Source organism: Edaphocola flava, assembly GCF_004118155.1.
Taxonomy (GTDB): Bacteria; Bacteroidota; Bacteroidia; order Chitinophagales; family Chitinophagaceae; genus Edaphocola; species Edaphocola flava.
Window position 1 is genome coordinate 519,042 of the sequence record NZ_SAIQ01000002.1, and the last position, 57,671, is coordinate 576,712.

40 protein-coding genes (2 of these 40 cut by a window edge) are annotated in these 57,671 nt (G+C 44.6%); 17 read left to right on the plus strand and 23 right to left on the minus strand.

The window, feature by feature from the left end; genetic code table 11:
• On the plus strand, positions 1–628 hold the 3' portion of the coding sequence (gene atpG, locus EMP01_RS08555; protein ID WP_129021090.1) for an ATP synthase F1 subunit gamma. It extends 242 nt beyond the left edge of the window; only the last 628 of its 870 coding nucleotides appear in the window; the start codon falls outside the window, past its left edge; it ends in the stop codon at positions 626–628.
• 130 nt (positions 629–758) lie between these two features.
• Here atpG and EMP01_RS08560 read toward each other — a convergent pair whose 3' ends face one another.
• The gene (locus EMP01_RS08560; protein ID WP_129021091.1) at positions 759–1,679 is read right to left on the minus strand and encodes a glycosyltransferase family 2 protein; all 921 of its coding nucleotides are present in this window, start codon (positions 1,677–1,679) and stop codon (positions 759–761) included.
• A gap of 67 nt (positions 1,680–1,746) precedes the next feature.
• Here EMP01_RS08560 and EMP01_RS08565 point away from each other — a divergent pair, with 67 nt between their 5' ends.
• Positions 1,747–2,310, plus strand: coding sequence for an L-threonylcarbamoyladenylate synthase (locus EMP01_RS08565; protein ID WP_129021092.1), 564 nt, complete (start codon positions 1,747–1,749; stop codon positions 2,308–2,310).
• A gap of 37 nt (positions 2,311–2,347) precedes the next feature.
• On the opposite strand, the gene EMP01_RS08570 is transcribed toward EMP01_RS08565, so the two are convergent.
• A complete protein-coding gene (locus tag EMP01_RS08570; protein WP_129021093.1) occupies positions 2,348–3,586 on the minus strand; it encodes a THUMP domain-containing class I SAM-dependent RNA methyltransferase in 1,239 nt (412 codons plus the stop codon).
• Between the two features lie 73 nt (positions 3,587–3,659).
• The gene (locus EMP01_RS08575; protein ID WP_129021094.1) at positions 3,660–4,508 is read right to left on the minus strand and encodes a BadF/BadG/BcrA/BcrD ATPase family protein; all 849 of its coding nucleotides are present in this window, start codon (positions 4,506–4,508) and stop codon (positions 3,660–3,662) included.
• Between the two features lie 205 nt (positions 4,509–4,713).
• On the opposite strand from EMP01_RS08575, the gene hutU reads away from it, so the two are divergent.
• The 3 genes from hutU (at position 4,714) to EMP01_RS08590 (ending at position 8,465) form a co-directional block, all read left to right on the plus strand.
• Positions 4,714–6,372: a urocanate hydratase gene (gene hutU, locus EMP01_RS08580; protein ID WP_129021095.1), complete on the plus strand. Its 1,659-nt coding sequence runs from the start codon at positions 4,714–4,716 to the stop codon at positions 6,370–6,372.
• Between the two features lie 33 nt (positions 6,373–6,405).
• Positions 6,406–6,723 carry a heavy metal-binding domain-containing protein gene (locus tag EMP01_RS08585; RefSeq protein ID WP_129021096.1) on the plus strand — a complete coding sequence of 106 codons (318 nt, stop codon included), beginning with the start codon at positions 6,406–6,408 and terminating at the stop codon, positions 6,721–6,723.
• 518 nt (positions 6,724–7,241) lie between these two features.
• Positions 7,242–8,465 (plus strand): T9SS type A sorting domain-containing protein, encoded by a 1,224-nt coding sequence (locus EMP01_RS08590; RefSeq protein ID WP_129021097.1) that lies wholly within the window; start codon positions 7,242–7,244, stop codon positions 8,463–8,465.
• Between the two features lie 750 nt (positions 8,466–9,215).
• Here the strand turns inward: EMP01_RS08590 and EMP01_RS08595 are convergent.
• Positions 9,216–9,755 (minus strand): hypothetical protein, encoded by a 540-nt coding sequence (locus EMP01_RS08595; protein ID WP_129021098.1) that lies wholly within the window; start codon positions 9,753–9,755, stop codon positions 9,216–9,218.
• Between the two features lie 122 nt (positions 9,756–9,877).
• On the opposite strand from EMP01_RS08595, the gene EMP01_RS08600 reads away from it, so the two are divergent.
• Together EMP01_RS08600 and EMP01_RS08605 are read left to right on the plus strand one after the other, a co-directional pair.
• Positions 9,878–10,450, plus strand: coding sequence for a hypothetical protein (locus EMP01_RS08600; protein ID WP_129021099.1), 573 nt, complete (start codon positions 9,878–9,880; stop codon positions 10,448–10,450).
• Positions 10,451–10,478: 28 nt separating this feature from the next.
• A complete protein-coding gene (locus tag EMP01_RS08605) occupies positions 10,479–12,554 on the plus strand; it encodes a WG repeat-containing protein (RefSeq protein ID WP_129021100.1) in 2,076 nt (691 codons plus the stop codon).
• Positions 12,555–12,751: 197 nt separating this feature from the next.
• On the opposite strand, the gene purL is transcribed toward EMP01_RS08605, so the two are convergent.
• Both purL and EMP01_RS08615 read right to left on the minus strand, forming a co-directional pair.
• The gene (gene purL / locus EMP01_RS08610) at positions 12,752–14,953 is read right to left on the minus strand and encodes a phosphoribosylformylglycinamidine synthase subunit PurL (protein WP_129021101.1); all 2,202 of its coding nucleotides are present in this window, start codon (positions 14,951–14,953) and stop codon (positions 12,752–12,754) included.
• Between the two features lie 413 nt (positions 14,954–15,366).
• Positions 15,367–21,393, minus strand: a complete 6,027-nt coding sequence (locus tag EMP01_RS08615; RefSeq protein ID WP_129021102.1) for an alpha-2-macroglobulin family protein — start codon at positions 21,391–21,393, stop codon at positions 15,367–15,369.
• Between the two features lie 113 nt (positions 21,394–21,506).
• Between EMP01_RS08615 and EMP01_RS08620 the strand changes: the two genes are divergently transcribed.
• Positions 21,507–23,162: an amino acid permease gene (locus EMP01_RS08620; RefSeq protein ID WP_129021103.1), complete on the plus strand. Its 1,656-nt coding sequence runs from the start codon at positions 21,507–21,509 to the stop codon at positions 23,160–23,162.
• Here the strand turns inward: EMP01_RS08620 and recO are convergent.
• On the minus strand, positions 23,149–23,883 hold the full coding sequence (gene recO / locus EMP01_RS08625; RefSeq protein WP_129021104.1) for a DNA repair protein RecO: 735 nt from the start codon (positions 23,881–23,883) through the stop codon (positions 23,149–23,151). The genes EMP01_RS08620 and recO overlap by 14 nt on opposite strands.
• Positions 23,884–23,892: 9 nt before the next feature.
• The gene (gene porZ / locus EMP01_RS08630; protein WP_129021105.1) at positions 23,893–26,217 is read right to left on the minus strand and encodes a type IX secretion system anionic LPS delivery protein PorZ; all 2,325 of its coding nucleotides are present in this window, start codon (positions 26,215–26,217) and stop codon (positions 23,893–23,895) included.
• 242 nt (positions 26,218–26,459) lie between these two features.
• Here porZ and EMP01_RS08635 point away from each other — a divergent pair, with 242 nt between their 5' ends.
• Positions 26,460–27,152 carry an META domain-containing protein gene (locus EMP01_RS08635; RefSeq protein WP_129021106.1) on the plus strand — a complete coding sequence of 231 codons (693 nt, stop codon included), beginning with the start codon at positions 26,460–26,462 and terminating at the stop codon, positions 27,150–27,152.
• 53 nt (positions 27,153–27,205) lie between these two features.
• Here the strand turns inward: EMP01_RS08635 and EMP01_RS08640 are convergent, their stop codons facing one another.
• The 8 genes from EMP01_RS08640 to EMP01_RS08675 all read right to left on the minus strand — a co-directional run bounded on the left by EMP01_RS08640 (position 27,206) and on the right by EMP01_RS08675 (position 32,161).
• Entirely contained in the window at positions 27,206–28,102 is an 897-nt protein-coding gene (locus EMP01_RS08640) for a TIGR01777 family oxidoreductase (RefSeq protein WP_129021107.1), read from the minus strand.
• Positions 28,103–28,152: 50 nt separating this feature from the next.
• Positions 28,153–28,968: a DCC1-like thiol-disulfide oxidoreductase family protein gene (locus EMP01_RS08645; RefSeq protein ID WP_129021108.1), complete on the minus strand. Its 816-nt coding sequence runs from the start codon at positions 28,966–28,968 to the stop codon at positions 28,153–28,155.
• A 10-nt stretch (positions 28,969–28,978) separates the two neighbouring features.
• On the minus strand, positions 28,979–29,443 hold the full coding sequence (locus tag EMP01_RS08650; RefSeq protein ID WP_129021109.1) for an SRPBCC family protein: 465 nt from the start codon (positions 29,441–29,443) through the stop codon (positions 28,979–28,981).
• A gap of 448 nt (positions 29,444–29,891) precedes the next feature.
• Positions 29,892–30,296 carry a hypothetical protein gene (locus EMP01_RS08655; protein ID WP_129021110.1) on the minus strand — a complete coding sequence of 135 codons (405 nt, stop codon included), beginning with the start codon at positions 30,294–30,296 and terminating at the stop codon, positions 29,892–29,894.
• A gap of 10 nt (positions 30,297–30,306) precedes the next feature.
• A complete protein-coding gene (locus EMP01_RS08660) occupies positions 30,307–30,651 on the minus strand; it encodes a hypothetical protein (RefSeq protein ID WP_129021111.1) in 345 nt (114 codons plus the stop codon).
• Positions 30,652–30,706: 55 nt separating this feature from the next.
• Complete coding sequence (locus EMP01_RS08665; RefSeq protein ID WP_129021112.1) at positions 30,707–31,207, minus strand: GbsR/MarR family transcriptional regulator; 501 nt, start codon at positions 31,205–31,207, stop codon at positions 30,707–30,709.
• Positions 31,208–31,285: 78 nt separating this feature from the next.
• Positions 31,286–31,720 (minus strand): hypothetical protein, encoded by a 435-nt coding sequence (locus EMP01_RS08670; protein ID WP_129021113.1) that lies wholly within the window; start codon positions 31,718–31,720, stop codon positions 31,286–31,288.
• Positions 31,721–31,789: 69 nt separating this feature from the next.
• On the minus strand, positions 31,790–32,161 hold the full coding sequence (locus EMP01_RS08675; RefSeq protein WP_129021114.1) for a DoxX family protein: 372 nt from the start codon (positions 32,159–32,161) through the stop codon (positions 31,790–31,792).
• A gap of 87 nt (positions 32,162–32,248) precedes the next feature.
• Between EMP01_RS08675 and EMP01_RS08680 the strand changes: the two genes are divergently transcribed.
• Positions 32,249–32,605 carry a winged helix-turn-helix transcriptional regulator gene (locus tag EMP01_RS08680; RefSeq protein WP_129021115.1) on the plus strand — a complete coding sequence of 119 codons (357 nt, stop codon included), beginning with the start codon at positions 32,249–32,251 and terminating at the stop codon, positions 32,603–32,605.
• 13 nt (positions 32,606–32,618) lie between these two features.
• On the opposite strand, the gene EMP01_RS08685 is transcribed toward EMP01_RS08680, so the two are convergent.
• From EMP01_RS08685 to EMP01_RS08695, 3 genes are all read right to left on the minus strand, one after another.
• Positions 32,619–34,046 (minus strand): hypothetical protein, encoded by a 1,428-nt coding sequence (locus EMP01_RS08685; protein ID WP_129021116.1) that lies wholly within the window; start codon positions 34,044–34,046, stop codon positions 32,619–32,621.
• Between the two features lie 67 nt (positions 34,047–34,113).
• A complete protein-coding gene (locus EMP01_RS08690; RefSeq protein WP_129021117.1) occupies positions 34,114–34,944 on the minus strand; it encodes a carboxylesterase family protein in 831 nt (276 codons plus the stop codon).
• Between the two features lie 107 nt (positions 34,945–35,051).
• Positions 35,052–35,444: a hypothetical protein gene (locus tag EMP01_RS08695; RefSeq protein ID WP_129021118.1), complete on the minus strand. Its 393-nt coding sequence runs from the start codon at positions 35,442–35,444 to the stop codon at positions 35,052–35,054.
• A 914-nt stretch (positions 35,445–36,358) separates the two neighbouring features.
• Here EMP01_RS08695 and EMP01_RS08700 point away from each other — a divergent pair.
• The 4 genes from EMP01_RS08700 to EMP01_RS08715 all read left to right on the plus strand — a co-directional run bounded on the left by EMP01_RS08700 (position 36,359) and on the right by EMP01_RS08715 (position 46,483).
• On the plus strand, positions 36,359–38,662 hold the full coding sequence (locus EMP01_RS08700; RefSeq protein ID WP_129021119.1) for a beta strand repeat-containing protein: 2,304 nt from the start codon (positions 36,359–36,361) through the stop codon (positions 38,660–38,662).
• Between the two features lie 92 nt (positions 38,663–38,754).
• Positions 38,755–40,143 (plus strand): hypothetical protein, encoded by a 1,389-nt coding sequence (locus tag EMP01_RS08705; RefSeq protein WP_129021120.1) that lies wholly within the window; start codon positions 38,755–38,757, stop codon positions 40,141–40,143.
• A 1,238-nt stretch (positions 40,144–41,381) separates the two neighbouring features.
• A complete protein-coding gene (locus EMP01_RS08710; protein ID WP_394345058.1) occupies positions 41,382–45,260 on the plus strand; it encodes an Ig-like domain-containing protein in 3,879 nt (1,292 codons plus the stop codon).
• 101 nt (positions 45,261–45,361) lie between these two features.
• Positions 45,362–46,483: a T9SS type A sorting domain-containing protein gene (locus tag EMP01_RS08715; protein WP_129021122.1), complete on the plus strand. Its 1,122-nt coding sequence runs from the start codon at positions 45,362–45,364 to the stop codon at positions 46,481–46,483.
• A 107-nt stretch (positions 46,484–46,590) separates the two neighbouring features.
• Here EMP01_RS08715 and EMP01_RS08720 read toward each other — a convergent pair whose 3' ends face one another.
• The 4 genes from EMP01_RS08720 to EMP01_RS08735 form a co-directional block, all read right to left on the minus strand.
• Positions 46,591–47,079 carry a hypothetical protein gene (locus tag EMP01_RS08720; RefSeq protein ID WP_129021123.1) on the minus strand — a complete coding sequence of 163 codons (489 nt, stop codon included), beginning with the start codon at positions 47,077–47,079 and terminating at the stop codon, positions 46,591–46,593.
• A 23-nt stretch (positions 47,080–47,102) separates the two neighbouring features.
• A complete protein-coding gene (locus tag EMP01_RS08725) occupies positions 47,103–47,795 on the minus strand; it encodes a hypothetical protein (RefSeq protein ID WP_129021124.1) in 693 nt (230 codons plus the stop codon).
• Positions 47,796–47,881: 86 nt separating this feature from the next.
• Complete coding sequence (locus EMP01_RS08730; protein ID WP_129021125.1) at positions 47,882–48,445, minus strand: hypothetical protein; 564 nt, start codon at positions 48,443–48,445, stop codon at positions 47,882–47,884.
• Between the two features lie 28 nt (positions 48,446–48,473).
• Positions 48,474–49,454: a hypothetical protein gene (locus EMP01_RS08735; RefSeq protein WP_129021126.1), complete on the minus strand. Its 981-nt coding sequence runs from the start codon at positions 49,452–49,454 to the stop codon at positions 48,474–48,476.
• A 161-nt stretch (positions 49,455–49,615) separates the two neighbouring features.
• On the opposite strand from EMP01_RS08735, the gene EMP01_RS08740 reads away from it, so the two are divergent.
• The 3 genes from EMP01_RS08740 to tamL all read left to right on the plus strand — a co-directional run.
• Positions 49,616–51,286: a B12-binding domain-containing radical SAM protein gene (locus tag EMP01_RS08740; RefSeq protein ID WP_129021127.1), complete on the plus strand. Its 1,671-nt coding sequence runs from the start codon at positions 49,616–49,618 to the stop codon at positions 51,284–51,286.
• A gap of 804 nt (positions 51,287–52,090) precedes the next feature.
• On the plus strand, positions 52,091–57,166 hold the full coding sequence (locus EMP01_RS08745) for a translocation/assembly module TamB domain-containing protein (protein ID WP_129021128.1): 5,076 nt from the start codon (positions 52,091–52,093) through the stop codon (positions 57,164–57,166).
• 10 nt (positions 57,167–57,176) lie between these two features.
• Positions 57,177–57,671: the beginning of a translocation and assembly module lipoprotein TamL gene (gene tamL / locus EMP01_RS08750; RefSeq protein ID WP_129021129.1), read on the plus strand. Its footprint extends 1,824 nt past the window's final position; only the first 495 of its 2,319 coding nucleotides appear in the window; the start codon lies at positions 57,177–57,179; its stop codon lies beyond the right edge, outside the window.

Below are 57,671 nucleotides of genomic sequence, written 5' to 3' on the forward strand. Positions count from 1 at the left end.
CGTTATTACTTCTGACAGAGGTACTTGTGGTGCATATAATACAAACGTAATTAAGGCGGCGAAACAACTGATCGCTGATAAATATGCCAATAAAGATGTAACTATCCTGCCTATCGGTAAGAAAGGTTATGAGTATTTCGTAAAACATGGTTATACTGTAAATGCGGATTACTGGAGCATGTTTGCTGATCTGGGCTTTGAAAATGTAAAAAGAGCTGCGATCTATGCACAACAGGCATTCCTGAATAAAGAATTTGATAAAGTAGAACTGGCATACAGCCAATTCAAAAATGCAGCTACTCAGGTTTTCGTAACAGAAGAATACCTGCCGATCCCTAAAGTAGAAAAAGCAGAGAATCAAAAAGAAACGGACTTCATCTTCGAACCGTCTAAAGATACCCTGATTGCAGAACTGATGCCTCGTATCCTGAATACACAAGTGTATAAAGCCATCCTGGATGCGCATGCTTCTGAGCACGGTGCCCGTATGACTGCGATGGATAAAGCAACTGAAAATGCAAACGAGATCCTGAAAAGCCTGAAAATCTCTTACAACAGAGCGCGCCAGGCAGCGATCACTACCGAGCTGACCGAGATCGTAAGTGGTGCAGCAGCATTACAAGGTTAATACTAAAGTATTTATATACAAAAAGCGTACTCCGAGGAGTACGCTTTTTTATTGTCTTGAAGTGTAAAATCGCGTTAAGGGCTTTCTGGAAAATCAGGCTGTGCTTTAGCCGGAATGGAGCATTCATTAATTAATACCAAAGCCTTCCTTCGACAGCGTCTATATAGCTTAATGCTTCTTTGCTGATCGGAGTACGCGGCTGGTTTTTCGGGATGCGCATTATCTTTGGCCAGGTTTTAAACCATGTTTTCAGATCAAAGCCGGTCTTTTTCAGCACGAGCAGAGACCAGAGTACTGCTGTGGTATAAAAGTACTTTTTAGGCAGGTACTTCCAGGCTACTGTCGATTTGTTGTACCACAGCATAGCCTGCTTCTCGCTATTGGTCACGCGGCCTAAAGGAGACTCTTTATGCAGGACTTTAACTGCTTCGCTATAACCTATTGTATATCCTGCATTTAAAATACGGAATCCCAGATCATACTCTTCTGTACCGTAAAAGAAAGTGGTGGGATATAAGCCAATCTCGTTGAATAAGGCCCTGCGTACCAAATGGGCCCCTCCGATAAAATAAGAGGTCAGGAATTGTTGACGGCCTATATATTTTGATTGTTTCTTATGTGGGAACGCATTTTTCTGACGCTCCAGCGTATCATAGTAAAATACGCAGAAACTAACTATTGCAGTATTGTTCTGGGCAAACAGTGGCTCATTAAAGGTGCAGGCAGCATTGCGAATACCATTGACATCGTCAAAAACCACATCATCATCCAGCACTAAGAGCAGGGGATATTTTGCCTCCTGGATCAGGTAATTTCTTCCGCGGGCCACCCCGAGGTTTTCTGTGTGTTCAATATAGCGGATATTCATTTCCGGATGCTCCGCAATATAAGCTTTAAGGCGGTCGTAAGAAACGGTAGAAGCATTATTTAAAAGCAATACTTCTCCTATATACAGATCATAATCTACCTGGGTTTTAAGGCTTTTTAATAACTCCAGAGTATCTTCTTCACGGTTATAGGTAATGATGAGTATGCTTAAACGTTCCGTCATTCAAAAATGAATTTATAGGGAACAAATTTACAGTAATAAAACCAGATATCTTGATTAATTTCGGGGCATGAATGCAGATGTAAACCGCGCTATAGAAGTATTATCCGCAGGAGGACTGATCTTGTATCCGACCGATACGGTATGGGGAATAGGGTGTGATGCCACTAATGATGAAGCCGTAAAAAAAGTGTTTGCACTCAAGCAACGCGATGACCGTAAGAGCCTGATCATTTTACTGCCGGATGCTAAATCGGTGTTTAATTATGTAGCCAATCCCATTCCCGATCTGTTGGGTCTTTTGGAGTCTTTTGACCGGCCTACTACAGTTATTTACCCGCAGGCAATAGGACTGGCTGAGCATGCGGTGCATGCCGATGGTACAGTAGCTATCCGGGTTACGAATGATCCTTTTTGTAAAACATTACTGAAACGCTATAAGAAACCGATAGTCTCCACATCTGCCAATATCAGCGGGATGCCCACAGCACCCACTTTTGCCGATATTGATGCGCGTATTAAAGAGGGGGTTGACTATGTGGTGGAGCATCGTCAGGACGATACCACCATCCATCCGCCATCACGTATTGTGAAATGGGAAGAGGATGGAAGTATGACTATTATACGGGATTAAAATGTTGTTGCGCCGCCCGGAGGGCGGCGCAACAACATTAATAAAACTTTCTTTTAGGCTTGTTGCCGGTATTTTTAGACTCCGGTTTACCGGATTGTCCGCCCTCTTGCTGAGGTTCTCTCTTGCTGCCTTTGTACAGTTCATATTCAAACAGACGGCATTCGATCTTACTGTTATAAAACGGTATTCTGCGGCTGGCTTTCAGGCCTATTTTGCGGGCCAGATCCATAGTTCCGGTAAAGATATAACCGGTATAGCCTGCACATTTCTGTTTAAAGAAATCACCGATGCGGGCATAGGTATGCTCCAGTTCTTCCAGCTCGCCCAGGCGATCACCATATTCAGGATTCATAAATACGATACCATCAGCATTCGGAGGTACTGTCGTTTCGGCAAAGTCACATACCTCAAAGGTGATCAGGTCTTTAACCCCGGCAGCAATCGCATTTTTCTGTGCATTGATGATGGCATCATGACTGATGTCCGACGCTACTACCTTTAGTTCCGGCAGGTCTATGATCTGATCTTCGAGTAAGGCATCTTCAGATTCATATACCGCCTCATCGTACCCTTTCAGGTGCATAAAGGCATAATTGGTACGGAAGAGGCCCGGTCTGCGGCGGGTTGCGATCAGCAAGGCCTCGATGGCCAGCGTTCCGGAACCACACATGGGGTTGATGAACGGGCTTTTATGATCCCATTTAGTTGTTAGTATTGTTGCAGCCGCTAATGCTTCCAGCATGGGTGCTCTGCCCGGTATTTTACGGTAGCCATGACGGCCTATAGAGTTACCAGTAGTATCGAGGAAGAGTTCTGCATCCTCATTTTTCCAGAACAGGTGCACCACCACGCCCCTCAGTTCGGCGCCGGTATCGGGTCTCTGGCCGCTGCGTTTCCTGCACTGGTCTACAATAGCATCCTTCACCCGCAGGTTGGCAAACATATTATTGTTGATTGTAGGATGCATTACATTGCTGGTGATGGAAAAATAACTGTCATCGTCCATAACCGTACTCCAGTCGATCTGCGAGGTGTTTTCATACACATCATCTGCATTATCAGCCTTGAACTTTTTCAGGCTGAATAATACCTGGCTGGCACAATGCAGATTCAGGTTCAGCCTGATACAATCATTCAGACTGCCTTGCAGTATGACACCTGTCGGGAATGTTTGTGTTACCGCAAAGCCCAGGGCCTTAACTTCCCGCGCCAGCGCATCTGACAAATGTTTGTGGCAGGTAATGGTTATATTACTGTTATCTTGGAATGAAAGCATAAGAAAGACTGTCCTCTTTTTTGAAAGAGAACGAACCTGCAAAATTTGCAAAAAAAATTGGCTATGACAAATGCTATTTTAAAGACTGGTGGTATGTCTTCAATCCGTCGATAGGACTTTTGACAATACTACCCACACTGAGACCGTATTGGTCTATAACGCTGAGCAGCACATCTTTGAATTCGAAGGCTACTGATCCTACAAAATGAATAGGGTATTTCCAGCTTTCGCGGTATTTCAGCAGGTTTTTGGTGAAGAATTCCAGTAAGGTATCTTCGATAATGTTTTCGATCATATAATGCCCCCTGTGATCGGTCAGGAATTCGGTGAAGCTGGCCAGGTAACGATTGGCCAGGGGCTCTTTATATACTTTATGCAATACACCCGGCAGGTCATTGCCATATTTATTGATAAATGCCTCGTGCAGATCGCCGTCGAATGTCTGGTAGAAGAAGTGTTGCAGTACTTTACGGCCCATAGCCGTTCCGCTGCCTTCATCGCCCAGGATATAGCCTAAAGAGGGATGTTGTTTGGTAATCTTGCTGCCATCATAGAAGCAGGAGTTGCTGCCAGTACCCAGTATGGCAGTTACACCTTTTTCCTGTTTGCAGGTCGCACGGGAGGCGCCCAGCATATCCGTATGCACAAAAACATCTTTAATGCCCAGGTGCTGTTTCAGGATAGAGGTCATGGTCTTCTGGTTCTGAGGGGCTTTTACACCTGCGCTGTAGAAGTACACTTCAGATATATCATCTTTAGCCTTGCCCAGCTTCAACTCTCTCTGCAGCATATCCAGACACTCCGTTTCGGTAATGAAGTACGGATTAATGCCGCCGGTGGTCAGCTTTTTAGCTTTTTTTTCATCAAGCAAACACCACTCGGTTTTGGTTGAGCCACTATCGGCAATAAGTGTAAAGGACATAACAGCAGATTTGAAAAAGGTTGTAATTAGAGCCCTCAGCGGCCTCATATAATTAGTGCCTAAAGATAGTCAAGAAATCGGTCCTGCCAAATAAAAAGTGCGCTTTCTGAACAGTTTTAGCAAAATTTAAAATTATCAACTCCCGGTCGGGGAAGTAGTATAAAATTGTATATTTGTGCACCAAATTAACGGTACAATAATTTTTATGTCAGAAACAGCAAAAAGAGTCATTAAAGCACCAACCGGAAGCACCTTGAATTGTAAAGACTGGGTTACAGAAGCGGCCTACCGCATGATCCAGAATAACCTGGACCCTGAAGTGGCAGAGCGTCCGGAAGATCTGGTGGTTTACGGTGGTATCGGTAAAGCAGCCCGTAACTGGGAGAGTTTTGATAAAATACTGGAATGCCTGAGAAACCTGGAAGAAGACCAGACTTTGATGGTACAGAGCGGTAAACCTGTAGGTATACTGCGTTCACATAAAGATGCCCCTAGAGTATTGATCGCAAACTCAAACCTGGTAGGCAAATGGGCAACCTGGGAGCACTTTCGCGAACTGGAAGCCAAAGGATTAATGATGTACGGGCAGATGACTGCCGGTAGCTGGATCTATATCGGATCTCAGGGTATTGTACAAGGTACTTATGAGACCTATTTATCCCTGGCTAATATGCACTATAATGGTACGCTGAAAGGAACCTTGAACGTTACTGCCGGTTTAGGTGGTATGGGTGGCGCTCAGCCCCTGGCCATCACCATGAATGAAGGGGTTTGTCTGGCTGCTGAGATCGAACAATGGCGTATGGACAAGCGTATCGAAACCCGCTACCTGGATGAAAGCTATGCAGATATAGACCAGGCCATAGACCGCGCGTTACAAGCCAAAGAAAATAAAGAAGCCGTTTCTATCGGTGTATGCTGTAATGTAGTAGACCTGCTGCAGCGCCTGATCGATCGTAATATTACCCCGGATACACTGACAGATCAGACTTCTGCACATGATGAGCTGATCGGTTACTTCCCTGAAGGACTGAGTGTTGAAGAGGCCAATACCTTAAGAGAACAAGATCCTGAAACATATAAGAGCCGCTCTCTGGATACCATGGCACACCATGTACGCCAGATGCTGGAATTACAGAAACGCGGTGCCATTACCTTTGACTATGGTAATAACCTGCGCGGACAGGCTAAGGATAAGCGTGGGGTAGAGAATGCATTCGACTTCCCTGGCTTCGTACCGGCTTATATCCGTCCGTTGTTCTGCGAGGGTAAAGGTCCGTTCCGTTGGGTAGCCTTAAGCGGTGATCCGGAGGATATTTATACCACTGATAAAGCACTGGCCGAATTGTTCCCGGAGAATGAAGGCTTACAGCGCTGGCTGAAACTGGCTAAAGATAAGATTGCCTTCCAGGGTTTACCAAGCCGTATCTGCTGGTTAGGTATGGGCGAGCGGGAGAAAGCTGGTCTGTTGTTCAACCAGCTGGTAAGAGAAGGTAAAGTAAAAGCACCGATTGTAATCGGTCGCGATCACCTGGACTGTGGTTCAGTGGCCTCTCCTAACCGTGAGACAGAAGCGATGAAAGATGGTTCTGATGCTGTTGCTGACTGGGCTATCCTGAATGCACTGATCAATACTGCCGGAGGTGCCAGCTGGGTAAGCTTCCACCATGGTGGTGGTGTAGGTATGGGCTATTCCCTGCATGCCGGTATGGTAATTGTTGCTGACGGTAGCGCCGATGCTGATGCCCGCCTGAAACGTGTACTGCACAATGACCCGGCTATGGGTGTACTGCGTCACCATGATGCGGGTTATGAAACTGCTACGGAGTATGCCGATAACTTCGGACTGAATATCTGGAAATAAGCGTAAACTTATTCACCCTATAAATAATACAATATGATACTGACGACCACAACTGTATTAGAAGGCCATCCGGTTAAAGAGCACAAAGGCATTGTCTTTGGCGAAACGATTATCGGTGCCAACCTGTTTAAAGACCTGTTCGCCTCTATCCGCGATATCGTGGGCGGCCGTTCCGGCTCATACGAGCGGGTACTGGCAGAGGCCCGTGAGACCGCGCTGGAAGAGATGAAAGACCGTGCCCGCCAGTTGGGTGCCAATGCCGTGATCGGGATTGATGTCGATTACGAGGTTGTAGGTGCCAATGGCAGTATGCTTATGGTAAGCGTATCCGGTACAGCTGTGGTTGTGTAGCAGATCATGATTAATATTTTGCAAGGGCTCATCATTGATGAGCCCTTGTTGTATTATGTTCAATCGACCATACCATATCTGGCCTTAGTGTTCCGAAGGGCCACTAAGACCAGCAAAATCTGGCCCGATAGTATCGGGCCGTTCAGTAAAGATTTTGGAGAATATCAAAATAGCAAAATGTTGGGATCTGCATACTATTATTATGCTATAAAAGATACAAATCAGAGGTAGAAATTAATTTTTTGGACCAAATATCTTTGCAGTTTACTGAAAGAGATAGTCAATGTACTATTTTTTTGTAAAAAGTTAAAAAATATATGCAAATTTTTTGTATGTACTACGCTTTCTCAGAGTGTGTTCTAATTAGTCACAACACCCCACAGGTTGGCCTCTTTCTTACTGGAAAGGGCACTATTAAGAAGCCAATGTATTTGTTGTTTATATGGTTTCTTTTTGCTTCCATTCCCTCGATTAAGCAAAATACATCACAACTTTTTTAATCCAAAAAACAGATAAATATGAAGAGAGTTCTTTTATTCACATCCATTATTGGCCTTACGAGCCAACTTTACGCCCAATCAGGCAATGAAATCGTTATTGATGATCTTACTTCCACTGGAAACTGTGATTTATCATTTGCCAATTTGATAGAGCCTGTTGGATCGGTTAAACAAACGGAATGTATTCACTCTGGGGCCATAGGCGGGAGTGCCGATGTCTCCATTACGAAGCAACAAGAAGGAGCAGCATCAATTGGTTATTATTATGCTGTCGTTTCGGGAACAACATACAAGAGTTTTGAACTAAGTACTGGTAACGGGGGTATTTTCCCATTTTCCCTTACATATGACGGGATTGACGGCAACACTGATCCCAATAACCCAACTTTAACAGGCCCGGTATTAGGCGATTTTACTAATAAAACACTACGTATAGTCGCGTCTATAGAAGCAGCAACATCTGTTACCCTTACTGGTAAGATATGGGATGGTTCCGGTAATGTATCAACAACACAAATAGTGTTAACCTTACAACCATCTACTCTATCTCAAAATTATGACTTTCCTGCATGGACTGGTACAGCCAACCTTGCAGACGTGAGGGCATTTCAATTAAGTTATACAACTGCTCAAGGATCACATGATTTAAGTATTGATAAAATAAGTGTGATCAATTTGAACCCGTTGCCAGTTTCATTGATGAATTTTACAGCCAGTAATATTGGAAGTGATGTAGAATTAAAATGGAATACTGCTTCTGAAATAAATACTAAGTGTTTTGATGTAGAAAGTAGTTATGACGCAAAAACATTCACTCCAATCGGCAAAGTTGCAGCAAAAGGTAATTCAACCGAAATGAGTACATACTTATTCTCCTATGAAGAGAAAAGCCAGGGAGATGTATATTATCGTTTAAAAATGACTGATAATGACGGAACTTTTACTCATAGTAAAATTGTGAAAATTAATTCAATATTAAGGGCTGAGGACATTGAAATTTTCCCTACCGTATTTGGACAAAAAGTTAATTGTACGCTTAATTCACATAGTGATCAAAAAGCTGTTATTGAGCTATTTAATGTGAATGGATTACTTTGTAAACGCATTACTACTAATTTGAATAAAGGTTCTAATTTTATTGCAATTGAAGGCTTACAAGAGCTTGCATGTGGTACCTATTATCTTCAAATTAAAGGTGAAGAAAATATGATCATTACCAGAAAGAAAATTATTAAAAACTAAGATTTGATGCTGGGGAATAGGGTAAGCGTATCCGGTACCGCTGTGATTGTGTAGCAGATCATCATTTATAAATACAACAAGGGCTCATCATTGATGAGCCCTTGTTGTATTATCATAACGATCACTACGTCTTATCGACTGAAGTGAAACGTAATAGAGATATCTCCTTTTGTAAACTGGCGCCTTCTCGTGTGCCGGATTATACCATACTGGTCTTAGTGTTCCGAAGGAACACTCCCGCCGGACATCGACGCATCAAAAACATACACCTACCTAACCATTAACTAAGCACGCCTGCTCAAAACCTGCATCGACGTACCAGAAAGTGAAATGTCATTTAACTTTCTGGTGGTCAGGGGCACCATTAGACTGAACGCAGGTAGGGAAACTAATACCTTAAGGGTAGGAAATGTACTGGTTGTCTGTAGCATTTTGCCGCGCGCGCGCAGCTATTGCCTACCCTTGAGTATGTTCTGAGGTGCCATCATTAAGCTTTATGATAGGTCGAACTTTATATTTGTCTACCCTCAATTTTAGTTTTGGGTAGGTGGGGGTACCTCTGAGGTGGGGTGTTCTTTATGCTCAACATGTTCGCTTCAAGTACCTCAGCGAACGAGTTGCGGCTCCGGCCCCTCGCATATGCCGGTTCTGCAATGCAGTGGATAAATGATTTCAGGCAGGTGCAAAAAAAAGCGCGCGTTCAATACGCGCGCCGGATAATACCTTTTTACTTTTACCAGTTGAATTAATCTAGCATCCGCCCTCGTCCTGGTAGATGTTGATCTCGACCACTACATTATTGACCAGTTTAAAAGACAGGGAAGTCATTGCATCCAGGTCTTTCAGTACAAAATAGCTGATACTTTTAGAGCGCTTGTCACTATCCTCTTCCCAACCCGCATATACTTCAAAATTGCTGTAGTCTTTATACGTGTTCAGCAGTTCGTATCGGGTCGATCCTACACCCATGCCACTTTTGGTGCGAAACTTGGCACTGGTGGTGGTCATATTGGTGATTATTTCTTTATCCGGTTGGTTTTCACCCACATATTGCTGGTTGATCGTGACTTTCAGCAACTCATTATTGTACTTTACAACTGTTTCTCCTTTATATTCATTCTTTTCTGTAGCCGTGAGCAGGGGTTTATGGGCCAGGGCTTCGGCTTCGGCCTTATCCATAAATATTTTGAAGGGCCCGATTCTCAGGGTACTTAATTCCATATTGGTTTGCTGGGCAAATGCCGGCATGGTACAGGCCAGCAACATAAGGAAGGATAAAATGCGACGCATAATCTGGGTTTTTAGGGTTGATATTACAGTAAAGATACTGCTGTTTTGGGGCGCAAAGTAATCGAAAATATGTAAAAGGATTGTGAATAATTTTGTACTTTAGGGACCCTATTTTAATCATCATGAAAGCAAAATTATTGTTAGCGGCCGGTTTGCTCGGTAGCCTGTATAGTACAGCACAGGATACGGCCAGAGTAGATATACTGCTGCTGAAACAGAAAACGTACAAAAATACGGTTACTGCAGAGCTGGGTGGCCCCGGCGGATTGTATACACTCAGTTATGAAAGGGCATTGCTAACCTGTCCGCCCAGATTTCAGTTGTTTGCGCAGGCGGGTGGTGCTTATAACCCTGATGGGTATAAGGGGTACGCTGCGTTCTATCTTATGGTAAAAGGTAGCTACCAGGTACATAACGGACATTATGCCGAGCTGGGTCTGGGCTATATGATGGACGATTATGTGACCAGCCGGTTCTTTAATGATAAAGCATCTTTATTATACAGCCTGAAAGGCGGATACCTGGCTACAAGACTGGGCTACCGTTATCAGAAGTACAATAGTCCCTGGTCTTACCGGGCCTCCTTTACACCACTGTATCTGCTGGATCGCTATACCGGTTCGGGCAGTATTAAATGGGAAAATGAAAGACGATTTTTACCCTGGGGTAGCATAGGAATAGGCTATTCATTCTAAAATAAAAGAGACAAAAACACTTACGACCATGAAAAAGCTGATATTATGTGCCGGTTTGCTTTCTGCGACCAGTTCCTTTGCGCAAAAGAATGATGCACTGATTAAGGAGATAGAGGAGAACATTACGGCCATCAACCAGATGATCAAGTTTTCCGATACCCGTATCGCGATTACTGCCGGGCCAGGTAAATTCGACCCGGCCGATGAGCATAATTTTGAAAAATATACAGCTTATTCAGAAGAGCGGGTCAAGCGCTTTTTTGATTCCCTGTCTATGCAGACCAGGGTTATATACCCATATAATATCATCACAATAGATAATGACCATTTTGACCTGCTGACCCTCATGGGCAAAAGCAGTTCACATCATATGGATCATCCCGAAGAGAAGCCCATATACATTCCCCAACAGGTTACTTTCCTGGATGGTACAAAGGCCGATGCCGCAGGTGTTTATTGCAGTCCATATACCATCAGGCAGAAATATGCGACGACTGATCCGGATGGGGACTGGTTTGTCGATACCGCAAAACTGTCCGAAGTAGAGAAGTGGGTCTGGGCTGAGCAAAGCAGTTTTTATGAATCATTTGTACTCTATAACCCCAAACCCATTAAGGATATTACCTTTTCTATAGCATTGCCCCTGCGCAGCAGTACCAGCGATACCCTCGATCTGCAGCATAAAACATTGAATACGCCTTTTGGTAGTATTGTATTGGATGACATTAAAGGTAACCAGGTATCCTGCATCATACCGGCCGAATTAGTAGAACAGGTAGAGGTGAAGGCATTATATAAAGACGGCAGAATACTGTCGCAGAAGAGCTACAGCAGCCAGACCTCCCTGACCGAAAAGGGGAAAGCAGCCTTTCAGCAAATGATTGCCGTACTGGAAGAGGCTAAAAAGAAAGTACGTAATGGAGAACTAAAAGATCAGGCAGCCATGGAGGCTTATGTGCGGGCCAATGCGGCGACCGATGCAGGCGGGTTGCAGGAAAAAACCAGCCTGTACCAGTTTGCCGAACCCGTAAGCAGGGTCGTATTTATCCGGAGCGATACCAGCCTGAAGACCCGTACCCAGCAGGTGGTGTATAAGGTCAATTATTATAAAGGGGAGACGGGATACTATGTTGCAGCTGATTTTGAGACCGGTAAAACGGGTATTCTGAATACTAAAGGGAAGTGGGTAGTGAAACCTGAGTTTGATGAATATTTCAGACCTCAGAATGCTTATTATTACTGGGATCAGATCGATGATCACGAAGCGACCTACTGGCTGGATCATAAAACGGAAACCTTGCATAAGGTGGCGTACCGGGTCGATGATCCCGAACTGTATGCCGGTAAGTATATGAAGATAGAGCCTAAGGTAAATGGCAATATAGGATTGGTTGATGTGACTACCGGCAAGGAGGTGCTGCCGATGCAGCATGATTTCCTGCGCCTGGTCGGTGACCGCTACTGGAATGCCCGTATCGGGGACAATGAAGGGGTGTATAATACTGACTTTAGCGTGCTGATTCCTTTTGCCTTTAATGATGTGAACTATACCGATGGCTTTTTCTATACCCGTACTGAAGATAACAAAGAGGATGTATACAACCTCAAAGGGCAAAACATTACCCAGGGCAAATACCAGGATATAGATGGCTACTTCGGTAGCGGATTGTTATTGGTGGAGACATATACTATAGGGACAGACAGGGTAGTGCGCAACAATAAGAAGTTCTTTATCGATACTGTAGGAAAGGTAAAGATCAACCTGAAGGATATTGGGATGAGCGATGCGGAACCGTTCAGCAGTGGCCTGGCAAAGGTACGCCATGCCGGTACGGATAAGTATGGGTATATCAATGCAGCGGGTAAGCTGGTATTGCCTTGCGTGTATACAGGAGCACATGACTTTTTTGAACAGTCGGGGTATGCACTTGTCGAAGAGACCGGAGGTGCGCAAATGCTGATTGATAAGAAAGGGCAGGTGATCAAGAAACTGAGTGAACACTATCAGTCTATATACCGGGATAAGGAAAGTGGCCTGTTTCATATACACCTCTATAACGGAAAGACATATGATGAATACGGAAAGCAGGTGACGGAAAAGTAAGTGTACTCCTTAATATTTGAGATTTCTCGACGACGCTTTGCTCTGCTCGAAATGACGATAGCATCATTTCGTCATATCAATTGCAACGAAGGTGTTTGCTATTAGTACGCTCCCGAAATGATGGTGCAATAGATTCTATACATAATAATGGCGCGCCGAAAGGCGCGCCATTATTATGTATAAAAAGACTGCTTAGATTAAGAAGCCAGTACTTTTTCGATTGCTGTATCGTACGTGTTTTTCCAGCTATCAACAGTACCCCAGTTGTCACCACCGATCATGATGGCACCTGCAGTAACCGTACCCAGTTTTTCAACCGGATGACCTGCTAATAAAGCTTCGAAAGCAGCTGTCTGATCAGCAGCAACGCTCACTACTACGCGGCTTTGCGCTTCACCAAACAGGTATGCATCTTTACGGATACCGTCTTTGTAATCGATCGCGAAACCCAGGTTATTAGGCATAGCGCTTTCCAGCAGGCTGATGAACAGACCACCTTCGGTAATATCGTGTGCAGAACGGATCGCTTTCGCTTTAATCAGTTCCGCTACTTTGTTTTGTAAAGTAGCTTCTTCCTGCAGGTCGAAGTGCGGAGCAGGGCTGTGGGTAACATTGTTCAGTTTGAACAGGTACTCAGAACCGTTGATATCATTGCGGCTTTCACCCAGCATATAGATTACATCACCTTCATTTTTAAAATTCAGGGTCATGGCATTATCCATATGATCCAGCAGACCTACCATACCGATGGTTGGAGTAGGGTATACAGGACCATCTTCGCTCTGGTTGTAGAAGCTCACGTTACCGCCGGTTACCGGGGTGTCGAACTGGATACAAGCATCGCTCATACCTTTCAGGGCGTGTACGAACTGATAGTATACCTCAGGATTGTAAGGGTTACCAAAGTTCAGACAGTTGGTAATAGCCAATGGCTGACCACCGCTACATACGATGTTACGGGCTGCTTCACTCACCGCGATCAGACCACCTACGTATGGATTCAGGAATACATAACGGCTGTTACAGTCTACAGTTACCGCCAGGGCTTTATCTGTACCGTGTAATCTTACCAGACCAGCATCGCTGGGATTGTTGGTACTGGCATTTGCGGTACCTACCATGCTGTCATATTGCTCATATACCCAACGCTTTGAAGCGATATTAGGTTGTGCAACGATATTTTCAGCAACCGTTTTCAGGTCAGTTGGTTCTGCAATAGTATTTTGATCGAAAGCATTTACCTGCTCGAAATATTTAGGTTCTGTGTACTCTCTGTCATATTGTGGAGCACCACCACCTAATACCAGGCTCTCACCAGGTAAGTCAGCTGCTAATTCACCATCGATATAATATTTTAAGTTAGGACCTTCTGTTACCTGACCGATCAGTTCACAGTGGATATCCCATTTGTCGAAGATCGCTTTCATTTCTTCTTCACGACCTTTGTTCACCACGATCAGCATACGCTCCTGGCTTTCGCTCAGCAGCATTTCCCATGCTTTCATGTTGGCCTGGCGTGTAGGCACTTTGCTCAGGTCGATATCCATACCGAAACCTTCCTTAGCGCTCATCTCAGAAGTAGAACAGCTGATACCGGCTGCACCCATATCCTGCATACCTACTACGATACCGGTTCCTACCAGTTCCATACAGGCTTCTAACAGTTTTTTCTCTTCAAACGGATCGCCTACCTGTACCGCTGGTAATTGTTCCGCGCTGTCTTCAGTAATATCAGCAGAAGCGAAGCTCGCACCACCGATACCGTCTTTACCGGTAGCAGCACCTACGATGAATACCGGGTTGCCAATACCATGAGAGGTTGCAGAGAAGGTCTGACCTACTTTTACAATACCCACGCTCATAGCATTTACCAGAGGGTTAGTCTGATAGCAGTCTTCGAAGTATACCTCGCCCGCTACAGTAGGTACGCCGAAGCAGTTACCGTAGTGACCGATACCTTTTACTACACCTTTTAATAAGTGTTGTGTCTTTTTATTGTTCAGGTTACCGAAACGCAGAGAGTTTAATGCTGCGATAGGACGGGCACCCATTGTGAAAATATCTCTGTGGATACCACCAACACCGGTAGCTGCACCCTGGAATGGTTCAATTGCAGAAGGGTGGTTGTGGCTTTCAATTTTAAATACTACTGCCAAGCCGTCGCCGATATCGATCAGACCCGCATTTTCTTCTCCCGCAGCAACCATTACACGTTTACCTTCTTTAGGTAATTTTTTCAGGTATTTGATGGAGTTTTTATAGCTACAGTGCTCACTCCACATTACAGAGTACATTGCAGTTTCATTGAAATTAGGGGTACGACCCAATACTTGTTTAATGGCTTCGAACTCTTGTTCCTGAAGGCCTAATTGCTTGGCTTGTTCTAAAGTAGCTTCCATATTTATATTTAACAAAGCAGTAATATGTACCGCCGGTACGATTTGAAAGAGCAAAGATAATTCAGTTTTTGCTTATAAAGAAGTGTGATTTAGTGTTTTTGGCCGTATGGAGCCGGATAAATGTATATATTCGGCTTTATATTCAATGTGAGTGAAATATGAAGTATTTACAATCGAGAATAGCGAGGATATGCATTAGTATATGTATAGCAGGCCCGGTGGCAGAAGTTGTACGCCTTGCCCTTGGTGGCGACCCGACCCGCACCCGGATGCCCATCGTCACTTTTATCTTATTTGCGGTTAGCTATATTATCTTATCCTCCGTCGTCAAAAGATCGCGGGAAACGGTATGATATAAAGAGAGCAGCTTCTCAGAAGCTGCTCTCTTTATTACTTGTTTTTGAACTAATATATTATTGAATGGTCACCTGTATGCCTTCACTGTGGCTGCTGAACTCCGGTGCATACATACATTGTGCTGTAGTAATGCCGTTGGAGAACGTTCCTTTCTGGTTAGCGATCACCTGGTATTCGAATACATAAGTACCCTTGTTCAGGCGGTCGATAAAGAAGTGGCTAGCCAGGTCGCGGGTCGATTCATAATAACCCAGTCCGTTGTTGTAGTGGTATCCACTCAGCACATTTACCGGTTCAAAACCTGCGGCACGCATATCTTTCAGGTGTACATAATCCATACTGCGATCGGCACGTATGATGACCCTTACGGTTACTTTATCACCCACTTTGATCGGGCTGCTGGCCGTAATCGGGGTCAGCACCGGACCTCTGTCGCTGTTGCGGCTTACAAACAATTGCTTTTCGATCTGTAACGGCATGTTTTCATTTACAGCTGAGCTGATCTTGCTCATGTTCTCGAAGTACTGCCAGTAAGCAGCACCCCAGCCAATGGCATTTTGTGCGCCAGGACTATTCTGAACGGTAACGGAAAGGTTACCCATATCTGCCGATACTTCAGCACCCGGAATACTTTGTTTGAAATAACCGGTACCAGCTTCCTGCTGCACCTGTGCAGATTCAATAGTTTTACTGCCCGCTTTGATGGTTACTTTAGGCTCATTCTGCAACCAGGCAGCATTGCCGGACAATAGAGCATAACAGGCATCGGCCGTAGCAGTAGTTGTGCGCCAGTTCTGGGTTTGCTTTTGTTTCAGTAACCAGATGTTCATCTGATCTACAGAGGCCTGGTCATTCATGATCTCTTTATACGCCTGTATCATTAATGCCTGCGTTTCTACAGGGGCTTCATACCACCAGTAGCCCGGATTGTTCTTCCAGTACATACCAGTCTCCTTGTTACGGATGGCTCTTTCAGATAAAGAAGTCAGTATTGATTTTGCTGCGATGACTTCTTTGGTACGGAACAAGCTCAGGGCAATCATACCCTGCATATAATTGTTCTGTTTAGTCCAGTATTTTTTGCCCTGGTCCAGGTAGTAACTAAACGCAGTTTGTGTGGCAGCATCTTTTTTAATCATCGGGAAGGCACTGCGCAGGAACAGGTACTGCACCTGTGTCTGGTCGATGTGCTCTTCTTTCAGTTTTTCTTTCTTGATCTCTTTATACTCTTTCACAATCTCTCTATCCAGGTATTGCAATCCTTTATTTACGATTTGATCTATACGGTCCGTCTGTGCCGAAGATACATTCAGCTGTTGCAGTTTCGCAATACCGGTCAGGATATATTGCGTCATGTAGCGGTCTGCGCGCATACCTTCAAACCAGGAGAAGGAACCGTCGTTGTTTTGCATCTTGCCCAGTTTGGTCAGGCTTTTGTTCAGCTCTGCTGCCATTTTATGGGTAGCAAACAACTTCGCAATATTACGTTTTTGCTCCTGTTCGCTCTGCGCCTCCAGTACCCATGGGGTTTCTTCCAGCAGTGCGCTTTTCAGTTCCTGGTTTTTCGACAGGTTAGAGAGCAGGGCAGTAGTATCTTCCGTACTCCATTTATCAAAGATCGCTTTGATCTTCGGCGTCTGTGCCACAATATGAGCAGCCAGTGCATTGGCATAAAAACGGTTGAAGGTCTGCTCGGCACATTCGTACGGATATTCCATCAGGTAGGGCAATGCCTGTACCGCATACCAGGCCGGGTTGGCCGTATACTCAATTGTCAGTCCTTTATGCACCAGGCTATTGCTTTGGTTTGATTGCAGGAGTTTATCCAGGGTAAAGGTTGTGGTGCCATCACCTTTTACCGGCATCGGCAGGGTTTCGGTCACCAGCATACGATTGGTCACTACCGGTATGGTGTGCGACTCGCCATCACTAAAGCTTCCTGCCTGTGCCACGATACTTACCGCAACCGGTTCGTAAACAGATTGTGGTACATTCAGGGTAAAGCTAACCGGTACATTGTCTCCTGCAGCTACCGTAAATGGTTTGCTGCTATTGGCCTGGCCAAATGCTTTATCCAGCGGCTGACCGGTCAGTGCATTTACAAATGAAATAGTGGCCGTGCCTTTTAGTTCCTTGCCACTCAGGTTACTGATCTTCGCACTCAGTACCATCTCATCTCCCTGGCGGAAGAAGCGAGGTACATTCGGGGTCACCATCAGCTCTTTCTGCGTTTTGATCTTGCCGTCCAGATATCCGGTTTTCCAGTCTTTGGTATGAGCAAATGCCATGAACTTCCATTCTGTCAGGGCTTCCGGCATCGTAAACTTCAGTACCACATTGCCTTGCTCATCCGTATGCATTTGCGGCATAAAGAAGGCGGTCTCTTTCAGATTGGTGCGCGGGCTGACTGCAGGCTCAGGTTTTGGCTCCGTCTGTCCACCAGCTTTTTCATCGGCAGCAGCAGGAGCAGCGGCAGCGGCAGCAGCTTCTTCTGATTCAGCATTAACATTTCTACTTACGGGTCTTTTCGCTATTTCTTTCGCTGTTACTGTATTTACAGCACCTACATATGTTCGGGCTTCGAGTCTAGTGCCGTAAACAGTTACTTCATCGTATGTCCTATTGAATTGCAGATAACCAAAAAGTGAAGGGTATACTTTAGTATATTGGTTAATAGTATTGTCAGTAGAGTAGACACTTGCCTGGTTTTGTCCGAAAGAGATGCCTCCCCAGTTACCATAGAAATACTTATGCGGCTGCAGCAGATCCCAGCTCCAGTTATGCGGTTTCAGTGCATCTAATGAAGCATCGTACAATGTGGCCATCATTTCTGCAGCTACTTTGTCTTTCTGTGTTCCGCTGATAGTCAGGGTCCATTCTTCGGCAGCACCGGGTTGTAATTTATCGCGGTGGGTAGCCCAGCTCAGTTGCAGCTCTTTATTGCTCCAGGGCACATTGATCTGTTCTGAACCGGAGTAGAATCGGTTCTGGTATACATAGGCCCAACTGGTATAGGCACCGCCACGATCGGCTTCGGTAATCTGCTGGCGAACGGATTTATCTGCTGTCAGGGTCAATTGTTTATTCCAGCTGTTGTATTGTAATAAGTGTGCTTTATTATATGCCGGTACGACCCATTGTTTCCATTGCTGTCCCGGTTCATATTTGTCCGCATCATTTTTAACGAACAGTGCAAACTCTTTTTGTTCCGGTTGTTTTTCATTCCAGACAAATACATATTTCTTTTCTGTAACAGCCTTGCCATTATGATCCTTAGTATTGATCTCAATGAGGTAGTAGCCTGTTTGCTTCCAGATGTCATTTTTCGTTTGTAAGGTATTGCCCTCTTCTGTAGTATACTGATGTTCCCATACTACATTAGTCACAGCCCTGTTTTCCGGTTTCCATTCCTCACCATACATATCATTCGGGAATGCCGTATGAAACTCATTTTCCTTCAGTATAAAGTCTGTAGGAGCCTCCCAGAGGCGCTCGCGGTAAAAATGATCCGGTGATTTTAGTTGAGATACTTTAATCGAAACGGGAGCCGGAGTGAATACACCGTTCAGGTTTTCGGTACGGATCGACAGTTTGCTTAACTGCTCAGGTGTACTTTGAGCCGGTATATTAGCATCCAGGATAATACCCGTATAGCCTGCAGAAAAATAACTGGTGCTGCTGCGGGTTTCTCCGTTTATATCTGTGATATCTGCTGTTATTTCATACTGGAATACCGGTTCTGCATCGGCAGGAATACTGGCATCAGGCATGGCTTTGAAGCTGATGCTGAAATTGCCGGCTGCATCTGTTTCTGTGGTGCCATTGGTCATTTCCTGCTGTCCGGAGGACATCGGGAAGCCCCAGCGGCTGGCTCTCCAGAAGTAAGGGAAGCGGGTACGGCGCACTACGCGGTACTGTACCTGTGCATTGCTGATGCTGTTGCCTGCATACGCTATTGCTTTACCTTTTATAGTTACCTGGTCATTCAGTGCATAGTTGTTTTTTACGGTATCAAATGATACCTGGAATTTCGGACGTTTATATTCCTCTACATTAAAGTATACGGCACCTTCATCTGTTTGTATAAACATTGTACCGGTCAATCCCGATTCGGGTGCGGTAAAGCTGCCGGAGAATGAACCATACTCGTTTGTTGTCAGTGTGATGTCTTTAATCATCTGACGGTTTACATCCCTGAAGGTAACAGTAACCGATTTGTTGGCAACAACGTTGTTTACTCTGTTGTCATAAGATGATTTAAGGCTGATGCCTTTGAAATAAACCGTCTGTCCCGGACGGTAAATGCTCCGGTCGGTAAACATGAAATCCTGGTAACGGTCTTTTTTGTTTTCGGTGTAGTTACGATCATACTCTATCAGGCTTCCCGCTTCGTTTTGCAGGATCAGGCGATCCTGTCCCTGAACTAATTCAAACAGGGTGTTGTAATCCACTGTACGATTAGATACCGTATTGTTCAACAGGCCATCTTTTCCTGATTTCGCCAGGGATATCCATTTGTCTTTTTTATATTGTAAGATAGCATTTTCTACAGGCGTACCCTTTTCCCGATCCAGTATATATACTTTTGATGTAGTGCCTGAACGGTAATCATTAGGACCTTTAACAATACTAAGGTTGCTTACCTGGAAATAGTGGTACAGTGTATCTATACCAGGATTGCGCATGATCAGTACATATTGTCCCATAGGCAGGGCATCGATCTTAATCTCTGCGCGATGTGCTTTCAGGTCATCACTGTTCGGCAATACCTGTTGCCAGGTACGCAACGATTTCGCTTTCAGGTTTGGATGCTGACCGATAAAGTCCTCTGCACTTAATTTATAGAGCATCATTTCGATGTTACCGACATTTTTATAGCCGACAGATGCCAGTACAGGCTGTTCCGGTATCTGCACAGATTGCATATTTACAGACAGCTGCTTACTATTGAGCGCATTCAGCAGGTTCCGTGCATTTGCGGCGCCTTCCGATTTCGGATAGGCCATTATAATGGCCGCCAGACTGGCTGCAATTGATTTCAGGTCTGTTTGGTCTGCAAGCTTACTGCCGGCGTTTTGAGTACGATTCTGCTGCTCCTGGTATTGATTATACTTTTGTTGCTGCAGCAGGAACATTGCCTGTGCTACATCATCTTGTTTGCTTGCCCGGTTGATGATCTGTTCCAGTGCTTTACTGTATAGTGCATCTTTATCGGGCAGGGTACTGTAGGTGTGCACAAAACCCAGTCTCAGCAGGTCAGCATCGATCAATGCATCGTTATTTTTCAATGCAATCTGTCTCTGTATCACTTCCTGGTACAGTTTCAGTGCCTGGAAGTGTAGTGCGGTATTGTCTTTATGTTCCAGTTTCATGGAGGCGAATGTTGCCGCATCGGCAAAATAGCCAGCCTCATTCAGTTGGAACGCATAGGCGGGTTGGGTAATGGTACGCTCATCACTGGAGAAATAGTCAATCGCATCAAAAACCAGTACATCATACAGGTATGGTCTTAAATGGGCTGTATGTTCACCTTTGGAAATAATAGCGCTGTAATCGCTGGTCAGGATATTGCGCAGGGCATCCCTGTCCTGTAGCGATGTTTTATACAATTGAGTAATGGTATCATGCAGGGCATTAACATCCCATGTAGCCACATCTGTACTTTGTTGCTGACTGGATTGGGTGCGGCCATAGATTGTATATCGGTTGGCATTTAGATAACTCAGGTATGCTTTTGCCGTGGCATTGGCCCAGAGGGCCTTTTGTACCGGGTCTGTGGCTGCTGCCAGTTGCTTTTCGCTGGCTTTTATAGCCAGTACATCGGCATGTTCTTCCTGGTTCAGCATCATGAGCCAGGTTTGCGCTTTGATGATCTGAGGTTCATCCTGTATGGATTGTGCCTTTTTCAGGATGTCCTGCACTATTTTCTGTGCAGACTGCGGCCGGCCGATCTCCTGGAACGAGTCAACCTTTTTCCACGAAGGTTCGTAATCATACATTTTAAGAGGAGCGGATTTTTGAGCAAAGGCATGACTACCCAACAACAGCATGCCGCTGAGGAGGATACGAATGTGCTTGTTCATAGTTAAATTTTAAGGATCAGTAGTATTTACAAATGTAAGGATGTTTTTTTGCGCTGAATTCCACATTATTTCCTATTTTGTTACCGATTTTATAACATATTACGGTACATCACATGCTTGATAACCTTTTCAGAAAGAAAACCATCGCACAGCTGAAGCAGACTGCAGATCATTTTGAGGCTGCAGAACACCAGCATATGAAGAAAAGCCTTAATGTACGCGACCTCACCATGATGGGTGTGGCGGCGGTCATAGGTGCGGGTATATTCAGCACTATCGGGGACGCGGCTTTTAAAGGCGGACCAGGGGTGATTCTTCTTTTTATCATTACAGCCATTACCTGTGGCTTTACGGCATTATGCTATGCAGAGTTCTCTGCACGCATTCCCTTGTCGGGTAGTGCCTATACTTATTCTTATGTCGCCTTCGGAGAGGTGCTGGCCTGGATTATAGGCTGGGCGCTGATCCTGGAGTATGCCATTGGTAATATAGTAGTGGCCATCAGCTGGAGCGGGTATTTTAATAATATGCTTAAGGCGGTAAATATACACTTGCCGGCCTGGCTTATATCTGATGGAAAGACGGCAAAAGCGGCCTTTACTGCCGGACTGGATAATATACCGGCACAGGCCTGGAAAACCGCGCCTGTGCTGGGGGGCATGCGTATTATCATGAACCTGCCTGCATTTGTAATTGTGGTACTGGTGACGATTCTGGCCTATATCGGTATCAAGGAAAGTAAGCGCAGCGCCAATGCTATGGTGGTGGTAAAACTGGTGATACTGGTACTCGTTATCGGAGTAGGAATCTTTTATGTCAATTCAGATAATTATACGCCTTTCCTGCCCAATGGTTTTACCGGAGTACTATCCGGTGTGTCTGCTGTGTTCTATGCTTATATTGGTTTTGACGCGATCTCAACAACCGCTGAGGAGTGCAAGAATCCGCAGCGGGATATGCCTCGCGGGATGCTATATTCATTATTGATCTGTACAGTTATTTATGTGGTGACCGCCTTGGTGATTACGGGTATGGTGCACTACAGCAAGTTTCAGCATGTAACCGATCCGCTGGCATTTGTATTTGAGGCAATCAATAAACCTATCCTGGGCAAGATTATTTCATTCAGTGCAGTAGTCGCTGCGACCAGTGTAATGCTGGTGTTCCAGATTGGTCAGCCGCGCATATGGATGAGCATGAGCCGTGACGGATTATTGCCTTCCCGTTTTGGTAAACTACATCATAAATATAAAACCCCTGCTTTCTCCACTATTATTACAGGCCTCATTGTAGCCATACCTGCACTGTTTATCGATGCCAATATTGTGACAGAACTGACCAGTATCGGCACTTTATTTGCATTTGTGCTGGTATGTGGTGGGGTATTGCGCCTGCCGAAAGCCGCGCCGGAGCAGAAGTTTAAGCTGCCTTACATCAATTCGAGATATGTAATGCCGGTTTTATTCGGTGTATTTTTATTCTTTGCCTGGGATAAATTTCATGAAACGTACCGCCACCTGTATACTGCAGGTTACCGTGATGTATTGTTCATGCTGTTTGTACTGCTGGCCTTCTGCATCTCTGTATACGCCATCTGGAAGCAATATACCGTTGTGCCTGTACTGGGATTGTTATGCTGCCTGTACCTGATGATTGAGATTCCGCAGCAAAGCTGGATGGTATTTATCGGCTGGATGCTGTTCGGACTGACTATTTACGGGATATACGGATACCGAAAAAGTAAATTGCGTGCTGCTAATGCAGAATAGCCTGTAACACTTCCAGCGAACGTAAGGGCTTGAAGTGGCTGTCGTGTGTCTGCAGAAAGTGAAGATAGCCTTCCAGTATGAACCGGCGATCCTGTGCCGGAGCCTGAATAGCCGTAAATGCATTCAGGTCTTCTGCTTCAAGAAAGCGGCTGGTAAGTGCTGAAATGTCTTTGTCAAATATAGGTAAGGCAATGCCAATGGCGTGCTGGAAGCGTCCTTCGTAAGTATTCAGGTAGCTGTCTGCTGCACTGTAATTGTTTTGAATGGCATAACCCATGATCTGCGCTGTTTGTATCAGAAAGTATAAAGGCAGATTGGTCAGTTCGTTGTCCGAAGCCTCATCCAGGTATTTGAAAAATGATAAAGCAAATTCATACAGATCCTGCTGCTCATCTTCCGTAACAAGGAAGTTGGAAAGTACTTCAACGCAGAACAGCAGGATGCTGTTCTTGACAATATGCTCTCCCAGGGTATTGTAGAAATGCCCCAGTTGAAACTCTTTTATATACTGTAAATTTTTGGTGGGTTGCCGGTATACCTGCAGATCCAGGATATAGCCCGGTCGCAGGATATTGCCTTTTCTGCTGTTCTTTTTGTCAGATCGTACCCCTTTGACCAGGTAAGATTGCAGTCCGAATACCTCTGTGAAAATACTACAGATAATACTGGTGTCTCCGTACTTTACCGTACGCAGTACGATGCCGCCGGTTGCTGAAATCATGATGTATGGTTATTCGTGGATGATGAATTTGCCGGTTGCTTTCTGTGTACCGTCTTTGCTGACAACAAACACCAGGTATACTCCGGATTGCACTTTGCGTCCGGTATAGTCTCTTCCATTCCAGGCAATCTGTCCGCCGGTTGAGGTACCCTGGTATACCAGCTGACCATTAATGTCTGTGATTTTTACATTGGAAGCAGCAGTCATACCCTTAATTGCGATATTGCCGTTATAACCCGATGGTACTGGGTTCGGGAACACAAACAGTGGCTTGGTTACCGTGCCACCGGCTTCTGTAGCCGCGCCTCCGAAAGAACATAAACCTTTATCTGTACTTACGAATACTGTACCTAAAGCAGGATCAATATCAATATTAATGATCGTATTGGACAGTAACGGGCTATTCGCTTCTGTATATTGAGCAATAATATCTTCGGCATCTTCAGATAAGAGGAACAGACCCACATCCGTTCCGATCCATTTACGGTTGCCACCATCTATGGCAATTGCATTGACTGCAATTCCTTCAAACATGTAGTTGGCAAAATTGTAGCCTTCTGTCTGCAGGGGTTTCAGGTAGGCATCACAAATACCATTGCGGATATCCAGGTCACAGTTATAAATAGCAATACCACTGCTGGTACCTACCCATACAGAGCCATCTTTATCTTTAGCCAGACTTAACACTCTGTTGTTCGGCAGGTTACCGGATCCTGCACCACTTCTTAAGACTACACTGCGGTCATCATTAATATTTTCGAGGGTATTATTATCATTATAAATAGCCAGACCACCACCGGTTGTACCGGCCGCGAACCACTTCTGGCCCAGGTCATCGATCAGCAGTGAGGCACCATGATTCACCCCGTTTACGCGGTAGCTATACCAGTTGCCGGCCTTGGTTTTTACTCTAAGCACATTCTGTACCGTACTTTGGGTGATCCATAAATTATTATCGCCATCCAGGGCAACATCCGTGCAACGATAGCTGGCGGTATCACCACCTATATTAGACTCCAGGTATCCCTGTTTGTATACGGTAATACGGTTATCCTTATCAATCTTGGCAATGCCACCATTATACATGGCTACATAAACATCAGCACTGCTTTGGTCTTTGACAATGTTTAAGGCATCGGTAAAGGCAAATGGACTGCTGGTTGCTGCCAGCATATCCCATTTAAAAGGGCGCCAGTCCCCGTTATTGTAATGGGCTACATAATCCTGGTTCAGCTTCACAAACCAGTCCGAGAGGCCACGGGCACCATGTGCCAGCCAGAATTCTCCGTTATTGGCCCATACGCCATAAGCGCCATTACTATAAGGCCCGGCAGGATTTGTAGAAGTCCAATCATTAGGATTGCCATTTACACTACGGCTTTTCAGACCGGCATACCCGTCCGAAGACCAGTATTTGCCATCGCCGGAATCCATAAATGTATTGGCGTAAAAATTAGGTATAGAGTCCTGTACGGCACCGGTAGCATCTATTTTAACTACATATGGAGCCGCACCGTTATTGCCCTGGGTCAGGACCCATAAATGGCCGTCGCTTGCAGGTTGCAGCCTTATGATATTATTATTGTTGCTGTGTATAAGGACTGGTACATTGCTCTGTAATTTATATATCCCCTCACCACTTACGGCATATACATTATCTCCGCTCTTGCAGACAGATGTAAAATTATTACTGCTGATGTGCTCCCAGCTGGCATAGTTAACCATCAGGGGATTGGTCGTCAGGGTATGAAATAAGCCTACACTTGTGGCTGCATATATATCTGTTCCTGAACCTGAGGATGCTCTGTTTAAGCCCTGGGCTGTTCCTTCGAAGAAGGGTACGGTCTCTTTAATTTCTCTTTTTGTGAGGTTTACGACCAGCAGTCCGATACCGGTACTGATATAAGCATGGCCATCACTGCAATACAGGTCATATATGGTCTTGTCGCCCGCTACGGTTGTTATTTTGAAATCGGGAATATTATAAAACTGTCCGTCTTTAAACAGATCAATATTGCCATTCTGATAGATGAGTACGGCCATTCCGGTACTGGCATCATATCCTACTTTAGCCATATCTACATCACTCATGCCATTGGCCTTACTGTATGCGCTTACCCCTCCGTCTTTAGTATCATAAGTAAAGAAGGCAGATGTTGAAACACAGAAAAAGGTTGTGCCATCGCTGTCAAAATCAAGAACTGTACCATAAGGCAGGTACGTATTCCACTGGCCAACAGGAGGACGTAATTGCTGCGCGGAGGCTGGTGCCGGAGCCATAACAGAGGCTAAAATGCTGAATGCGGCAGTATACAGTAGCGGTAACTTGATCATATGGTCAAAAATACGGTTTTTCTGCTTTAAACCGTGCTATAAACTAACGTATACATAAGTCTTATTGGTATATCTGGCCTGCATTCTTTAAGTAAATACATTAACGAAACAAAAACGGACTTACGTTAAATTTTGTGCATTAACTCGTGTCTAAAACCACGATTTGTTATTTTTGTTATCAGACTGTACTGGTTTGCCAGTTTGGTACTACAAAACATATCCACCCCTAAAAATAAAAAATTATGAATGTATTAAAATTCGCCTTAAGCCTTAGCCTGATTTCTGTATTGGGTACGAGCAGTTTTGCACAGGACAATTCCCGCAATAGCCTGGACTGGTCAGGGCACTATAGCTCCGGTAAGAATATGCACCTGACCCTGAATGAGAATCAAACTTATACACTGGTTAATAATGGTAAAACCACTTCTGGTAAGTTCTCCTGGAGCCGTAATGGTGATATGATCACTTTACCAAAAAACAACCTGAGCTTCAAGGTTGGGGAAAATAACCTGACCGGTACCCGCTATGGTACCCGCCTGGAAAAACAATCAGGAGCAGCTGAGCCGGTAGTATCGGGCTCTTTGTATGGTGGTAAGTGGATGCTGATCGAGCTGAATGGCAAACCCGTATCTGCCTACAATAAGCATGCTAAAAGTGCATATATCAGTTTTACAGAAAAAGACATGCGTTTCGGTGGCTTTGGTGGCTGTAACAGCTACGGAGGTACTTTTGAGGTAATGCCGGAAACCGGCCGCATTAAATTCGGACAGTCGGTATCGACTATGAAAGCCTGTTTTGCTGATGGGGTAGAGGCTGAGCCTTTATTAATGAAAGCCATCCGTAGTGCAGATAATTACACCATTCATAATGGCGTATTGTCTTTAAACAAAGCACGTATGGCACCCCTGGCCCGTTTTCAGATGATTGTAAAATAGTCTACAGTAAAATAAAATGCTTAGGGCCCGGCGTATGCCGGGCCCTAAGCATTTTAAGGTATTAATTGTTCCATTGCCTGGTCTATTGCCGGATACTGAAATGTAAATCCTTCCTGCAACAAACGCATGGGGACTACATTCCGGCTCTTGAGCATCAGCTCTGTTTCTGTGCCTAAAAGTACCGCAGCTATTTCCATGATAGATACAGGAGCCGGTAATCCGAAAGGAATATGACAGCGTTTGCGCAGTTGCTGCATGAATTGCTGGTTCGATACAGGTGTGGGTGCAGTTATATTTACCGGGCCGGAGATCTGCTCCTGTGCAATAATAAATGCAACAGCTGCACAGAAATCAGCTATATGTATCCAGCTCATCATCTGCTTGCCGCGGCCCTGTGCACCGCCCAGGCCCAGGCGGGTGATCTGTTTGAATTTAGGAAAGGCACCACCTTCGTTGCCCAGCACAATAGACGTGCGTAAGGCTACTTTCCGGGTTTGCGGATTGGCCTTATTAAAAAGTGCAGCCTCCCATTGTTTACATATATTCATCGAAAAATCGTCGCCGGTAATGCCAGATGTTTCCGTCATTTGCTGTGTCTCTGCATGTATGTAAATTGTGGCAGAGCTTGCATTGAGCCATAATTTGGGCGGATGGCTGCATTGGTCGATGGCCTGCTGTAATACTGTAGTACTGTCAATCCTTGACTGCAGAATGGCTTTCTTATTGGCTTCAGTATAGCGGCAGTCAACAGACTTTCCGGTCATATTGATGAGCACATCGCAGCCCTCCAGTAATTGTTGCCATGGTCCGGTACTCCGGGCATCCCAGTAATGATCGTCTCTGTATTGGGGTTTACGTGTAAGGATGTGTACCGTATGGCCTTTGCGGCGAAACCATTTGCTGAGTTCCTGCCCGAGAAAACCCGTTCCCCCTGCGATGATGATATTCATATAATACGTTTAGTGTTTTTGAATGAAACTATTCATGCTTAAATAGCAGATTAACCAATGTAGAAAATAATACCTAAAACCAGTATGCGGTATACAATCCAGCTGATGCTGGGCAACAAACCTATGCCCAGTAGCTTGCAGCGCCTGTAATGTTCTGCCAGCATAATAGTCACTACTGTGGCAAAATAAAGCAGTGCGACCAGGTTGCTCAGGGGTATGAACAATGTGGGTATGAGCAGCAGTGTGCCGATCAGGGATACCGTCATCATATTGCCTATATAGTCTGCATATTGCTTTCCTAGTATGCGTTTCAGCCACAATGTCTGCCAGCATATCTGGCCTAAGCAGATAATCCCTTCCCGCAATAGATGATGGTGCTGTGGTACATAGCTACCCAGTTTTTGACTGAATGCGCTCAGCACAAGTGTAGAAAGAAGGGTGACCAAAAGGATGTATGCTATCCTGTAAGAAAGCCTGAAGTCCGGTACACAAGCGGTTTTTTCGTCTTCTGCCCTGTGTGGTATGATCTGTTTGCGGTTATAAGAGACGAAAGCGTATAATTGCTTAAAGCCATAATAGAGGGGAGGGAAGCGTGCAATCCTGGCTAATGCCGGAAAGGAGTGTCCGATAATCGTCAGCAGGCTGTCCAGACCATAAGTCACTTGCTGTGTCTGTGTATTCACCAGTGCAATCTCGTTACGGGCACGGTCTGTATCCAGCTGCGTAAAGTGATTATTATTTATTTCATGGAAGGGCAACCTTCCTTGCTGATCCATCATACCGCAGCTGATAAAGGCTTTGGTATACATCCTGCACATAGGGCAGTCTTTATCATATATCAGCGTATGTTGATCCAGTGTTTTCATGGCTGAATGATTATGGGTTTGTGATGAACGCTTCTGCTCTAGCTTTGATCATGCAGTTGCGTTTGTATAATAGTCTTTTCATATAAGGTTTCAGACCAAGGACAGTAACTATCCTGCCCAGGAATCCGTAGGGAGCGGCAAAGTAAAAAAGGTCCGTCATCAGGGTGCCGCCGTCTTCTTCCCGGAAGAGATGAATGTGCTGCAGGTATTTAAACGGCCCTTTGGTCATACGATCTTCAAACTTTACCGGGTATTCCATATCCGTTATTTTGGTCGTCAGCTCACGGTAACAACCCAGGTGCTTTGCCCGCCAGGTAACGGTTTCGTTCAATTCTATCAATCCTGACCGGCGGCCTGCGATAACCACTTCATTAGTGTGCGCTGTAGATTCAAGGTGCAGGTCTATGCTGCGGGAAAGGTCAAATACGATTTCCCTGGGTGCCCGTATTCGGGTATTGATGCAAATCATTGCCATGATGCGCTTATTTATTGACCAGGTGTAAGAATTTCTGAATTTTGTAATGTGTAGCCTTATATACCTTCCGGCAATCCAATGCATATATGATGGCCATAACTGGACCGAAAACCAAGGCTGCTAAAAGAATCCAAAGACATATTGTCGTTAATGATTTAGATTGTATAGACAATGCAGTGATACCCATTAAAAGAGCCAGCCAAACCGGTATCATGAATATACCATAAATCCTGAATAGTTGTGATTTTTTGTAGTGCATACTCAGGCGTATAAGATAACTGATGAGCTGTATCAAACCTACTGCGGGATATAGGAGTAATAGATAATTGGGTGCATATAGATATACTACTGGCAAAAGCACTACGGCACAAATGACGGTGCATGCCTGTATATAAAAATCTGTTTTAAAGAAGCGTTTCATAACAACTGTTTTATGAATCAAAGACTATTATTCAAATTCAATACCCTTGCTGGTGCCAAAAAGTTTGTTCAGTTCGCGCTGGTGCTGGCGGGCTTTTTTACGGCCGCGCATAAACAGGTAAAGGTTCAGCATCAGCATAATGCCCAGGTATATGGCAAAGCCGCCGATCTTGGTACTGAGCTTTACGATCATGCTTTCTGCATTAACGATGGCAGACATACGAATAATGGTCAGGGCAAAGCCTACATTGAGCAGGTAAAAGCCGATCTTGAACAGGGAATTGGTGGCCAGGGCAATATCGGCCTGCTGGTGAAAGATATCCAGCATAAAGACTTTACCGTTTTTGAACAACTGATGGGCTACCGTGATGGTGAGGCCGAGGGCAACAGGCAGGTAGATGAAATAAGCGAGAAGCGAGATTTGCGTGTTCATTGTATATGATTTAAGAATGAATGTATTTTCTGCTTAAAAGATAAAAGGTGAGGATATTGATATAATGCAGCACACAGAGCAGACAAACAATCGATCCGGTGCGAACAGAGAGGGTCGTCATCAGTTCGGCAGCATTGCCTATCTGAAAGCCATCATGCAGGCTCCACGCTGCATAGCCGATATTGACCAGGTAATAGCCACAGAGCAGCAGGTTGTTGATCGCCTGGCAAGGAGCATGATCGCCTAACAAATACTGCAGGTACATGCCTCCGCTTTTGTGACAACAATAGCCTACATATATTGTAATGAAACTGGTTATCAGCAGGTACATCGTATAAGCTAGTATATTGTACATATCGAATAAAATGAAGTTTCAGTAAATATTGAAAATAAAGACTAAATAAAAAACCTTATTTGATAAGGTTCGTTATTTTACCGACCAGCCAGTGTTCATCACTCTTAATGGCCAGGTCCATAATATTGTTGATCTTGTTCGTTACATTTTTCATATCGCCCATCAGTTTTGCGAATGATTCGGCCTCCGGTCCGTCTTCATCGATATGGCTGAGCTCTTCTATGCTGGCAATAACCGGTTCTATCTCTCTTTTCCTTCTTTCCTTTACGATCTGTTTAAAGAGATACCAGATATCTTTTTCCGCCACAAAATACTCTTTACGTTCACCTTTAATGATCTCTTTCCGTACAATGCCCCAGTCGATCAGGTCGCGCAGGGTCATATTGGCATTGCCGCGGGAGATCAGCAATTCTTCCATTACCTCATCGGTAGAGAGTGGCTTGTCGCTGGACAGCAGTAAAGCATGCACCATAGCCATGGTACGGTTTATGCCCCAGTTAGAGGCCAGTGTACCCCAGGTTTGTATATACTTTTCTTTAGCGTCTGCGAGTTTCATGATCTTCTTTGTCTTTGCTGATACAAAAGTACATATATTTTTTAACTTTCAAAATATTTTGAAAGTTAAAAAATAAAATTATCCGCTGATCCATTGGACAATTGTTATCAGACCAATAATGGTGGATGTAATAAGTAAAAGCATTATGAGTATACATCCATAGCCAAGCAGCTTACCCCCAGTATCTGAAGATTCTATTTCTGGAGGGACAGAAGTTCTTTTTTCTTGTAGTATTTGAATATGATTAATAAACACTTCACTATCGTCTTCCAGCCATTCTTCTGTAATATCAAACCAATGAGGCAGGGATGTTTTTTCATTTTGGTTTGACGCTTTCAGTAAACGCAATGCAAACAGCCGCAACCCTTCCTTATTGGCACGGATATAGCTCTCAGTATGGTGCCCATTTTCTGACCCAATTTTGAAATATGCATCGTGCACTAGTTGTGTTTCCTCCAGTTTATCAATAAGCTCTTGTAATTGTTCTTTTTGCATCGCAACTAATTGTTGCATACAAATGTAGGGTAAAAACAAAGTGCATAACCAGTGTGGACGATTATGCACTTGCTATTTATACACTTTTTATTTCGCTGCAACCAATCGCTGCTTCAGTTCGGGGTGGCGCAGCAGGGTGGCAATCCAGAGTACAACCTGTACGGCAACGGCCATAGCAATCGGTTGCTGATGCTGCAGATGGGTCGCAATAGCCCCGCCCATATAGGCGATCAGCAGCAGGGCTCCGAGCAGACCGGTACGGGGTACCAAGAACAGGAGCAAGGACAGGATCTCTACCACACCAATAATACGATAGGTAGCTGCATCCATCCCGGCTGCAGCGGCTTGCTGTACTGCCGTTTCGTTCAGGCTGAGTTTCATAAATGCGCTCATGGCAAATAATAAGGCTAATACGATGGTTAATACCCATCCGGTAATGTTCATTGCTTTTTGTGACATGTTTTATTGTGTTTTGTTTGTGGAGGCAAAGCTCTGTATATTTGCTATACTTTAGATAGCTGTTACAAAAAGAATAGTAGTTACAAAATGGATAGTATTGTACATAACTCAGTGACCTGTAAAAAGGCCCGTCTGGCCATAAGAGATACCCTTGATGTGATCGGAGGTAAATGGAAAATGGTATTGCTGACTATCCTGATGGATGGTAAAAAGCGCTTCCTGGAGCTGAGCCGCGAAGCCGAAATCTCGCCCCGCATCTTATCAAAGGAATTGCAGGAGATGGAACTGAACGGTCTGGTAAGCCGTACGGTATGTAATACCAAACCCGTTACCGTAGAATATGCGTTGACACCATACAGCGAAACGCTGAAGGAAGTGCTGGAGGCCATGGGCCGCTGGGGGCAGCAGCACAGAGAGCGGATAATAGAGGAAATTGCGCAATAGCGGTCTGTAAAGGCTATTTTTTCATAGACTGATAGATCGGACTTTCTTTCATTGCCTTCTTTTTCTGTTGCTCTATTTCTTTAAATATTGTAGAAAAATCACCTTCGAAGTTGGCCTTCAAGTCTTTTACACCTAATTGTTCCAGGCAGTACAGGTATTGATGCAATGCATCTTTCTGCATGTCTTTTTCGCTATAAGGAATAGTGAGCCAGAAGAGCTGCGCAGCAAAGTCATAAATGCCCAGATCCGATGCAATCATGGCATACTGGTACACATCCTGTAGCTGTTGATCTTCATTCTTAAACAATTTGCTGATCTCTTGTCTGCGTACGATGAGGTAAGCACCCCTGCCATTACTGGCATGTACATCCATATGGTATAGTGGATTGTGCTTATAAATATCTTTTTTAGCTTTAGCCCAGTCTTCACCATCCGTTGCTTCTATTTGTCGCAAGGCGACCTTCTGAGCATGTTCAGAATAGTATTTTTCATAAAGGGCCCAGGCCGAATTTGGATATACCTTCAGGATATCATTATATATAGCAATTGCTTTTATGTAGTTGCCCCGGTCATGGGCGGATATACCTTTTTCTATGGCAATACTCAATTCATTGTGAAAGTTGCTGAGTCGGTCTTTTAATTCATCCAGGTATATAGCAGAAATGGATTCTTTGTCGGAAAACATCCTTACGATCTCAATGTATTTCATAGCTTGGTCTAGCTCTCCCTGTGCAACAAGCGCAGCAATTTTAGTTGTTGGGATTAGTTGGTTGCCAGCGCCCATTTCCATGGTTGCACGCCAGTAATCCGGGTTTTTACTGGTGAATGCATATACATCCTGTTCCTGTCCAAAGCTGGTTGTGCTGGCTTTCTTGCCAAAATTTTTGACGCCTGCATACTGGCTTTCTGCGATAAGCTCATAAGCTGTTAATACGGGCAATACCTCTTTGAGTGCATACTCTTTATTGAGTTGCAATTTGGTAGCTAAATCTGCATTTACATAAACACTCTTCTTTTGCTGAACAGGATTTTCAAAGCCTGTAAAATCAGTAGCTGTTTCCGGGCTGCTATGTACAGCGATGAAAACCGGGAAATCGACCAGTCTGGTATGCTCCAGCGGAATAGCATGCAGGTCATTAAGTATTTTTGCTTCTGCAGCAGTAGGTAATGCCGGACTGGAGTAACATTTGTACGTTGCTGCACCGCTAGTATGTACCGTTAACAGAATGCCTATTTTTTGCTCAGGCGCAAAAAGGTCTGATAACCCTTTGCAATATTCTGTTACCAGTCCCAGGGATGCAATAAATTTATCCTGGTCAAGGTTCACCGCTCCGATACGATCATTATCTAACAGTTTAATGACTAATGCATCATTTTCCTGAGCGAAAGAAGGACTGCTGCATGCCAACAGTACAGATAAGGCGAAATACTTGAGCTTCATGTAATAGGTATGTGAACGAATGATTTATTTCGTGCGCAATATACTCTTTGCTCTATAAAATACTTATCTATTTTGTATTTATTTTTTGCCGGAACAGCCACCTGGGAATCGCGTCTGAGGCTAAGAATGGAATAGTAATATTATTATGATTTAACTCAGTATAAGTCGTGAATATAAGTTGTTTATTCCCTTTTAGTTTATTGAACAGGTATACGCTGCCGCTATAGGGATTATCATCATCCTGTTGTCCGTGAATCAGCCAGATGGGCTTATGGCTAAATGCTTTAAGATTAGATATGTCCGGTACTGCAGCGATAGAAACCATTGCTGCAAAACGTTCGGGGGCAAGGCTCATCAGGTTCTGGGCAGTAGAGGCACCCATAGAATACCCTACGAGGTATATCCTGCTGCGATCTATGTTTGGGTATTCCTGTTCCAGTTTATGAAGCAAATCCAGTATAGCGGCTACATCTGCTGACGGTGCGGATAGCTGTATGCCTTTGTCAGGATGATAATTAGATGAGCGCTGTGCAAATTGCGGGGCCAGTACAAATGCCGGAAACCGTTCCTGTATTGCTGTTCTGAGCCAGGTCCTCGCCAGCGGATCTAATTGTAATTCATTATCCACACCTATTTTTCCGGAGTTGTGCAGCATAATTACGAGCGGATATTTCCGCAACCTGTTCATATGTCTAGGCAATAATAAACGATAGGGTATAGTGATATCCTCAGCAGAAAATGAACCTTTAAGAAAGGGCGCAGCAGACAATTGTAGTACTGCTGTCCTATTACGGGCTATGGTCAGGCTATCGGGCTTGTCCTGCCTGAATACATGCTGCTGTGCAGATGCCAGACCGGAACATATAAATACAAAGTAAAGAAGAAGTATTTTTCTCATCAGGTTAAAAATTGAATACTTTCAGAATGTTGGCTTTCTTCCAAAACTAAGCCTTGTATATTTTAGCAGGTATGTTCTCAGATCCTTTATCGAAAACAAATAAGTGCCTACTGCCATTTCATGCAGTTTACCGGAATAATGAAAATACTGCATACCTCCTGATCGTTGTGCAGGGCGGGTTTCCAGCCCTTTATGCCCATGAGTTTATTGCGGAGCATGGCCTCACAACGCTGACTTAATGCGGGTTTGCGGAAATGGACATCAGCTACTTTACCAGTAGAATCTATGGTAAGTTCGAGGTACAGTTTTGCATCGGGCTCTTCTCCCTCTGACCGGCATTGGGTGATGACCTCTGTAATAGAGCGAAATATATATTGCTGCAGCGAATCATTTGCATAAGAAGCGGGGTACTGCACTGCACGGTAAACGGTATCGCATACCTGTGCCTTTGCGGCAATACCAGAAAAAAGTATAAAGCATGAAAGTAAGACAGACTTCATATGGGTAAATATAATCAGAATTTAAACATGGTTCTGATATAATTGGCAGAAACTAAAAGCGCTCCTGGAAAGGAGCGCTTTTTTAAGCCTGTAATGAAAAAGATAGAATTGACTCAATGAACAAATAGATGCATATTCATTGAATGTTCTCTGGGACAAAAGTAAGGCCGTGCAATAATACGATGCGCATTCTGACTACTATCTTAAGTACTGTTTTTGGTTAGGAAATATGTAATGATGTACGCCTGAAAAATATAGGCTCAATAGCCTGTTGTTTGTTTAAAATGTTGAACACGATATTCTTAAGGGGAATGATCTGCTTATTTATAAGACACATAATGTTTCCCGATTCATTATCACAGCCCATACAAAAGAACTGTATACGTGAGATGGCCATGCTAAACGGTGTACAGATCCATACTCCTCGTGCGCATCGGTATGATGCCTGCTTCTTTCCTCGATTACCAATAATATGCTTTAGTAGGTATGATCCAGATCTGCATAGATGCGGTGTGTATCAATCTGCTTTCATATAAATTTTACTCGTCTTCAATCATCAGGTTTTGTTCATAAATGGCCGAAAGCCCAGAACGGCTGACTGGGAAAAGGTATGGTTTGCAAACCGTTTTCATAACGACTTGTTACAGCCAAATTATAGGTAATAAATCATAAGTAATTGAATGTCATATTATGGATCTTATAAATGCTTCAAATAACATTTTATTAAGGCCCTAACTTTTGTACTGTTTTGCGAAACCCGCTCCTACACTTGGTTTTTGACAGCCTGAGGCAGTCTATTTTTGTCCCCAAATTGAATTTATTAACCGAAGTGAATAAACTGATTGGCCTAAAAGAAGGATGTCATTGGTCTGTTTGAACAGAGGGGATTTAAAAACAATTACATACGATTTAATATGAAAAATAAAACAATTACAAAGATTACGGTGCCCGTATTATTATTGGCAGGAAGTACATCACTTCAGGCTCAGCAAAGGGTCTCGGACGGTACGGCCAATGCGGCCATTAACCCTGCTGCGGTCCTGGAACTGCAAAGCAACAATAAAGGATTTTTACCCAGCAGAGTAGCCCTGACCGACCGCTTGCTGTGGACGCCGATGACTGGCAGCCCTACCAAAGGTATGGTCGTGTTCAATACTACTACCGGTGGCGCCAATGGTCTGGATACAGGTCTTGTAGTATGGGAGGGTAAATGGAACCCCCTGAGTTTTAACAGCAGTACTGCCGCAGGTGATTTCTGGCGTTTGAAAGGCAATGCGGCTACTACGCCACCTACAACCGTAGGTACTGCGGTAGGGGCTGCCAATTTCTGGGGTACTACAGATGCGAAGAATCTGGCCCTGGGTGTCAACAACATCACCCGCATGATCTTCGATCAGAACGCAAATGCAGTGGGTGGTGCAGCAACCAGTGCCGGATCGCAATACAGCTTCATCTGGGGACAGAATGATACGGTAGGTGCCGGTTCTAACCATTCCTCAATATTCGGTCTGCAAAACAAGATCAATGCCAGTACATCCAGTTTTGCAACGGGGTATAATAATGCCCTGACCAATAGCCCTAACAGTACCATAAGCGGTAACAGCAACATCCTGTTCAATGCAGGAGGCTCCGCAGTATCGGGCGATGGGAATAAGGATAGTGCCACTTATACGATTGTGGCAGGGCGTAATCATACCATTGGTGGCAATGCACTGGGTACAGCCGTTTTCGGGCAGAGCCATGTGTTGTCAGCAACTGACATGGGGCAGAGCCTGGTGAGCGGCTCCGCCAACACCCTGACCGGTGGCAATACATGGACCAACGTAGTAGGGGGGCAAACTAATAATATCAATACCGCTATAGCATCGGCTGTTTTTGGCAGCGCCAATAAAGACAGCTCAAGCTATACCCTGGTTGCAGGTAGTGGACACAGCATCAGTGCTAATGCCAATAACTCCGCGGTCCTGGGCAATACAAATAAGATTGCCGTTACCGCAGGTAATGCCAGCTACTCTACCGTTTTAGGCAATACCAATACCATTACCGTTACCGGTGGCAATGCCGGGGCTAACCTGGTAGGTGGTAACCATAATATCGTCAATACGGCAGCAGATGCCTACTCATCCATTATTTACGGCTCCGATAACCGTATGAGCAATGCAAAGGATGCAGCTATTTTCGGTGGCTCCAATAAGGATACTTCCAATTATACATTCATCAGCGGATTCAACAATGTGATTGGTACAGGTTCTGCCAATAGTGGCATTATCGGTACCGCTAACCAGTTGGATAGCGGTAGTACAAGCACATTGGTAAGTGGTTGGAATAACGATGTAAGCAACAGTGATAACGCATTGATTACCGGTAAGTACAATCAGGTAACCAATGCGCATACTGGTGCAGTACTCGGTGATGGAAATATAGTTGATGGTGCCGGTAACGGAAATCCTTTTGGGATTGTAGCCGGCCAGGGCAATCAGCTGCATGGCTCTAACCAGACCGCTGTATTTGGTTTCGGGAATATCGATTCCGGAAGTTATAATATTATGAATGGTAAAGTTAATAAGACAGGTTCTGGTACAGGAATGAGCCTGATCATCGGTGAAGAGAACTATTTGGTAAATAGTCCTGCTTACTTTATTTATAATGGTAGTTCTTTAGGTACAGGGTTCCCTTCTGGTGTGCAGACAGAAGGCGGCCGCGACTTGGTGAGCGGCTTTGGGAATACTGTAGGACAGGGCTTTAGCTTCAAACAGGGTAGCAATGCTACAATCGGGTCATATAATAACGTGTTTGAGTCCAACAGCAACCTGGTAGCGGGCTATAAGGACACCGTTTCCGGCTCTAATTTCTCTTCCCTGTCGGGCTTCCGGAATACTATGATCACGAGCAACGGTGCGCATATCGCGGGTGCAAACAATACACTAACTAATGCTAACCTGTCTAATGCCCTGGGCAGTAATAATACCATCACTAATGCCGCGTACAGTACGGCTATTGGCCAGAACAATACGGTAACGCAGAATAACAGTATGGCCCTGGGTACTAATGCCACTACAACCCAAAGCGACCAACTGGTGCTCGGCTTCAGTAAAGGGATGGTCTTGCCAAAATCGGCGACCGCACCAGGCAGCCCTGTAGAAGGCCAGGCGTATTACGATACAACCCTTCACAAACTGCGTGTATGGGACGGTACCACATGGCAAAATGCCTGGTAAATATAATTGAATTGTAATTCACCTATCACCACTTGAAAATCGATTCAAACCAATAACCTCATATTAATTATAATACAATGAAATGTACACCTATGAACCTGCTTTTGGCAGGAGTTTTACTGATGTGTGGCAGTCCTTTGCTCGCACAGCAAAGGGTATCTGATGGTACTGCAAATGCTGCCATCAATCCTAATGCAATACTGGAACTGCAGAGCAGCAATAAGGGATTACTGTTATCCCGTCTTGCCCTTACTGCCACTAACGTGGCGAGTCCGCTTAATGCCCATGTCGCTGGCATGGTCGTATACAATACGGCTACTGCTGGTAGTGGTAATACAGCCGTTAGTCCGGGGTTTTACTACAATGACGGTACCCGATGGGTACGTGTAGTAAATGCCGGCGCTATTGCCAGCCTTGCCTGGATACAAGATGGTAATAATAATGGTGCCCTTAAGACAATTGGTACCAACGATAACTTCGACCTGCCTTTTGAAACCAATGGTACGGAAAAAATGAGGTTAGGCACTAATGGTGGTCTGGGCCTTGGTACCTCAGCACCGGCCTCCATTTTGCATATAGACAATGACAATAGAGGCCCCCTGTATGATGATGTTTGGGTACGCTCTTATAACACTACCGGTGGCAGTAATACATCCGGCCTCTACCTGAGCAATGCCCGTGGTACAAGTGCAGCGCCACAAAACCTGGGTAATAATGATGGGTTGGGTAACATTAGCATGCAGGGTTATGTCAATGGCGCAATTTCAAACCTGAGCGTCATTAATGCAACCTATACGGGCAACGGTACGAACCCGAACAGTAACCTGCAGTTCAGTACCAGTGGCACTACCCGGATGACACTCGATGATAAGGGTTTTGTGGGGATCAATACGACAAATCCCGCCACAAGGCTTGATATTGAGAACGGCAGCACGAATGGTGCTATTAAAATCGTAGATGGTACACAGGGCTTAAATAAAATACTTACGTCCGATGCCAATGGTGTCGGTACCTGGAAGCGCTCTGCTGTAGATATCTATTATGCGCCTATTGGTGCAGGTGTCAATGTTCCAGCCAATAGCACCACGCCACAGTATACAGGTACTTCGGTAACCCTGCCTCCCGGTAAATGGCTGGTAGATGTCACCATGCTTATGTCCAAAGGTAACGGCAGCGTAACCTTCACCGCGGGTAATGAGTCCTGGTGGGTGCGTACTACTTTCGGGAACAACAATAGCAGTTTTGCTCAAAGTCCGGACATTGTTGGCTCGAGTACCCTCATCAGTGGCAGTTTGGGCAGTAATGCTCCTTATGCGATTATGAAAGGTTCTTTAGTGATCAATAATACCTCTGGTGCCAATAAGACCTATTACTACTGGGCGACTGGGTATATGCATAACCTGAATGCTACCGGTAGCCTGGCTTTGTTTGGCGGCGGTACCTGGGCAGAAAATGTGATTACCTATCAAAGTATTAACTAAAATGCCGCTTCCGGCCTTTTGTACACGTTTAAAAAAAGACAATGAAAACAACATTTTATAAACTAATTGCGGCCCTTAGTCTGGGTCTGGTCTCAACTGGCCAGGCAGCAGCACAGAGTGCCGTGACGCGTATGGGCACATACGATGCCGGAGGTACTATAGAGTACAGCCAGTATCTGTATATTGGCCCCGGTGCGCATATCACCATTCCTGCCGGGCAGGAATGGGTGATCGCCAGTCAATACGTGTTTATCGCACCTACCGCTGTGATTGATGGCGGTGGTAAAATGATCCTGGATCATCCGGGAAGCATTGGTGCTCTTGCCGAGACCGTAGCCTGGAGCGGACAGCCCACTACTATTGACGGTGGGGGCAGCAAAATTCTGGCACAAGTCATCCAGCGTAACCCTAACAACCTGGTTTTAGGTGCAGTATCTACTGCGCCATCTATGGGCGATATCAGTACCGCTAATACAGACCACACGCTTTATATAGGTAATAACTTTACCTGGGCGACGACATTGGGCAATGGTTCAGCTGTCAGTGGCAATGATGTGCTATTAGGGGCTTATGACCTTCGCTTCAGCAGTACAGCTACTGAAACCGGGTACCGTCCTGCTGCTTTTGCAGTAACTGCCGGTAACGGACATGTAGTGAAAGAGAGCTATACTGCTGCCTGGGTATATCCTGTAGGGATCGCCGAAGGGGATTATACACCCGCTACGGTGAATCCTACCGTTGCGAATACCGTACATGTAAACGTGGCCAATTACACCACTTCTGTACCGGTAGAGAACTTCAATAATACCGGTATGCAACGTACCTGGAATATTTATGGCGATGTAGCAGGCAGTACCACCAATATCGCACTGCAACATAATAGCACGACGAATCAGTCGGCCTTTAACAGCTCAGGTAACTATGTAACGCAATATCAGGGTACGGGCAGCTGGCAGGTAAATGCACAGGGTGCCAGTATTGCTGGTGTACCATCTGCAGGTACCGAGTTGCGTAACCGTGATTATGCAGCATTGGCAACCAATACTGCTGCAAACCAATCTTACTACATTAAGGCAAGTGAGCAGGGTATGGATACCGATCCTGACTTTAACATCACATACATCAACACTCCTGTAACAGGTAATGTATCAACGAATGATGATGTACCAGTTGGCAGTACCTATGGTACACCAGTAGCACAACCGGGTTATACCAATCCAAGTACAGCTATGCCGGTAATGAACCCTAATGGTACGTATAGCTTCGTGACATCTGTTCCGGGTGAATACAACTTCCTGGTTCCGGTATGTTATAACAGTGTATGTACCAACGAACTGTTGAACATCACTGTACTGGATAATAACAAACCGAACCCTCCAGTAGCGAACAACGATGTAACAGAGACGCCACAGAACACACCGGTAACTGTTCCTGTATTGGGTAATGATAAGCCTGGTACACCGGGTACAATCCTGCCTCCGGGTAATGTAGTCGTGATCGATAATAACCCAGGTGCGGGTACAACCCCAGCCGGTGGTACGACCACTGTTAATCCTGACGGATCGATTTCCTACACACCGCCAACCGGCTTTACCGGTACGGATACGATCACGTATAAAATCTGTGATAACGGTACACCATCAATGTGTGATACTGCACAGGTATATGTAACGGTAGATCCAACAGGTACACCGAATACAACTACTGCAAATGACGACTATGTAACAACCAATCCATCTACATCCGTAGGCGGTAATGTATTGACGAATGATCATGATGCAGAAGGTAATACGCAAACGGTAGTAGCACAAACGACTACGATTCCTGGTAAAGGTACCCTGACACTAGGTAGCAACGGAGCGTACACTTTTGTACCTGTTACTGGTTTCAATGGTCCTGTAGACTTCCCATATGCAATCTTCGATAATGGTAGTCCTGTAGCTAGTGATACAGCAACCCTGCATATCCTGGTGAGTAAACCATTAGATACCGATCCTGACTTCAACACGACATACATCAACACTCCTGTAACAGGTAATGTATCAACGAATGATGATGTGCCAGTTGGCAGTACCTATGGTACACCAGTAGCACAGCCGGGTTATACTAACCCAAGTACAGCTATGCCGGTGATGAACCCTAATGGTGCATATAGTTTCGTGACCTCTGTAACTGGTGAGTATAACTTCCTGGTTCCGGTATGTTATAACAGTGTATGTACCAACGAACTGTTGAACATCACTGTACTGGATAATAACAAACCGAACCCTCCAGTAGCGAACAACGATGTAACAGAGACGCCACAGAACACACCGGTAACGGTTCCTGTACTGGGTAACGATAAACCGGGTACACCGGGTACGACCCTTCCTCCGGGTAATGTAGTCGTGATCGATAATAACCCAGGTGCGGGTACAACCCCAGCCGGTGGTACGACCACTGTTAATCCTGACGGATCAATCTCTTACACACCACCAACCGGCTTTACCGGTACGGATACGATCACGTATAAAATCTGTGATAACGGTACACCATCAATGTGTGATACTGCACAGGTATATGTAACGGTAGATCCAACAGGTACACCGAATACAACTACTGCAAATGAGGACTATGTAACAACCAATCCATCTACATCCGTAGGCGGTAATGTACTGACTAACGATCATGATGCAGAGGGTAATACACAAAGTGTAGTAGCACAAACGACTACGATCCCTGGTAAAGGTACCCTGACACTAGGTAGCAATGGTGCGTACACCTTTGTACCGGTTCCTGGTTTCAGTGGTCCTGTAGACTTCCCATATGCGATCTTCGATAATGGTAGTCCTGTGGCCCGTGATACAGCAACCCTGCATATCCTGGTGAGTAAACCATTAGATACTGATCCTGACTTCAACACGACATACATCAACACTCCTGTAACAGGTAATGTATCGACGAATGATGATGTGCCAGTTGGCAGTACCTACGGTACACCAGTAGCACAACCGGGTTATACCAATCCAAGTACAGCTATGCCGGTGATGAACCCTGATGGTACTTATAGCTTTGTTACTTCTGTTCCGGGTGAATACAACTTCCTGGTTCCGGTATGTTATAACAGTGTATGTACCAATGAACTGTTGAACATCACTGTACTGAGCAACAATCAACCGAACCCACCAGTAGCGAACAACGATGTAACAGAAACGCCACAGAACACTCCGGTAACGGTTCCTGTACTGGGTAATGATAAACCGGGTACACCAGGTACGACCCTTCCTCCTGGTAATGTTGTAGTGATCGACAATAACCCAGGTGCTGGTACAACCCCAGCTGGTGGTACGACCACAATCAACCCTGACGGATCCATCACTTACACACCACCAACCGGCTTTACAGGTACGGATACGATCACGTATAAAATCTGTGATAACGGTACACCATCAATGTGTGATACTGCACAGGTATATGTAACGGTAGATCCAACAGGTACACCGAATACAACTACTGCAAATGATGACTATGTAACGACTAATCCATCTACTTCCGTAGGCGGTAATGTACTGACTAACGATCATGATGCAGAAGGTAATACCCAAAGCGCAGTAGCACAAACGACTACTATCCCTGGTAAAGGTACGCTGACACTGGGTAGTAATGGTGCTTACACCTTTGTACCGGTTCCTGGCTTCAATGGTCCTGTAGACTTCCCGTATGCGATCTTCGATAACGGTAGTCCTGTGGCCCGTGATACAGCAACCCTGCATATCCTGGTTAACAGTTTGAATACTTCTAAAACGGATCCGGATATGAATGTTACTTATGTGAATCTTCCTGTAACAGGTAATGTATCGACAAACGATGATGTACCAGTTGGCAGTACCTATGGTACACCAGTAGCACAACCGGGTTATACCAATCCGAATACTGCTATGCCGGTAATGAACCCTAATGGAACGTATAGCTTCGTTACATCTGTTCCGGGTGAATACAACTTCCTGGTTCCGGTATGTTATAACAGTGTATGTACCAATGAACTGTTGAATATCACAGTGTTGGATACTACAATGGGTGTTCATAACCCACCGGTAGCAAACAATGATGTAACGGAAACGCCACAGAATACACCGGTAACGGTTCCTGTACTGGGTAATGATCAGCCGGGTACACCGAGTACGACCCTTCCTCCTGGTAATGTTGTAGTGATCGACAATAACCCAGGTGCTGGTACAACCCCAGCTGGTGGTACGACCACTGTTAATCCTGACGGATCGATTTCCTACACGCCACCAACCGGCTTTTCAGGTAAGGATACGATCATGTACCAGATATGTGATAATGGCACACCATCTATGTGCGATACCGCAATAGTAGTGGTAACGGTAAATCCTCCGGGCACGCCAAACACAACTACAGCAGTGGATGACTATAGCGTAACAACCAAGGGAAAAACACTGAACGGCAATGTACTGGCGAATGATCATGATGCAGAAGGTAATACCCTAACCGTAGTAGCGCAAACCATTGCGATCTCTGGTAAAGGTACCCTGACGCTCAATACAGATGGTTCTTATGCATTCGTACCTGCTTCCGGATTTGTAGGTGCTGTAGAATATCCGTATGCGATCTTCGATAACGGTAGTCCTGTGGCCCGCGATACGGCAACCCTGCATATCCTGGTAGGAACTGCTCCGGATTTTACACCGGTTGTTCAGATCGATGCCTTAAGCTTCCCAGCTGCAGGAGACAACAGAGACTTCGTGGTTAATATTGTTGAAGTAGCCAATATGATTAGTTTAGGTCAGGTTGCCTTCCGTATTCCGAAGCTTTCCGCCTTTACCATTACTTACGGCGCAACAACGACAACATCTAATGTCAGCGGAGGTACTACAGTATTTAATAACGATTGGATCATCACGGAAACTTCAAGCTACATATTATGTACGCTTAAACCTGGTAAAGTGATTAGTCCATATGGTTACTCTGCATTAGGATTCAATATAACCCGTAAAGCAGGTATTGCTGCAAATACCAGTCAGCCGATCAATGCAATCATTATCGCTGCAAGTGGTGGAGATAGCAATAGTGCAAATAACAGTTCACAAACATCAGTTACGGCAACAAACCCATAACGGTGTAAATTTTTAAGGTGCCGCCCGGGAGAAGAACGGAGCAGAAGGATAGGGCGGCGCCTTTATTTATCATTAGGATTTAACCAAATAAATTAAATAAAATGAGACAGAATTTTTCAAAAACCATTCTTACGGCCCTTACGGCTTTGTTTTTACTGAGCTTCACGCCTTTCTCCGGCCGCGCGCAGGACGCAGATCCATGGATATCCATTCTGGCATATCCACTAAATGGTGCTCAGATACCAGTTGGAGGTAATGGTCAGATACAGGTAACGACCGGTAATATAGGAATCACTACAGATATTGTAGCCAATTCATTAGAAATTACATTATCTGTAGGGGGTAATGTTGGCATTACAGGCCTGGATCTGGTTAATAGCGATCCAAGATGGTATGTATATTCACTTACCCCAGGTACAAACGGAACGATTAAATTGCGTAATAATGCAACCTTACCTGTTTTCGATATCCATGATGTATGGATAAACACAACAGGTCTGATCGCAATGCCGATTTTTCAGACCGTTACGGCCAATATCAGCTATGTGATTGATCCTGCGCCGACCTTTAAAAATCCGCTTACCGGTGCACCAAGTGTTGCTCAAGGTAACCAGCTTATTGGTAATGACAACTCTACAACAAGCTTTACCGTATTTACACCGCTTCCAGTAACCCTTTCAGCTTTTACGGCTGAAGCCGATGGGTGTGCAGCAAAACTGAGCTGGACGACTACTGAAGAACGCAATTTTGATCATTTCGCAGTAGAAAGCAGCTCTGATGCCAGAACATTTCATACGATTACAACCGTAAAAAACAAGAGCAGTCTGAACGGAAGCACTTATGCATACGTGGCAGAGCAGCCAACCGGCACGATTTATTATCGACTGAAAATGATTGATGTAGATGGTCAGTTCAAATTTAGCGATGTAAAATCGGTGCGCACAGACTGTAGTGGCAAAAATAACTGGACCGTATATCCTGATCCGGCAAGAGAAAATGAGCCTGTGCATATAAAATTCACAGCTACTAATGGTATAAAAACCGTACAGGTTAAGGCCGTTGATGCAATTGGCCGTATGGTGATCAGCAAACAATATGATGTAGTTGCCGGGGAAAATAACTATGTATTACCTGCACTGGCAAATGGTACTTATATGGTTTCTTTGATTGATGCATATGGCAACCTGATTGACCAGACACAAAAACTGGTGATTGCAAAATAAAATAGTACATCATCTAATGTGAATATAGAGGGTGCTTAATTGCATAGGGAAGGTATTTTTATACCTTCCCTTTTACTATTTTGTGCAATTAATGCAATTGTATCATACTAAGATTTCAATATCGTAAGCAGATATTTTTTAGCCAGGGCTTCTTTTGCTGCAGTGTTTAGTACATTCTGGCCTTTACTGTCTGTTATTTTGATCTCCGTTTCACGCCAGCGATCCTCGTTTAATGATTGCATGCGGGTAATTTTATCCGCCTCACTGGTAAATAATTTCCAGCAGGACGATGCCGCCTTGCGATCCTGTTCCAATACACCATCTTTCAGTTCCAGTCTGAGGGCAGTTCCTAGCCCGGGTATACTGATCTGTTGCCAGATATACTTACCCGGAGTAGAGTGCTCTACGGGTGCATGAAGTGTTTTAAATAGTTGCTGTATCCAGTGATCCTGGTCTTCCAGTAACATTATGGAACGTAATGTATCCGTTTCGCGATATTCCTGCTTCCAGCCTAGTTGCGGCGATTTTTGTTGTGCCTGAAGGCTCTGTGTACCAAGCCCCAGTAGGAGGGTGGTCAAAGGAATTAATTTATGCATAGTTTTAAGTTTACAGCAATATACTATTTTTTAGTATACGTTTGTTCGCTATTGCTGTTAGAGAGCACAAACTGCCGGTCTGAGATAATCGCTATTTTACCTTTATTAATAACGGTATTGCTGATCACCTGGTTGTATAGGCGAGGGTAGGTATAAAGTAAGATCTCTGTAGCTTTGTTGATTGGCTGTGTGAGCTCAAAAAGATAATTATTCGTGCCCGGGGCCAGTTCGTCCTGGTCGCCCGCCAGTCTCAGGAAGGCCGTTTCATACAACAGTGAGTCCGTAATGGTGTAGTGGCCATCACCTTTAAGTTCCGTAAGGCGCAGTACTTTTTTATCCTTATCCAGTAATTCCAGCATAATGTATTGGCCATATACCGCTGGCTGCTCTACAGCAGAGGCGGCGCGATATACCGTAATGGTTACCGGTCCGCTAGCTTGTTTAGCAGCCCTTTTAGTACGGGCTTTCTGCACTATTTTGCCCGGTACATCTTTATCATAAGTCAGGTAGAGCGAGTCCTGCTGAATTGTGTAGGTGCCCTGTCCGTAATAGGTACCCCCTGTATTTTCGCCTTGATTGCTGAACAGATTGTTGTCGGTAAATATCAGGCTGTCCTGCCCTGAACCATCGGCAGTATAGGTGCCCGGACTAATGGTTTGTGCATGGGTAATAAATGCCGCACAACATATTGCAAGTGCCAATTGGATAAATTTCATAGTATATCGTTTTGGTGTAAGTCTAATGTAATGATATTTCTATGAAATGTATATTTTATAATGTGAAAGTTGTGTTTATGTAAATATTATTTGTGTTTTCCTATTAAAGGCTTTAATTCTTGGGCAAATGCATATTCAATAACAGACATTAAATTGGCCATTTCAAGTTCAAACTCAAGCACATGAAACTGTAGTATTAAAGGTAAATGTGTTGTCCAATAATAAAGTTGAAGTCCCTGTGTTTGAGTATTTTTAAAGTATCCCATATGCTGAATTACACGCCCCCAGAAAATACCTTTGACCTTACCTACATAAAGTACTTTAGTGTTATAATTAATGCCCTTTTTTATTGCAGGGGTTGCTTTAGGGTTTTTAGTTTCTTTATATTTCTGTAAAGAATCAATGACTAAATTGTTTTGAATATCGGAGACAATCTCTATCCAATATAATACAGGGCCATTTATATTCTGAAGCTCTTTAAATAGCTCTTCAAATTTTGGAGATTTACGTATATCTATAGAGTTGTAATCTTCAAGATCAGAAGATTCGAGATTAAATGAAAATTCGCTTTTAACACCCGATTTTCTAAAGTTTTCTAGGTTGTCAATAGTCTTATCTATAAAATTGTTTAAGTATTTAATGTGTGGCATGGTATCGTTAATTTTGCATTATGAAGTTTTATTGAATTTGCCCGACAGGCAAGAAGCCTGAAGTTTTCTTAAAATTCATATTATGTATGAAATTGTTCATGCTATTAGATGGATCAAGTTGTTTCATATTCAATTTTTCCAGCGTTTCAGGATACGCTTTTATCGAAAGTATAATTTGCTTTTCTATATGACCTGATTCAGAGTTAAGCATTTCAGCATGAGCATTAATAACTACATACTCTACTGGAATATGTGCGAAGGTTTCTCTGGCAATACGTAATACTGCACTACATATATGGTCCTGGTAAAGCTCATAGAAATTGCTTTTCGACATAATCTTGCGAGACAGTTTACCTGTTGTAGTCAATTTTAACTCATAATCAGGGATGATCTGAGCACCATTAGTATCTAAATCGATATTTATAAAATTAGGATTGAAGTAGAAACTGATGTTCGTGCCTAAGTCATTTATATCTGCAAATGGCTCAAAATATTTAATGACTTCCAGATATACTTCTGGTTTTTTATTAATAATTCCTTGAGCCATTTTATTTAACATTTCCCATTCGGTTACATCTTCATTATACTGTTGGATTAAATTCTGGAAATGAAGCTGATCTTTACTTATTGCTTCTTTTACATTTTCTTCTAATTTTCGAATTTTGCGCTTGGTCATACCTAGCATTTTATGAAATGTTGAAGGTTTAAAGTTGCTAAGTTTGTGCTGAGCTGTTTTTTCATGATAATGCTCATTTTGTGGCATTATTGGCTTTATGACATTATTTATTTGAAACCAGTCTATTTTTTCACTACAATCCCAATGAAGCGTTTTTAAAACTGTTACATATTCATTCCATGTATCCACCGATTCAGTTGCATTTTTTAGTTCAAATTGCTTCTGTTGCTCTTTAAATTTTTTAGCCGCTTCTCTGTTGCGTCTTTGATGTTCTCTTTCTGCTCGGTTGGCTGCTGCATTCATAGAGCGTACAAATCCTCTTAATGTTGTCATTGCATTTATTTGTTTTTAATAAACATAATTAAGGCATAGCTTATATTAAAGGGTGTTTTTCCCGTATCTCTGACGTGCTTTTTCCGCTGGCAGCTCATTTAGCTTTTTTACTTCCCCCATTTTCCGTACACCATTCCCATTTCCCTTAGTATCTTTGCCGCATGCCCAAGGTATTGCTCACGACGCTGAATGCGAAATATATACATCTTAATCTGGCCATCCGTATCCTCTACGATCTGAACAAGGATAACGGTAATGCCGATCTGCACATGCATGAGTTCACCATTAAGAACGACCCAAAGGAGGTAGCTGCATACTGTGTCGATTATGATGTGGTGTGCTTCAGCTGTTATATCTGGAATATTACCCAGACCCTGGCGGTCGCAAGAGAGATCAAGGCCCTGAACCCGAATACAAAAGTATTGCTGGGCGGACCAGAAGTGAGTTACGAATGGGAGCCGGTGATTGCAGAAGATGCAGTAGATTATATCATCGCTGGAGAGGGAGAGATTCCGTTTGAGCATTTTGTGCGCCAGTACCCGTATGTATCGCTGGTGCCGAACCTGATTTATAAAGAAGAGGGGCAGATACATTATAATAAGCAATCCGTACAGTTTGATGTAAAGCTGCTGGAGGATCGTAATCCTTACCAGTACGATACCGCTGAGGAACTGAATAATAAAGTCTGTTATATAGAGACCAGTCGCGGATGTCCGTACAAATGCGAATTCTGCCTGGCCAGCCTGGATAATAAAGTACGCTACCTGCCCATGCAGACCATTAAGGACAATCTCCTGTACCTGATGCAGCGCGGCCGTACCATCAAATTCCTTGACCGAACCTTTAATATCAAGAAAGATTTTACCCTCGATCTGTTCCAGTTTATCCTGGATCATCATCGTCCGGGCAATGTATTCCAGTTCGAGATCACGGCTGATATTGTGCATCCAGACATCATTGCCTTTATACAAGAGAAGGTGCCACCGGGTCTGTTCCGTTTCGAGATCGGTATACAGACGGTTAACCAGCAGAGCAACCTGGAGGTAAGCCGTAAGCAGAACTTTACCAAAACCTCGGGTGTGGTACAATCGCTGCAGAACAAGATCGAGATGCACCTGGATCTGATTGTAGGCCTGCCGCTGGAGTATATGGCCGATCTGAAATACAGCTTTGAAGAAACCTTCAAACTATATCCGCCGGAACTGCAATTGGGTTTCCTTAAATTCCTGAAAGGCACACCCGTGCGTGAAAAGTACGAGCAGTACGATTATGTGTTCGATCCGGAGCCTCCGTATCAGATCATCCGCAGTCGCTTCCTCAGCGAAGAAGAGCTGCATAAAGTAACGCTGCTGGAGAATGCCCTGGAAATCTACTGGAATAAAAAGCGTGCCTGCAATGCGCTGAAGCATATTACGGCGCACTACAGCATCTTTGACTTCCTTATGGGAGTGGGCGAGCGTTTTGTCGAAAAACATGCTTTCCATAAGCATACCCTTAAGCAGGTGTATGAAGTAATTCGTGATTATATACAAGAGTTGTATCCACAGGATACGGTGCTGGCAGAACTGCTGGCCCTGGATTATTATACCTTCTACAAAGTGAAACCACAGGATATCTTTGAGCTGGAGGCCGACAAGGCTGAGCGTTTTAAAGTGATTGAGAGCTTTGGCCTGAACCATCACAAATACCGTTTTGCAGTATTGCCGGTACATTTCGACACCACGATTTATATACAGGATGGGGCAATACAGCCTAAGCTGGATTACCTGATCATCCAGTTTGACGGACAGGAAAAGGGCGAGGTGCTTTGCGCCGATCTGCAGTACTTATAACTTACGTTCCAGGAGTATTAAGCAACCTTTAGTCATTGCCCTTCGAGTACCTCAGGGTACGAAACTTTCGGCTGCAGAGGCTCCGAAGAGTTGATACAATTACTATAGCTGTGCTGAAACAGGAAGCGATCCGTATAGAACAGATCGCTTAGGAAGGCCTTATAAATCCGGCGCCAAGAAAATCATTGGCTCGGTCGATAAAGTCGGAAACCACTGTTTGAGCGCAGCGAGTCTGGTTTTTGACCGGCCGACACATTGATTTTTAGCCAGGGATTTATACAGCCTTGATTTTTTGGCGGTACCTTTTGCATCAAGGCAAAAGGTAGCAAATTAAAACGTTCAGAAACTTACTTCTTAAGGATATTCAATAGATAAAAATATGCTACGCAAAGTATGGAAAGACTTACGGGGGCAATTGAAGTACATACTGGTGTACTGGTTGCTGGCAAGCCTTGTTCTGTTCAATGCTACAGGAGGTGCAGATATATTATTTGGAGGTATTGTCGGATTGACTTTACTGATTCATATTATAATTCTTTTCTTTAAATGGTTATGGAGCAATAACCCGAGACAGGCTGGAAAACAGTTGTTATTGTTCGTGCTGTTAGCTGTCCTATGTTTCTTTTTGATGGAGCCATATCTCCGGTTTGTTTGGCATATGCTACATTGATTTATATAAGATTTATTCATATGCAGTCTGCACGCGGCTTGCAGACACGTATCCCCAGACCGTGAAAAAAATGTAAATTGTATATAAAGGTATTGGATTACGCGATTAAGCCCTTATTTTTGTGAGTATACACAATGAAGAAAGTACTAAAAGTCATACTATATATAATCCTCTCCGTCATACTTCTTGTTGTGGCGGCTGTGGTCGTGATCAACACACCCTGGGGTAAGGAGCAGATCCGTAAGTATGCTGTAGACTATCTGCAGAAAAAACTCGATACTAAAGTATCGATTGGTAAGATTGACTTCAGTATACCCACTTCTGTAAACCTGGGTCAGGTACTGGTGCTGGACAAGCGCCAGGATACCGTTGTCTGGGTCAATAAACTGGACATTAATGTAAATATGTTTAAGCTGATAGAGGGTAAGATCTCTGTCAGTAAACTGGGGCTGGACGGGGCCAATATCAATATGTACCGTACGGCCAACGATACCAATTTCAATTACCAGTTTATTGTAGACTCTTTTGTGGGCAAGAAAGAAGCCACGCAGCAAGAGGTAATGGATACCGCCAAGTCGTCGCCGGTATATATCGATGCCGGACTGATCGATATCCGCAATACCCGTTACCGTTTTCATGATACCATAGGTGGCGCATTGTTCGGGATCAGGATCAACAGCCTGGTGCTGAAGCCAAGACAGATCGATATCAATACCATGCGGTTTGAAGTAAACGATTTCCGTGGCGATACCATCAATTCCTATTTTTATGCCATGCCTTCTGCATTGCCACCATCTCCTGAAGATACCAGTGCAGGCACAGAGATTTCCATAGTCGTAGATAAGCTATTATTGAACCGTGCAGATTTTGCATTTAAAGATGCTGAGTCAGCAATGGACTTTAATATCCAGACCAAATCTCTTTCGGCAGCCATGCCATACTTCAGCCTGCTGAAGCGCCAGATCAAAATCAATTACCTGAACCTGGATCAGACCCATTCGGGACTGGTATTTAATAAAATAGACCCGAAGACCAAGGCCAAAGCCAAGGCGGTGCCGAAAGATACCGTAAGCAGTACCGATACCGGCAGCTGGGTCATCTGGCTGAACGACCTGCTGTTCAAGGATGTGAATTTCGCCTTTGATGATAACAATGCACCGCGTCTGAAAACGGGCATGGACTATTCGCACATGAATATCCAGAACTTCTACCTGACCGGCAGCGATCTCATGTACAGTGCCGATACCATATTGGGTAATATCAAGAACCTGTCTATGAATGAGCGCAGCGGCCTGAATATACAGACCTTTCGCACCAAATTCATATACCATCAGCGGGGCGCAGTGCTGGACGAATTATACCTGAAGACACCACAAACCTTATTGCAGGACAAAATTGCAGTGAGCTATCGTTCGCTGGGATCGTTGAGCAAAGAGCTGTCGCAGATGAAGCTGGACGTGAATCTGATAAAGTCCGTACTCAGCTTCAGTGATCTCTTTATCTTCCTGCCCGAGGCGCAGAGACAACAGCTGAAAGATTACCGTAATCAGAAACTGAACTTTAACCTGCTGGCCAATGGTACCGTAGGCAACCTTAATATAATACAGTTATACGTACAAGGGCTGAAACAGACCCAGGTAGACCTGAGCGGCCGCATTTTCGGACTGCCGGATGCCGATAAGTTGCGGTATGTATTGAACATCAAAAAACTGAACAGTACCGAGCAGGATATTCATTCCTTTGTACCGGCATCTGTACGCCAGCAGCTGGATATCCCCGCCTGGTTTGCCTTCTCCGGTACCATCAATGGTACAACTACAGCATATAATCCTAACCTGCTCATACGTACCTCTGATGGTAATGCCTTATTGAAAGGACATTTCTCTATGGCACAGCAGGGTAAGGAAAAGTACGATCTGTACCTGGATGCACAGACATTTAATATTGGTAAGATCCTGCGTATGCAACCGCAGCTGGGTACCATTACCCTGAGCGGTACCGTAAAAGGTACAGGCTTTGATCCGAAGACCATGGCAGCAGATATAGACCTGAAAGTGATCCAGGCATTTTACAATGGCTATGGGTACAGCAATATTACTGCACTGGGCTTTATACGCAACAAAGAAGGACAACTGGAACTGAAATCCCGCGATCCGAATGCCTTCCTGACCATGCAGTCTATGTTCAACTTCCGGAACCAATACCCGGCAGTGACCGCCGATATGGCCATCGACCTGCTGGACCTGCAGGCCCTGAAGTTCATGGATACAGAACTGAAATTCACCGGAGATGTATATGCCGATGTACCTTCAACCAATCCTAACTATCCTAATGGTCTGCTGAGTATACGCAGTCCCTTCCTGACCTCGAACGGCAAAACATATATGTTTGACAGCGTATACATTAATTCTGCACCGCAGGATAGTATACAAAATATAGATGTCAACGTAGCGAATATTATTAATGCTAAGCTAACCGGCAAGATCCCATTGCTGCAGATGGGTAATGCCCTGCTGGCACATGTGAACCAATACTATACCATATCCGATACCGTAAGTAATGCGCCGCTGGCCTATGACATGAATCTGTCGGGTACGCTAGCCTATCACCGCCTGTTCCGTCAGATGGTGCCGGAGCTGCGTCCTTTCGATACCATACGTTTCTATTCGGTGATCAATCCGAGTTCGCTGAATATCGGGCTTACCGCACCAAGAATCCGTTATGGAACCATGTCGCTGGATACCTTCTCCTTCTCTGCTATTGAGCAGGACCGCAGCCTGATGTATGTAGCAGGTCTGAACCGCTTTACACAGGGAGGCATTCAGTTTTATAACTCCTCCTTATCTGGTTACCTGCGCAATGACAGTATTGCGTCTTTCGTCAACCTTACGGATGTAGAAGGGGTAGACCAGTTTGGTCTGGGGGTAATCACTTCCATCAACCCGGAAAGCGACATCGTACTGCATTTGCAGCGCGGGCTCAAGCTCAACTATGATGACTGGCAGGTAGATCCTGATAACAGTATTGTGTTGGGCGGAAAAAAAGGATTATACATACATAACCTCGCACTCAGCCAGGGCAACCAGTTGATCAGTGCAAATAGTCGTGATACCTCTTATAACAGTCCGCTGCATATAGACATCCGTAACTTCTCTTTACTGAACCTGACCAAAATGATCAGTAAGGACACTGTTCTGGCCGATGGTCGCCTGTTTGTAAATGGTGATCTGGATATGCGCGACAGCTTCCCGAGAATTGTATCCAACATTCGGGTAGATTCTCTTTATGTAATGGGGTCGAACCTGGGCGATCTGGCAGCTGACGTACGCAACGAAAATTCTTATAGCTACTCGGCCAATGCTACACTGAAAGGATATGGCAATGACCTGAGCATTGCCGGTAACTATTACATGAAGCCGGTTAATGGCAATGAACTGGATTTTATTGCCAACTTTAATGCCTTTAGCCTGAAAACAATTGAAGGGCTTACTTTTGGCAACCTGAAGAAAAGCAGCGGTATACTTAAAGGACAGCTGGATATTAAAGGAACAGTAGCCAGTCCGTCGATCGGCGGATCGCTGGAGACGGATAGTCTCAAAACGACACTGGCCATGTTCAATACGTATATGAGTATGCCGGATGAGACCATCCGATTCAATGCCGGTAAAGGATTATATTTTGATCGTTTTAAAATTTACGATCAGTACGGCAAACTGGCTACCCTCACCGGAAGCCTGAATACGAAAAACTTTACAGAGTACAGCCTGGATATGACCTTTAAGGCCAATCAATGGCAAGCCATGAATTCTACCTCCAAGGATAATGAATCTATCTACGGTAAGTTATTCCTGAGCGCCACACTGGGCTTGCATGGAAATATGACCGCACCGGCGATTGATGGTAATATCACGATCCATGACAGTACCGACTTTAACTACGCCATGCTGGACAATCCTTCGCTGGTGGCCAATGAAGGTATCGTAATGTTCTACGACGGTCGTGATAGTGGTTATATCGATTCTGCCGAGCTGAATCTTAAAAAAGCAGCATACCTTTTATCACAGAGTTCTTCGCTGAATGTGAATGTGGATATTGAGAAAAATGCCCAGTTTACCGTACTGATCGACCCGGAAACAGGCGACCGGCTGAATGTAAAAGGAACCTCCTTCCTGAATGCCAATCTGGGTTCTGACGGTAGCATGACCCTGACCGGTACTTACGAACTGGAAGACGGATATTATGAACTGAACTATAACCTGCTGAAAAAGAAATTCCGTATACAGAAGGGTAGTATGATCATGCTGGCCGGCGATCCGCTGGATGCCGATGTCAACATCACTGCTGTATATGATGCCAATGCCGCACCATACGACCTGGTACAACGCCAGGGACAGGATGCTTCAGAGATGAACCTCTACCGTCAGCGCATGCCCTTCCAGGTATTGCTGAAGATGAGTGGTAAAGTACTGAAACCAACCATCAGCTTTGATATCGTCGTAAAAGATGGGGGATTGAATACGGTAAATGAGACCGTAAAATCATTTGTAGAAAGTAAACTGGGAGACCTGCGTAACAATCCATCCGATATGAATAAGCAAGTCGTATCGCTGTTGTTGCTGAACCGTTTCGTTGCAGACGATCCGTTTAGCTCAGCCGGTGGCGGGTTCGGATTTGAAAATGCAGTACGCCAGAGTGCCAGCCGCTTCCTGAGCGAGCAGATGAACCGTATGGCCGGTGACCTGATCAAGGGCGTGGAACTGGATTTCGGGGTGAACTCTTCTGAAGATTTCTCTACCGGATCCCGTGTGAATCGTACCGATTTCAATATCACTGCATCCAAGCGCCTGTTCAACGATCGCCTGAAGCTGACGATTGGTAATGACTTTGCTCTCGAAGGACAGACAGCCGGAGCCACCAACCCGAGCTACCTGCCGGGTAACCTTTCTGCCGATTACCTGCTTACGGCAGATGGCAAGTACATCCTGAGAGGATACCGTAAGAGTGAGTTACAGAATATCATCAATGGGTATGTTATAGAAACAGGTCTTAGCTTCCGCTTCTCCCTGGAGTATAACCGCTTCCGCGCCCTGCTCATGGGGCAGCAGCGCTACCGCGAATATATGCGCCGTAAGCGTGAAGCAGAACGTAAAGCCGCAGAGCAGAAACAGGCATCGACAATGAGTATTACGAACACCTCTACTATTGACTAAATATTGCGCCTTGAAGAAAACGATCCACATATTAACCGGTCTGATGACTCTTTGCTGGCTGATGCTTATGGCATCATCATGCTCCAATACCAGGTACCTGGCTAAGGGGCAAACCCTCTACCTGGGTAGCAAAGTAAAGGTTACCGATACCGCCAGCAAAGACAAAGGCTACCTGGAAGAAGTACTGGGCGATGCTATTCGTCCCAAACCTAATAAAAGGATATTTGGAATACGCTTCAAACTGACCATGTATAATTGGGCCGGAGAGCCCCGTTCTGAAAAGGGGTTGCGTAAATATATACGCGATAAGATCGGCGAAGCACCAGTACTGGGAGAGAGCTTTAACCTGAAAAGAAATGAACAGATTCTGCTGAATAAGTTGCAGAACAACGGATACTTTTACCCCGTAATTGTATCGCGCCGCGAAGATGATACACTGAAAAAGACCACTAAGGGCTTCTTTGAAATACAGGCGGGTAAGCGCTATTTCATGAGGAATATTGAT

What these genes read in the sequence shown, in the direction of transcription:
- EMP01_RS08560 (WP_129021091.1), bottom strand. Translation starts at nt 1,679, where the DNA reads ATGACGGAACGTTTAAGCATACTCATCATTACCTATAACCGTGAAGAA.
- EMP01_RS08565 (WP_129021092.1), top strand. Translation starts at nt 1,747, where the DNA reads ATGAATGCAGATGTAAACCGCGCTATAGAAGTATTATCCGCAGGAGGA.
- EMP01_RS08570 (WP_129021093.1), bottom strand. Translation starts at nt 3,586, where the DNA reads ATGCTTTCATTCCAAGATAACAGTAATATAACCATTACCTGCCACAAA.
- EMP01_RS08575 (WP_129021094.1), bottom strand. Translation starts at nt 4,508, where the DNA reads ATGTCCTTTACACTTATTGCCGATAGTGGCTCAACCAAAACCGAGTGG.
- hutU (WP_129021095.1), top strand. Translation starts at nt 4,714, where the DNA reads ATGTCAGAAACAGCAAAAAGAGTCATTAAAGCACCAACCGGAAGCACC.
- EMP01_RS08585 (WP_129021096.1), top strand. Translation starts at nt 6,406, where the DNA reads ATGATACTGACGACCACAACTGTATTAGAAGGCCATCCGGTTAAAGAG.
- EMP01_RS08590 (WP_129021097.1), top strand. Translation starts at nt 7,242, where the DNA reads ATGAAGAGAGTTCTTTTATTCACATCCATTATTGGCCTTACGAGCCAA.
- EMP01_RS08595 (WP_129021098.1), bottom strand. Translation starts at nt 9,755, where the DNA reads ATGCGTCGCATTTTATCCTTCCTTATGTTGCTGGCCTGTACCATGCCG.
- EMP01_RS08600 (WP_129021099.1), top strand. Translation starts at nt 9,878, where the DNA reads ATGAAAGCAAAATTATTGTTAGCGGCCGGTTTGCTCGGTAGCCTGTAT.
- EMP01_RS08605 (WP_129021100.1), top strand. Translation starts at nt 10,479, where the DNA reads ATGAAAAAGCTGATATTATGTGCCGGTTTGCTTTCTGCGACCAGTTCC.
- purL (WP_129021101.1), bottom strand. Translation starts at nt 14,953, where the DNA reads ATGGAAGCTACTTTAGAACAAGCCAAGCAATTAGGCCTTCAGGAACAA.
- EMP01_RS08615 (WP_129021102.1), bottom strand. Translation starts at nt 21,393, where the DNA reads ATGAACAAGCACATTCGTATCCTCCTCAGCGGCATGCTGTTGTTGGGT.
- EMP01_RS08620 (WP_129021103.1), top strand. Translation starts at nt 21,507, where the DNA reads ATGCTTGATAACCTTTTCAGAAAGAAAACCATCGCACAGCTGAAGCAG.
- recO (WP_129021104.1), bottom strand. Translation starts at nt 23,883, where the DNA reads ATGATTTCAGCAACCGGCGGCATCGTACTGCGTACGGTAAAGTACGGA.
- porZ (WP_129021105.1), bottom strand. Translation starts at nt 26,217, where the DNA reads ATGATCAAGTTACCGCTACTGTATACTGCCGCATTCAGCATTTTAGCC.
- EMP01_RS08635 (WP_129021106.1), top strand. Translation starts at nt 26,460, where the DNA reads ATGAATGTATTAAAATTCGCCTTAAGCCTTAGCCTGATTTCTGTATTG.
- EMP01_RS08640 (WP_129021107.1), bottom strand. Translation starts at nt 28,102, where the DNA reads ATGAATATCATCATCGCAGGGGGAACGGGTTTTCTCGGGCAGGAACTC.
- EMP01_RS08645 (WP_129021108.1), bottom strand. Translation starts at nt 28,968, where the DNA reads ATGAAAACACTGGATCAACATACGCTGATATATGATAAAGACTGCCCT.
- EMP01_RS08650 (WP_129021109.1), bottom strand. Translation starts at nt 29,443, where the DNA reads ATGGCAATGATTTGCATCAATACCCGAATACGGGCACCCAGGGAAATC.
- EMP01_RS08655 (WP_129021110.1), bottom strand. Translation starts at nt 30,296, where the DNA reads ATGAACACGCAAATCTCGCTTCTCGCTTATTTCATCTACCTGCCTGTT.
- EMP01_RS08660 (WP_129021111.1), bottom strand. Translation starts at nt 30,651, where the DNA reads ATGTACAATATACTAGCTTATACGATGTACCTGCTGATAACCAGTTTC.
- EMP01_RS08665 (WP_129021112.1), bottom strand. Translation starts at nt 31,207, where the DNA reads ATGAAACTCGCAGACGCTAAAGAAAAGTATATACAAACCTGGGGTACA.
- EMP01_RS08670 (WP_129021113.1), bottom strand. Translation starts at nt 31,720, where the DNA reads ATGCAACAATTAGTTGCGATGCAAAAAGAACAATTACAAGAGCTTATT.
- EMP01_RS08675 (WP_129021114.1), bottom strand. Translation starts at nt 32,161, where the DNA reads ATGTCACAAAAAGCAATGAACATTACCGGATGGGTATTAACCATCGTA.
- EMP01_RS08680 (WP_129021115.1), top strand. Translation starts at nt 32,249, where the DNA reads ATGGATAGTATTGTACATAACTCAGTGACCTGTAAAAAGGCCCGTCTG.
- EMP01_RS08685 (WP_129021116.1), bottom strand. Translation starts at nt 34,046, where the DNA reads ATGAAGCTCAAGTATTTCGCCTTATCTGTACTGTTGGCATGCAGCAGT.
- EMP01_RS08690 (WP_129021117.1), bottom strand. Translation starts at nt 34,944, where the DNA reads ATGAGAAAAATACTTCTTCTTTACTTTGTATTTATATGTTCCGGTCTG.
- EMP01_RS08695 (WP_129021118.1), bottom strand. Translation starts at nt 35,444, where the DNA reads ATGAAGTCTGTCTTACTTTCATGCTTTATACTTTTTTCTGGTATTGCC.
- EMP01_RS08700 (WP_129021119.1), top strand. Translation starts at nt 36,359, where the DNA reads ATGAAAAATAAAACAATTACAAAGATTACGGTGCCCGTATTATTATTG.
- EMP01_RS08705 (WP_129021120.1), top strand. Translation starts at nt 38,755, where the DNA reads ATGAACCTGCTTTTGGCAGGAGTTTTACTGATGTGTGGCAGTCCTTTG.
- EMP01_RS08710 (WP_394345058.1), top strand. Translation starts at nt 41,382, where the DNA reads ATGAACCCTAATGGTACGTATAGCTTCGTGACATCTGTTCCGGGTGAA.
- EMP01_RS08715 (WP_129021122.1), top strand. Translation starts at nt 45,362, where the DNA reads ATGAGACAGAATTTTTCAAAAACCATTCTTACGGCCCTTACGGCTTTG.
- EMP01_RS08720 (WP_129021123.1), bottom strand. Translation starts at nt 47,079, where the DNA reads ATGCATAAATTAATTCCTTTGACCACCCTCCTACTGGGGCTTGGTACA.
- EMP01_RS08725 (WP_129021124.1), bottom strand. Translation starts at nt 47,795, where the DNA reads ATGAAATTTATCCAATTGGCACTTGCAATATGTTGTGCGGCATTTATT.
- EMP01_RS08730 (WP_129021125.1), bottom strand. Translation starts at nt 48,445, where the DNA reads ATGCCACACATTAAATACTTAAACAATTTTATAGATAAGACTATTGAC.
- EMP01_RS08735 (WP_129021126.1), bottom strand. Translation starts at nt 49,454, where the DNA reads ATGACAACATTAAGAGGATTTGTACGCTCTATGAATGCAGCAGCCAAC.
- EMP01_RS08740 (WP_129021127.1), top strand. Translation starts at nt 49,616, where the DNA reads ATGCCCAAGGTATTGCTCACGACGCTGAATGCGAAATATATACATCTT.
- EMP01_RS08745 (WP_129021128.1), top strand. Translation starts at nt 52,091, where the DNA reads ATGAAGAAAGTACTAAAAGTCATACTATATATAATCCTCTCCGTCATA.